Annotated in this window: 45 protein-coding genes and 1 pseudogene; 28 read left to right on the top strand and 18 right to left on the bottom strand. The window is 40.8% G+C overall.

Annotated elements, in window-relative coordinates; translation table 11 throughout:
- Nucleotides 1-246: hypothetical protein (locus ACM0OY_RS25005; protein ID WP_414571523.1), on the top strand; the 246-nt coding region annotated here is incomplete at its 5' end.
- 301 nt (nucleotides 247-547) lie between these two features.
- On the opposite strand, the gene ACM0OY_RS25000 is transcribed toward ACM0OY_RS25005, so the two are convergent.
- The 5 genes from ACM0OY_RS25000 to ACM0OY_RS24980 all read right to left on the bottom strand — a co-directional run bounded on the left by ACM0OY_RS25000 (nucleotide 548) and on the right by ACM0OY_RS24980 (nucleotide 9,210).
- Nucleotides 548-3,364, bottom strand: a complete 2,817-nt coding sequence (locus ACM0OY_RS25000; protein WP_414571522.1) for a glycoside hydrolase family 10 protein — start codon at nucleotides 3,362-3,364, stop codon at nucleotides 548-550.
- A 147-nt stretch (nucleotides 3,365-3,511) separates the two neighbouring features.
- The gene (locus ACM0OY_RS24995; RefSeq protein ID WP_414571521.1) at nucleotides 3,512-4,642 is read right to left on the bottom strand and encodes a mechanosensitive ion channel family protein; all 1,131 of its coding nucleotides are present in this window, start codon (nucleotides 4,640-4,642) and stop codon (nucleotides 3,512-3,514) included.
- Between the two features lie 5 nt (nucleotides 4,643-4,647).
- Complete coding sequence (locus ACM0OY_RS24990) at nucleotides 4,648-5,745, bottom strand: mechanosensitive ion channel family protein (RefSeq protein ID WP_414571524.1); 1,098 nt, start codon at nucleotides 5,743-5,745, stop codon at nucleotides 4,648-4,650.
- Between the two features lie 1,125 nt (nucleotides 5,746-6,870).
- The gene (locus ACM0OY_RS24985) at nucleotides 6,871-8,196 is read right to left on the bottom strand and encodes a TIGR03279 family radical SAM protein (RefSeq protein ID WP_414571520.1); all 1,326 of its coding nucleotides are present in this window, start codon (nucleotides 8,194-8,196) and stop codon (nucleotides 6,871-6,873) included.
- A gap of 189 nt (nucleotides 8,197-8,385) precedes the next feature.
- Entirely contained in the window at nucleotides 8,386-9,210 is an 825-nt protein-coding gene (locus ACM0OY_RS24980) for an undecaprenyl-diphosphate phosphatase (protein ID WP_414571519.1), read from the bottom strand.
- 50 nt (nucleotides 9,211-9,260) lie between these two features.
- On the opposite strand from ACM0OY_RS24980, the gene ACM0OY_RS24975 reads away from it, so the two are divergent.
- From ACM0OY_RS24975 to nadB, 4 genes are all read left to right on the top strand, one after another.
- A complete protein-coding gene (locus tag ACM0OY_RS24975) occupies nucleotides 9,261-9,410 on the top strand; it encodes a hypothetical protein (protein WP_414571518.1) in 150 nt (49 codons plus the stop codon).
- Nucleotides 9,411-9,662: 252 nt separating this feature from the next.
- Nucleotides 9,663-10,442 carry a DUF3120 domain-containing protein gene (locus ACM0OY_RS24970; RefSeq protein WP_414571517.1) on the top strand — a complete coding sequence of 260 codons (780 nt, stop codon included), beginning with the start codon at nucleotides 9,663-9,665 and terminating at the stop codon, nucleotides 10,440-10,442.
- 726 nt (nucleotides 10,443-11,168) lie between these two features.
- On the top strand, nucleotides 11,169-11,597 hold the full coding sequence (gene psbU, locus ACM0OY_RS24965) for a photosystem II complex extrinsic protein PsbU (protein ID WP_073642642.1): 429 nt from the start codon (nucleotides 11,169-11,171) through the stop codon (nucleotides 11,595-11,597).
- A gap of 206 nt (nucleotides 11,598-11,803) precedes the next feature.
- Nucleotides 11,804-13,468: an L-aspartate oxidase gene (nadB, locus tag ACM0OY_RS24960; protein ID WP_414571516.1), complete on the top strand. Its 1,665-nt coding sequence runs from the start codon at nucleotides 11,804-11,806 to the stop codon at nucleotides 13,466-13,468.
- Between the two features lie 271 nt (nucleotides 13,469-13,739).
- On the opposite strand, the gene ACM0OY_RS24955 is transcribed toward nadB, so the two are convergent.
- The 5 genes from ACM0OY_RS24955 to btpA form a co-directional block, all read right to left on the bottom strand.
- Nucleotides 13,740-13,976: a hypothetical protein gene (locus ACM0OY_RS24955; RefSeq protein ID WP_414571515.1), complete on the bottom strand. Its 237-nt coding sequence runs from the start codon at nucleotides 13,974-13,976 to the stop codon at nucleotides 13,740-13,742.
- Nucleotides 13,977-14,728: 752 nt separating this feature from the next.
- Nucleotides 14,729-16,933, bottom strand: a complete 2,205-nt coding sequence (locus tag ACM0OY_RS24950) for a CHASE2 domain-containing protein (protein WP_414571514.1) — start codon at nucleotides 16,931-16,933, stop codon at nucleotides 14,729-14,731.
- The gene (locus tag ACM0OY_RS24945; protein WP_414571513.1) at nucleotides 16,933-17,184 is read right to left on the bottom strand and encodes a hypothetical protein; all 252 of its coding nucleotides are present in this window, start codon (nucleotides 17,182-17,184) and stop codon (nucleotides 16,933-16,935) included. Before ACM0OY_RS24945 ends, ACM0OY_RS24950 begins: the two co-directional genes overlap by 1 nt.
- Nucleotides 17,185-18,075: 891 nt before the next feature.
- Nucleotides 18,076-19,062 carry a vitamin K epoxide reductase family protein gene (locus tag ACM0OY_RS24940; RefSeq protein ID WP_414571512.1) on the bottom strand — a complete coding sequence of 329 codons (987 nt, stop codon included), beginning with the start codon at nucleotides 19,060-19,062 and terminating at the stop codon, nucleotides 18,076-18,078.
- 144 nt (nucleotides 19,063-19,206) lie between these two features.
- Nucleotides 19,207-20,055, bottom strand: coding sequence for a photosystem I biogenesis protein BtpA (btpA, locus tag ACM0OY_RS24935; RefSeq protein ID WP_414571511.1), 849 nt, complete (start codon nucleotides 20,053-20,055; stop codon nucleotides 19,207-19,209).
- Between the two features lie 790 nt (nucleotides 20,056-20,845).
- Here btpA and rimO point away from each other — a divergent pair.
- The 3 genes and pseudogenes from rimO to ACM0OY_RS24920 all read left to right on the top strand — a co-directional run.
- A complete protein-coding gene (gene rimO, locus ACM0OY_RS24930; RefSeq protein ID WP_414571510.1) occupies nucleotides 20,846-22,165 on the top strand; it encodes a 30S ribosomal protein S12 methylthiotransferase RimO in 1,320 nt (439 codons plus the stop codon).
- Nucleotides 22,166-22,292: 127 nt separating this feature from the next.
- Nucleotides 22,293-23,828, top strand: coding sequence for a DEAD/DEAH box helicase (locus ACM0OY_RS24925; RefSeq protein ID WP_414571509.1), 1,536 nt, complete (start codon nucleotides 22,293-22,295; stop codon nucleotides 23,826-23,828).
- Between the two features lie 224 nt (nucleotides 23,829-24,052).
- Nucleotides 24,053-24,277 (top strand): annotated as a pseudogene (locus tag ACM0OY_RS24920) (Uma2 family endonuclease); the annotation flags it as partial.
- A gap of 10 nt (nucleotides 24,278-24,287) precedes the next feature.
- Here the strand turns inward: ACM0OY_RS24920 and ACM0OY_RS24915 are convergent.
- Nucleotides 24,288-25,235, bottom strand: coding sequence for an aldo/keto reductase (locus ACM0OY_RS24915; RefSeq protein ID WP_414571508.1), 948 nt, complete (start codon nucleotides 25,233-25,235; stop codon nucleotides 24,288-24,290).
- A 522-nt stretch (nucleotides 25,236-25,757) separates the two neighbouring features.
- Nucleotides 25,758-26,048: a hypothetical protein gene (locus ACM0OY_RS24910; protein ID WP_414571507.1), complete on the bottom strand. Its 291-nt coding sequence runs from the start codon at nucleotides 26,046-26,048 to the stop codon at nucleotides 25,758-25,760.
- A gap of 192 nt (nucleotides 26,049-26,240) precedes the next feature.
- Between ACM0OY_RS24910 and ACM0OY_RS24905 the strand changes: the two genes are divergently transcribed.
- The 3 genes from ACM0OY_RS24905 to ACM0OY_RS24895 all read left to right on the top strand — a co-directional run bounded on the left by ACM0OY_RS24905 (nucleotide 26,241) and on the right by ACM0OY_RS24895 (nucleotide 29,503).
- The gene (locus tag ACM0OY_RS24905; protein ID WP_414571506.1) at nucleotides 26,241-27,725 is read left to right on the top strand and encodes a BCD family MFS transporter; all 1,485 of its coding nucleotides are present in this window, start codon (nucleotides 26,241-26,243) and stop codon (nucleotides 27,723-27,725) included.
- Nucleotides 27,726-27,838: 113 nt separating this feature from the next.
- A complete protein-coding gene (locus ACM0OY_RS24900) occupies nucleotides 27,839-28,645 on the top strand; it encodes an inositol monophosphatase family protein (protein WP_414571505.1) in 807 nt (268 codons plus the stop codon).
- A 315-nt stretch (nucleotides 28,646-28,960) separates the two neighbouring features.
- Complete coding sequence (locus ACM0OY_RS24895) at nucleotides 28,961-29,503, top strand: hypothetical protein (protein ID WP_414571504.1); 543 nt, start codon at nucleotides 28,961-28,963, stop codon at nucleotides 29,501-29,503.
- 219 nt (nucleotides 29,504-29,722) lie between these two features.
- On the opposite strand, the gene ACM0OY_RS24890 is transcribed toward ACM0OY_RS24895, so the two are convergent.
- Complete coding sequence (locus ACM0OY_RS24890) at nucleotides 29,723-30,016, bottom strand: hypothetical protein (RefSeq protein WP_414571503.1); 294 nt, start codon at nucleotides 30,014-30,016, stop codon at nucleotides 29,723-29,725.
- Nucleotides 30,017-30,276: 260 nt separating this feature from the next.
- Here ACM0OY_RS24890 and ACM0OY_RS24885 point away from each other — a divergent pair, with 260 nt between their 5' ends.
- Nucleotides 30,277-31,230, top strand: a complete 954-nt coding sequence (locus ACM0OY_RS24885; protein ID WP_414571502.1) for an MDR/zinc-dependent alcohol dehydrogenase-like family protein — start codon at nucleotides 30,277-30,279, stop codon at nucleotides 31,228-31,230.
- 8 nt (nucleotides 31,231-31,238) lie between these two features.
- Here ACM0OY_RS24885 and ACM0OY_RS24880 read toward each other — a convergent pair whose 3' ends face one another.
- The 4 genes from ACM0OY_RS24880 to ACM0OY_RS24865 all read right to left on the bottom strand — a co-directional run bounded on the left by ACM0OY_RS24880 (nucleotide 31,239) and on the right by ACM0OY_RS24865 (nucleotide 34,679).
- Complete coding sequence (locus tag ACM0OY_RS24880) at nucleotides 31,239-31,526, bottom strand: hypothetical protein (RefSeq protein ID WP_414571501.1); 288 nt, start codon at nucleotides 31,524-31,526, stop codon at nucleotides 31,239-31,241.
- A 492-nt stretch (nucleotides 31,527-32,018) separates the two neighbouring features.
- Nucleotides 32,019-33,065 carry a chlorophyll synthase ChlG gene (gene chlG, locus ACM0OY_RS24875; protein ID WP_414571500.1) on the bottom strand — a complete coding sequence of 349 codons (1,047 nt, stop codon included), beginning with the start codon at nucleotides 33,063-33,065 and terminating at the stop codon, nucleotides 32,019-32,021.
- Between the two features lie 203 nt (nucleotides 33,066-33,268).
- The gene (locus ACM0OY_RS24870) at nucleotides 33,269-34,369 is read right to left on the bottom strand and encodes an ArsA family ATPase (RefSeq protein WP_414571499.1); all 1,101 of its coding nucleotides are present in this window, start codon (nucleotides 34,367-34,369) and stop codon (nucleotides 33,269-33,271) included.
- A 118-nt stretch (nucleotides 34,370-34,487) separates the two neighbouring features.
- A complete protein-coding gene (locus ACM0OY_RS24865) occupies nucleotides 34,488-34,679 on the bottom strand; it encodes a DUF2862 domain-containing protein (RefSeq protein ID WP_414571498.1) in 192 nt (63 codons plus the stop codon).
- A gap of 208 nt (nucleotides 34,680-34,887) precedes the next feature.
- On the opposite strand from ACM0OY_RS24865, the gene ACM0OY_RS24860 reads away from it, so the two are divergent.
- The 16 genes from ACM0OY_RS24860 (at nucleotide 34,888) to rfbD (ending at nucleotide 54,530) form a co-directional block, all read left to right on the top strand.
- Nucleotides 34,888-35,637, top strand: coding sequence for a Uma2 family endonuclease (locus ACM0OY_RS24860; protein WP_414571497.1), 750 nt, complete (start codon nucleotides 34,888-34,890; stop codon nucleotides 35,635-35,637).
- Nucleotides 35,638-35,655: 18 nt separating this feature from the next.
- The gene (locus ACM0OY_RS24855) at nucleotides 35,656-36,390 is read left to right on the top strand and encodes a Uma2 family endonuclease (protein WP_414571496.1); all 735 of its coding nucleotides are present in this window, start codon (nucleotides 35,656-35,658) and stop codon (nucleotides 36,388-36,390) included.
- A 229-nt stretch (nucleotides 36,391-36,619) separates the two neighbouring features.
- Nucleotides 36,620-37,465, top strand: coding sequence for an ABC transporter permease (locus tag ACM0OY_RS24850; protein ID WP_414571495.1), 846 nt, complete (start codon nucleotides 36,620-36,622; stop codon nucleotides 37,463-37,465).
- Nucleotides 37,466-37,620: 155 nt separating this feature from the next.
- Entirely contained in the window at nucleotides 37,621-38,967 is a 1,347-nt protein-coding gene (locus ACM0OY_RS24845) for an ABC transporter ATP-binding protein (protein ID WP_414571494.1), read from the top strand.
- 31 nt (nucleotides 38,968-38,998) lie between these two features.
- Nucleotides 38,999-42,088: a glycosyltransferase gene (locus ACM0OY_RS24840; protein ID WP_414571493.1), complete on the top strand. Its 3,090-nt coding sequence runs from the start codon at nucleotides 38,999-39,001 to the stop codon at nucleotides 42,086-42,088.
- Nucleotides 42,089-42,409: 321 nt separating this feature from the next.
- Nucleotides 42,410-43,186 (top strand): DUF1698 domain-containing protein, encoded by a 777-nt coding sequence (locus ACM0OY_RS24835; protein WP_414571492.1) that lies wholly within the window; start codon nucleotides 42,410-42,412, stop codon nucleotides 43,184-43,186.
- A gap of 133 nt (nucleotides 43,187-43,319) precedes the next feature.
- Nucleotides 43,320-45,071 (top strand): hypothetical protein, encoded by a 1,752-nt coding sequence (locus tag ACM0OY_RS24830; protein WP_414571491.1) that lies wholly within the window; start codon nucleotides 43,320-43,322, stop codon nucleotides 45,069-45,071.
- A 65-nt stretch (nucleotides 45,072-45,136) separates the two neighbouring features.
- On the top strand, nucleotides 45,137-46,435 hold the full coding sequence (locus ACM0OY_RS24825; protein ID WP_414571490.1) for a glycosyltransferase: 1,299 nt from the start codon (nucleotides 45,137-45,139) through the stop codon (nucleotides 46,433-46,435).
- Nucleotides 46,428-47,495, top strand: coding sequence for an NAD-dependent epimerase/dehydratase family protein (locus ACM0OY_RS24820; RefSeq protein WP_414571489.1), 1,068 nt, complete (start codon nucleotides 46,428-46,430; stop codon nucleotides 47,493-47,495). The genes ACM0OY_RS24825 and ACM0OY_RS24820 overlap by 8 nt, the downstream gene beginning before the upstream one ends.
- A 35-nt stretch (nucleotides 47,496-47,530) precedes the next feature.
- Nucleotides 47,531-48,601: an NAD-dependent epimerase/dehydratase family protein gene (locus tag ACM0OY_RS24815; protein WP_414571488.1), complete on the top strand. Its 1,071-nt coding sequence runs from the start codon at nucleotides 47,531-47,533 to the stop codon at nucleotides 48,599-48,601.
- Nucleotides 48,602-48,732: 131 nt separating this feature from the next.
- A complete protein-coding gene (locus ACM0OY_RS24810; RefSeq protein ID WP_414571487.1) occupies nucleotides 48,733-49,650 on the top strand; it encodes a glycosyltransferase family 2 protein in 918 nt (305 codons plus the stop codon).
- Between the two features lie 155 nt (nucleotides 49,651-49,805).
- The gene (locus tag ACM0OY_RS24805; protein WP_414571486.1) at nucleotides 49,806-50,654 is read left to right on the top strand and encodes a glycosyltransferase; all 849 of its coding nucleotides are present in this window, start codon (nucleotides 49,806-49,808) and stop codon (nucleotides 50,652-50,654) included.
- Between the two features lie 79 nt (nucleotides 50,655-50,733).
- Complete coding sequence (locus ACM0OY_RS24800) at nucleotides 50,734-51,801, top strand: glycosyltransferase family 4 protein (protein WP_414571485.1); 1,068 nt, start codon at nucleotides 50,734-50,736, stop codon at nucleotides 51,799-51,801.
- Between the two features lie 65 nt (nucleotides 51,802-51,866).
- Nucleotides 51,867-52,943: a glucose-1-phosphate thymidylyltransferase gene (locus ACM0OY_RS24795; protein ID WP_414571484.1), complete on the top strand. Its 1,077-nt coding sequence runs from the start codon at nucleotides 51,867-51,869 to the stop codon at nucleotides 52,941-52,943.
- A gap of 43 nt (nucleotides 52,944-52,986) precedes the next feature.
- Entirely contained in the window at nucleotides 52,987-53,532 is a 546-nt protein-coding gene (gene rfbC / locus ACM0OY_RS24790) for a dTDP-4-dehydrorhamnose 3,5-epimerase (protein ID WP_414571483.1), read from the top strand.
- 83 nt (nucleotides 53,533-53,615) lie between these two features.
- Nucleotides 53,616-54,530: a dTDP-4-dehydrorhamnose reductase gene (gene rfbD, locus ACM0OY_RS24785; RefSeq protein ID WP_414571482.1), complete on the top strand. Its 915-nt coding sequence runs from the start codon at nucleotides 53,616-53,618 to the stop codon at nucleotides 54,528-54,530.
- Between the two features lie 100 nt (nucleotides 54,531-54,630).
- Here the strand turns inward: rfbD and ACM0OY_RS24780 are convergent.
- Nucleotides 54,631-55,887: choice-of-anchor D domain-containing protein (locus tag ACM0OY_RS24780; protein WP_414571481.1), on the bottom strand; the 1,257-nt coding region annotated here is incomplete at its 5' end.

Here is a 55,887-nt window from a genome sequence, read left to right as displayed (position 1 = left end):
ACCACAGCAACATATCTTGCTGCCTACCTCCGCCCTAAGCTATTTTTCAAGCTAGTCCCTGAAGCTATAAGCTGTACAAGATCGCGCTTTGTAAAGCATCCCGCTAACTGTGAACAAGACCCGACCATAATACTTTTGCTCTGTGTTGCCATCAAAGCGATCGCATCTGATAGTGGTGTTTCCGGCACAACCATTAGCGGCGAACAGTCTATTACTGACTCTAAGCTTTCTAGCCCGAGAAACTGAGATAAAGCTTGCATAGATTATTACTATAGCTATTATCAAAAAATAGTTATCTAAAGCTGTTCACTTAAGCATTTTCTAATATTTTGACGCGAAAGAATTAGTAATCTTTGAAGTATAAACACTGGAAAAATAGTGTTAAGAAATACAAAGCGGTTTCTAGGTTAGTTGGGGATTGGGCATGGGAAGAGGCGGAGGGGAGAGGGGCAAAGGGGCAAAGGGGCACGGGAAGATTGAAGAAGGCAGCTATGCTAGAGGCAGAGGGCACTCCCTGTTTGGCCAATGCCCAATCCCCAATGCTCAGCTAACGCAAATCTATCCGCCTTTCGCCATAACGCAATAACCTTTCTATGGTTGCAAGCCGGTTTTCCCAGACTTTGACCTGATAGGAATTCGACTTTATTTCTTCCTTCATCAATACTCTAAATTGAGACTGGAAGCGAGTTAGGGAGGCTCTGGCTACTAGTAATTTACTCGCAGAAGGCGCGGTAGCAAGCTGATTTAAAGCAGTACGTAAAACTTCTGCCTGGTTATTAAAATCTGAAATTGTTCGAGCAGACATTGGCAATTGCTCATTTTGGAAAACAAATTTCCATTCCCGTTGCAGCGCAGTGTAACGAATAGCAGCAGTTTGAAAAGGCTGACGATGAGGAATAGGTTCAGCTGTAGTCGATTTAACTCTACCTTGGGTGCTAATAAAAAGTTTTTGTATTTCGTTGTTAAAATTCTCTGCGGCAAACAGAGCATAACCACTAACTGGCAAATCCCTTACCAATTGGAGTTGGTCGAATGCTCCAATTGTTGGCAAAGAAAGTAAGCGAATTCCTGGTACTAACAAGGTAGCCCCCAATTGTTTAGAGGCAATCCAGGGTTGAGCCAGTCGTTGAAACCGCGATGTATCCAGAGCATAAGTCATGGGAACGATTAAATCTACATCCCCTCGCCTTGCCCAAATTTCCCAGTTTTGTTGAATTTTCTCAATCCGTTCTGTTTGTGGCAAAGGAAAGACTGCAACCGACAAAATCAAATTTCCTCGCTTTTGTCGCAACTGTTGTGAGAGTTGGGCAACAAAGCTATCAACTTGTTCGGTGCGAAATGTCGTCCACTTTTGCCAAAGTTCTGGTTGACTGGGAGAAATATTTATTGGATCTACGCCAGTGAGTTGCTGGAACTGCGCTCTTGCAGCTTTACCATAACCATATATTCGACCTGCCAGTGGGTCTTGGAAGGGGTAACGAATGTAATCTAGCTGTAGACCGTCCACATCATAACGAGTGACGATTTCCTCATACAGCTTGAGTAAATACTGTCGTACTTCCGGGTTAGCTGGGTCTAAGAAGGGCTTGCTTTGCCCAACAGGAATGATGTTGCCCAGGTTATCGTAGTTTGCCCAATCGGGGTGAGCAGCCAGTACTGGCCCTGGGTAATTAGGATTAAGGTTGATAATTTCATTGTGACGTTGGTTGCCAGCGGCAAAAGTCCAAACCCAAGCGTGTAATTCCATATCACGCTCATGGGCTAGTTTGACTGCATCTGCTAGGGGGTCCCAACCGCGAATTAGTGGGTTTTGTTCTTTGGCGACTTGGCTGGGATAAATTGTATAGCCAGCATTAACAGTTTCAAAAAAGACGGTATTAATCCCGGTTGCTACCAGTCGGTCAAAAATCTCGGCTAGTCCCGCCTTGCTACCGGCACGGACAATGGTTGCTCGGTCTAACCAAACTGCCCGGATCTCTGGCTGAGCTAGTCTGCGATCTACAGGAAACTGCTGCCACAAAATTCTTTTTGCCACTAGCCACTGCTGACGAGCTAAAGCGTAATTTTTTTGGGCAATCAATTGAGGTAAGTTTTTGGCAATTAGTTTTACCTGTGCCAAGGCTTGCTCTTTGCTGGTGACTAGTGCCCCTGGTCTGGTTGAGGTAATTAAAGTTTGTTGTTTGACAGACTGGACATCTATGTTTTCTAAATTTCCAGAAGCTTCCCCAACCCCAGTAGCATTGGCTGATACTGCTAAATGGGCGCTTTCCACCCGACCAATCAGATTTTCTAACTCTTGCTGGAGAGCGATGGCTTCGTTTTGATTAATCGGCTCATTGGAGTTGGGTACAACATCTAAACGCACCGCTTCTTCCAATTGATCGATCGCCTCTTGGGAAGTTGGCGGTTTGACTACACCAAGTGCCCTTGGTTGGGGAGCAGTGGCAGTTTTTGGAGGAGGAGGGGAGACACGCTTAGGGGGAGACGCGGGGACGCGGGGCACAGGGGAAGTCGCAGTAAGTTTTTCCCCTCTACCCCCCTGCTCCCCTGCGCCCCTGCCGCCTTGCCCACCCGCCGCCACCACAGTCGTAGAGCAGCTTTGGGAAGCTCCTTCTATTTTTTTCATGCGATTTGATGGTGCTGGTGCCATCAAATAGTAATTGACGGTGGTTTTTAACCAAGCACTATCTAATTCTGCTGCTGAGGCTGTATCTGTTCCCCAGCGCCAGCCCAAAAATGTGGAACGTTCAGTTGTGACAACTGCGGCGGGATTATCTTTGGAATCCCAAATGGCAGGAGATTCGGTGCCCATGTCGTTGGGAATGACAACACCACCGCGCACTTTGCCAAAGAGTGCAGTTTCATTTGCCCATCCTGGGAGTTTGGTTTTTGCAGGTTTGATTTCTTGGGTGCCACTGAGGCTGAATCCCCAATAACCTCCTAAGAGCGATCGCAATAACTGGCGCACTCCTGGGGCTGACAAACTACCCGCAGGGCCACTGGCAATTAAGCGCCCTCCTTTACTCATCCATTCTTCTAAGGCGATCGCTTGGGTTGGGGTTAATGTTTCGACGTTTGGCAAAAATAATATCCGGCGATCGCCCCAATCTGCCACACTCTTTACATTATCTAGAGAAATTACACAATATTTCATCCCAATTGTTTGTAGGCGATCGGTTATCCCTGTCCATTGATTCGCATTTTCTTGGCTATGCACTACGCTCAACATAGGTTCTTCTGTTGCCGCCTTTACTGGTGAGATACTAAATAAATTTAAAATTATAATTTCCAAACCTAAAATCAATAATTTTGTAGTTTCTTGAATTTCTAAATTTATAATTTTTGGGCTTTTCTGATACTTCACCAGTCACTCCTTACTTAATGATTAATTAATTTACTTATTAATCATAATAAGTCATTAATACGTAATAGACTATTAGTAAAGCTACTTAGTGATTACGCCTAATTAATATAGCGGATGAAAAATTATCAAAAAACCCAAAAGGAATACTCAAATAGTTACAGGCGATTCTACATAAATTGTCGGTTCTTGCATTGTGAATTTAATTCCGTTTTTTACTAACTGTTTAGAAAATTTTTCATTTGCCAATTCCAATAGGCGCTTGCGTAATTGCAGAGAATTTTCACTAGAACCTAAAATAAAAAATGTTACTCTTGTGCGAGTGATTTGCTTTTCTTCATTGTGATTTAAAAAAGTAATACTAGTGCTGCCTGGATCGATACCAAATAAAGAGTTAGTACTTTCAATAATTACTTGCTCAACTAAAGCCTGTTCTCGTTCTTGGAGTAGCTCTAAAAAATCGAGGTAGAGTAAAACCATAATTTTCTTACCTCTAGTAATATTTTCAATTTCTAAGTTTGCCAATATTGAATTCGGAATAATAGACAAAGTGCTTTTAGCAGCAGTGCGAATTTTAGTTGAACGAATCCCAATTGACTCAACTCGCCCAAACAACCCTTCAGGAATTTGTTGAGATTTTTGTAAACGAATATATTCTCCCGGAACAAACGGACGATCCAAATATAAAACTATTGTTCCTAACAACTGTTCTAGGGTTTTTTGAGCGGCAAAAGCTACAGCTAATCCCCCAATTCCTAAACCAGTTAATAATCCAATTAAATTAAATTCTTGACTCTGGGCAAAAGCCAGGACGGCAATAAATCCAATGATCACATTTGCTAGAGTTTCAAATACTAAAAGCAATTCATCTACTTCTCTACCAAATTTACGCACTAACTCAATTCCATAGGCTCGAATAAATTGTCGGAATAAGCGAGAGGATAGCCAAGCCAAGCTAACAATTACAGCTAAATCTATAATTGTCGAAAGAAATCTATAGATAGATTGATATTCAACAATCCAGACTAAAGAGAATGAAATGAGAATTAAACTACCTGTGATTCTAAAGAGGTTTCTAATTGGATCAATTAAATTATTATAAATACTAGCAACTTGCTGCGGTGCAAAACGTCGAATGATAATTCGCAAAAATGTCGGGGTATATCGTCCTACCAGTAAAGACAGGAGAATAAAAATCAGAAAGACTCCAAAACTAGACAGCGCTGATATCGTGGTATCACGTTGTAGAAATTCCAGAATTATTCGTGAAATATTTTTCATCACTTTTAAATGGTAATGGGCGAGTCAACATAAATTGTTGGTTCTTCGATATCAAAAGCGATACCATATTGTTGTAAACACTCAGTGATGCTTTGAGTTGCCATATTTAGCAGTTGACGGCGTAATTCCATCGACACATCTCCAGAACCCAAAATAAAGAAAGTAACTTGTGCTTGGGTTGTCTCTATATCTGATAAATTATTGATAGTTTTAAAAGTGACTTCTGTATTCCCAGAATCAATGCCAAATATACCATTTGTACTGTCTAGAATAACCTGACGAATTAACGCCCGTTCTTCACTGCTAAGTGTTTGGCGAAAGGTCAAATAAACAATCGACATGACTTTTTTAGCACCAGTAAAGTTCTCAATATTCACTTGAGTCAGAGAACTATTAGGAACTATCATCACAGTTCCTTTTCCAGATGTTCTAATTCTGGTAGATCTTAATCCTATAGATTCAACTCGCCCAAAAGTCCCATCAGGAAGACCAATATAATCATCAATGACAAAAGGGCGATCGAGATAAAGAACAATACCACCTAAAACTTGTTCTAGGGTTTTTTGAGCAGCAAAGGCTACTGCTAAACCACCGATTCCTAAACTTGCTAGCAATCCTAAAAGATTGATTTGATGTGTTTGGGCATAGGTGAGAATTGCTAAAAAGATAATGATGAGATTAGCAACCCATTTCAACAGTATCAGTAGCTCACCACTGATTTTTTGTCCGCTTTTGAAAGCAGCATTTAATAAATAAAAATCGAAGAATTTTTGAAAGATTTGTGAGGCTAACCAACTAATGGCGATCGCCAAGGCTAAGCTAACAATAATTTCTAGCGGATTTGTCCAGCGATTATGAGGTAAAAAGGATACAAATAACTCAAAATTGGCAATTACAACTACCACAATTAATAAGTTGTGATTCGGCTTGATTAATTTTTGGTATACATCAGTAATTGGCAGAAAATTCAATTGTTTCACAAGTAAATTTGTCAGCGAAATCATTAGACGACCAAATATGAATATGCAAAATCCGACTACCAAACCTATGAACAAAATTTGTAGTTCTCTGTTTGTAATAACTTCTGGTAAAAAACTAAGCATTTCTCCACTTACTGTAGAAAGCATCCCAAATTTGTAAATTTACACTCATAGTGCTAGTGCTGAGCAACCAATAGGAACACATGAGTACTCAGCATAGCTAAACTTTTTCCAGTGGTTTTCTGTGGGTATCTCTTGGTTAAAGATTCACCCCAATTATTGATGGATTTGTTTTCAAGATGATATGATGCACTGCGCTCTTGAAGACTAAATTATTCTTCAGACTGTGCCAACTATTGAAATTACATTTGCAGAAGATATTGGAAAACGGTCAGAATCCAGAACACTGAATTGAGAAAACTTTGAGGCTTAAGCCTAATAATCAACAAGAAAATCGAGAATTCTATAGTACCCTTGATTTGTCAATTCACAACTGGATCCTAACTGCTTATTTCTGAATTCTTACGGTTGTTGTATCTATCAAATTAGTCATTAGAGTTTTGAGAAAACTCTATCCACAGATAAATGCTCGATAAATAGCCTACCGCTACAATACAGATAGTTAAGATGAAGTTAAAATCGGTCATTACATTCAATCCAACGTAAAAGTGGGCAGCAAGTTTACAAATAGGAGTTTGTAAGCTTGCTATTTTACGCCCAAACTTTTGGATGCAAAAAAATGAGTTTTTAGTCCAAAAGCTTGGACTAGGTAAACTTAATGAGGTCGCTCAATCGATGAAACTTCGTATTTAGAAGGATAGCCTAAATATGACTAACCACAGAAGCTATCTATTTAAAAATTGACCACACAAACACGTACAGTTTGTGGACTGCTTGCTCTCAATTCTATTGAGGCAAGTGGCTTAAAAGGGGTAATGAATTAAGCTCGTTTTGCTTTTGATTAGGAATTTTAGATTTTAGATTGGCTATTTGAGATTTTTTTGGCTGATAATTGACCCTGGTGAGTGAAACAAGTCCAAAATCCAAAATCCAAAATCATCAACTAGTTAGCTTTGTTTAGCTGACTAGCCTAATTGTCTGCACGCTATTGCTATATTTACCTATTGACTCCCAGTCTACACCACAAGGCATCAAAAGACTAGGCAAAAAATTAATTTTTCAAAACAAAGAAACACAACTTGCAGAATTTTTTTAAATTGTATAGGCTGGAGAGTTAACAACAGTAAGTTAAGCAATACAGGTATTAATTAAATCTTCAACCCCTGCCACTGGTAAGATATTTGTCTTCAGTTTGCTTGCTAATTCTTCAACGCTCATATCATCTAAAAATACCAATTCACCATGCTTTAACATGACCTTTGGTAGCAAGATGCCATCACCTAAATCTTGTCCTGCTAAATTTAAAAGTAAGTCATGGCCAGTTAGTAATCCCGTGACACTAATATCTTGTCCCCAGTAATCACTAGATAAAGCACGCATATTTACTTCTAAGCCTTCAACTAGATTTAAACGCTTCAAAATCGGTTGAAATGCTTTTTCCACAGTGTTACCAACTACCCAAGTAAACTTTCTCTGTGGATAGACTTTTGGCGGTAGTAATTCTGCCGCTGCGGTGGCAAATTCTTTAATAAATAACTGAATTGAACCAACACCGTTATCAATTTGGGGATATTCTTCATATTCTGATTCGCTTGGTAATTCCTCACCCGCAATCAAAAACCACTCATCAGCTAACCAAGCAACGCTAGAGTCGAATTTTTGGCGAAATTCTTGCGAAAGCATTTTGACTTGGGAAATCACTTCTTTAGCTTTTTCCCTAGTTACAGGTGTGAGTTCATCTTCTTGGGGACGAAACCGTGTCAAACCAACAGGTACAACTGCCACTGATGCCACCGTAGGCACTTCACCAGTATAAAACGAAGCTAAATCTTTGAGAGTTCGTTCGAGATGTTCGCCATCATTGATGCCTGGACAAACAACGACTTGAGCATGAATTTGTAGTCGCCTTTGTTGAAACCACTTGAGTTGTTGCAAGATTTGTCCTGCACGGGGATTCTTTAGCAATCTAATTCTGACTTCAGCCTCCGTGGCATGAACAGAAACATACAACGGCGACAAACGCATTTGTTCAATGCGCCGCCATTCTCTTTCTGGTAGATTGGTGAGGGTAAGATAAGAACCGTACAAAAAGCTCAGACGATAATCGTCGTCTTTCAAATACAAACTAGAACGCTTACCCGGTGGCTGCTGGTCGATAAAGCAAAACGGACAGCGGTTATTGCACTGAATTAAGCCGTCAAAGAGGGCAGTTTCAAATTCTAGCCCCAAATCTTGGTCGTAGTCTTTTTCGATTTCAATCTGATGTGTTTTACCAGCAGTGTCTAAAACTTCTAGTTCTAAAACTTCATCAGCGCATAAAAATTGATAATCAATTAAATCACGGGGACGCGTACCGTTAATTGCAACGATCGCATCCCCCGCTTCAAAACCAATCTCTGCGGCTATAGAATCAGGTAGTACTCTGGTAATGCGGGCAGGTTGAATGGTAGACATGGGCATGGGGCAGGGGGCAGGGGCATGGGGCATTGGACTAATGACTATAGGACTTACGCACTGAAGCCTAAAACCCTGATCCCCCCGATAAATTGGTAGGAAGTCTAAAGCCCCCTTTTTAAGGGGGTTGGGGGATTTGAGTGCGTAAGTCCTAGACTAATGACCAATGACTAATGACTATTATCTAATTTATCCTTGCCAACCTGCTGCGATCGCTAATAAAATAGCACTCCCGAATGCTAATCTATACCAAACAAAAATCAAAGTATTTTTAGTTGCTAAGTATTTGATCAAGAATGCAATTGATAAATACGAAAATATAAAGGTTGAAATAATTCCTACAATTAACAGTGCAACAATGTTATCTGGTAACTGTTGGGCTTGAAATAATTTGAAAATTTTCAGACTTTTATATAGGGTTGCAATAGTCAGAGTGGGAAACCCTAATAAAAATGAAAATTTTGCCGCTGTAGCGCGTTCTAATCCTAAAAATAACCCAGTTGTCAACGTCGAACCAGAACGAGAAACACCAGGAATCAAAGCAAGTGTTTGTCCTAATCCCACTAAAATACCATCCTGAATCTGCAATGAATCGAAACCTCGCTTGCGAGTACCAATTTTTTCTGCCAAACCTAGTAAAAGTGCCATGATAATTGACATGATGGCAATAATTAAGGCACTCTCAGGGATAATGTCTTTCAAAAGAAACCCGACAATTAAAGCAGGCAATGTTCCAACTGCAATACCTACAATAATTTTCCATTCTTCGCGTTCCCAGTCTTTCTGTTTTAGTGCTTCAATTCCACCTTTGACAACACTAGAAATCAACGACCAAAAGTAACCTAAAATTGCGATAACACTGCCAAATTGAATTGCATCGACAAAATCTTTAGAACCTAGCTCTTTCCAACCAAATAGCTTTGTCACAATCAGCAGATGTGCAGTGCTACTGATTGGTAAAAACTCTGTAACACCTTGAACAATACCTAAAATAAAAGCTTGAATAAACTCCATAATACCTTTTTCCTATTCTAAAAAAGAGAATGAACATTGTTTAAGTAACGATGTTACTTTATATACTTTTACCTGCACCTAATCTTCTCGAAAATTCAATTTTACCGATCGCTAACACCATCCAAGACGCTGACCATGTTCTTACACCCATCTCCATAAGTCAACGCAATTTTGGCAATTCATCAAACTTTAATATTTAGCCGACCAGAAGAAGACAAGGGAACAGAACACAATACTGCTCGCTTTGTGAATTCTCAACTCGCAATTGGGTTCGGGGTAAAGGTTAAAAGTTTTTTCTTTCCCCCTTTTCCCTTAACCGGAGTTTTCTCCCCTTGTCCTCTTCAACAACGCCAGCCCTTGCCGAAATTTGAGTATAATCTAAATGCCCCGGGGGGGGATTTTAAAGTGTGATATCTTAAATAAGGTAAAGTTTAGTAACAAATATTAAAACGTTGTTTAATAATACATTGTCTTCATACACCGCTTCTATCCCTCCCCTGGATACCGAATTAGATGTGTCTAGTATCAAGCACAGGGATATCAAAAAATTGGAATCTACACTCTCATCTTCTCCCTCTCTGCCTTTATCTATCTCCTCTCGACAAACATGGCTGGTATTTGCGGCGGCAGTATTTTTGGTATCAGTGCCTGTATTTATAGAAGCACCAATAGTGCGATCGCTACCAAGTTTGAGTTTAGCCCTGACAGGATTTTGGGTATGGCTGAGTTTTAGATTAATGTCACGTCCTGGAACATATGTCTGGGGGGATTTGCTTTTTGGGTTTAGCTGGAGTTGGTTAGCAGGAGCAATTTACTGGGGTTGGTTACGTTGGGAACCTTTATGGCATCTACCAGTGGAGTCTATCGGCTTACCATTTGCTTGTTGGTGTTTGGCAAAAAATTGGGGCAAGGTGGGTAACTGGTTTTATTTAGGTTCTTTACTCGGTACAGTTTTAACAGATGTATATTTTTATATTGTGGATTTAATGCCCTATTGGCGGCAAATCATGAACGCAGATGCAGATAACACGTCAAAAATTTTACAAAACGCTTTAATACAAGTACAAACACCTTGGGGACAAGCTTGGGCAATAATTCTGGCTCTAGTGCTGTTAACAGTGGGAATTTTATCCTTAGGTCGAACCCAAAAACATTGGTATGCCTTTGGTGGCGCAGTTTTAAGCACAATTTTGGTAGACAGCTTATTTTTGCTAGCGGCGATCGCAGCGTAAAAATAACAAAACTGTTACCAGATGAATCTACAGCAGACTAGTGATGATGCGGTAGAACATTGTTTAGTTAAGAAATATTACAATAATTATCTGACAGCCTAAAGTCGCCCTAACTAGAGTTCGCGGTATTGGACATGCCAAAATCTCCTATGCGCTTGGGATGTAGAATCAGCCAGCCAAAAAGATTTTGTGCAGCCAGGAATGATACCGTAGTCTGTAGATACAAGGCTATTGCGGCTGGAGCAGGCACTCTTACCACTGGGAAAAATTTTTAGCAAAACTACAGTCAAACCCAGTAACAGTAAATATTGTGGATATTAATACGCTGTATATTAGTTTCTGATGACTGCTGTGTTGATTAAGCTATCAGGTTTTGTCCCTTGTCCTTTGTCCTTTGTCCTCTAGCGTAGACGCATTACCGGTGAGGCTGCCCCCATCTTGGCGGTTTCCGTCGATGGGGGACTGCCGAACCCGAAGGGTCTTGGGGATTTCCACGCCACTTCCTTCAACGGGGGAAACCCTGCAACGGAGTGGCTCCCCATAAGCGACTGCTATTAGCGCAGCGTTAGCGAGGTACGAGCGTCACCCGGAGGGCTTCCCGCAGGGTATGACCAATACTTCTCTACGAGACGCACTCGCGTTCGCTCAGTACAAGTGACTTAATGACTGCTGACTGCTGTTAGCTTAAAAATTTATTTCTGTTTGATGGAAAGAGGTAGAAAAATCGTGAAAGGATTGGTGCGTTTATTAACAGTGTTTAGTTTGTTACTTGGTTGCTGGGGATGGTTGGGAACAACTCAGATAGCCCAAGCTGCTAGTTTCAACAGTTTTGCTTTTCCCCAAGTGCCAGTTTTGGCAATTGAGCGGCAGAACAGCGCAGACAAGAAGTTAGCAACGGAATTCGGTAAAAAAATTGATTTGAATAATACCAATGTCCGAGCTTTTCAACAGTATCCAGGGCTTTATCCGACCCTTGCGAAGCTCATCATCAAAAATGCTCCCTACCAAAGCGTAGACGATGTATTGAATATTGAAGGATTGAGCGATCGCCAAAAACAAACCCTGCAAGCCAACTTCGATCACTTCGCCGTAACAGAACCAGAGTCTGCCTTCAACGAGGGAGACGATCGGTTTAACAACGGCATCTACAGATAACTGCACAATTGCAGCTAATGTAGCAAATAGTAGCCCACTCCTGATTCTAGGGAGTGGGATATTGTATTAGAGATAAGGGGGATGAGGAAGTGTGGGGAGTGTGCGGAGTCTGGGGAGATGATAAAAAAGCTTCCCACACCTCCCACACCTCTCACCCTTCCCACCCCTCCCCCACTTCCCCACCCCCCCTCCCCCTCCCCCTAACCTTGCCTCAGATAGATATTCCTAGCCAATTTGATGTTTTAGTAGTCGGTGCTGGTGCTGCTGGACTCTACACAGCACTGTGTCTACCAGAGTCATTACGAGTCGGCTTGATTACTAAAGAAACTGTGGCTTTGTCCGCCAGTGATTGGGCACAAGGTGGTATTGCCGCAGCAGTCGCCCCGGAAGATTCTCCCACGCTACATATTGAAGATACGATCCGGGCAGGTGCAGGTTTATGCGATCGCGCTGCTGTAGAATTTCTCGCCAAACTTGCCCCTAGCTGCATTCAATCTTTAGTGAACTTGGGGGTTGCTTTTGACCGTCATGGTCAAGCTTTGGCTTTAACTTTGGAAGCCGCCCATTCTCGCCACCGCGTTCTGCACGCCGCAGACACCACAGGGCGAGAAGTTACCACCACCCTCACCGCCCAAGTTCTGCGCCGCCAAAATATTCAAGTCATCCAGCAAGCTTTGGCTTTGAGTTTGTGGATTGAACCCCAAAGCCAGCACTGTCAGGGAATTAGCCTATTTTATCAAGGTAAAATCACATGGGTAAGAGCTGGTGCTGTGGTACTAGCAACAGGTGGCGGCGGTCAGGTATTTGCCCAAACCACTAACCCGGCTGTGAGTACAGGTGATGGCGTAGCGATCGCGGCTCGTGCTGGGGCTATCCTCCGCGATTTAGAATTTGTCCAATTCCATCCCACTGCCCTGACCAAACCTGGTGCCGACCGCTTTTTAATTAGCGAAGCTGTACGCGGCGAAGGGGCACACCTGATCGATAATGAAGGGCGGCGTTTTGCCTTTGACTACGACCCAGCCGGTGAACTCGCGCCCAGAGATGTTGTTAGTAGAGCGATTTTTAGCCATTTACAACATACTGCCCTCGATCCCGCCACTGCCCATGTGTGGTTAGATATGCGCCCCATCCCCGCCGACAAAATTCGTCATCGCTTTCCCAACATCATCAAAGTTTGTCAGCATTGGGGTATCGATGTCTTCAGTGAACCAATTCCTGTAGCCCCTGCTGCCCATTACTGGATGGGTGGGATTGTTACGGATTTAATGAATCGCACGAATATTGCTGGTTTATACGCAGTGGGTGAAACCGCAAGTACTGGGGTGCATGGGGCAAATCGCCTTGCCAGTAATTCCTTACTAGAATGTATTGTGTTCGGCGCCCAGATGGCTAATATTGAATTGGCAGATATTGGGCTACCGTTAGAAACACCAGCACTACCATTGCAGAAATTTACTGCTAATGCCAGCGAGTGGCAGACTCAGCAAACACAGCTAGAAACTCTCAGGGAAAAGTTACCCCGCCTAGTGTGGCAACATGCTGGTATTTGCCGGGAACAGTCAGGATTAGAAACTGCGATCGCCACTGTAGAATCTTGGCAGCAAGATTTGGCTACCTTACCTTTAACTCAATTTTTGCTAGCTTTACGTCCAGGAGAACCAGCTAGTTTTGACATCCCAGATGTTGAAGCTCAATTGCGACTTTGGGCAGAAACCCGGAATTTATTAGATGTAGCTTATTTAATTCTCAAAAGTGCTGCTTTTAGAACCGAAAGCCGCGGCGGACATTACCGCTTAGATTATCCTCAACCAGATTTAAATTGGCAAGTCCACACACTTGTACAAACAGACCACTGGTGGAAATCTTGAGTATTACTTGAGATTTCTGGGACGGGTTTCTAGTCAAGTTGCTGACCACAAGAGGACAAGGGGAGGAGTAGACGCGGTGAGGTAGTCCCAGACAAGCGCGATTTCTCTCGTGTCCGAAATTCCAAACCAGTTCGCTCAAAGCGTTCCCGAAGAGTAGCCAGACGCAGGGAGACTCTATATATAAATTCTTCGTGTCTCTCTGTTACCGCGTCTTTGTGTCCCCTTATCCCCGTATCCTCTTCAATGACTTGCGAAAAACCCAAAATTAATATTAGCGAGTACCACTACCATGCTGACTGTCGGGACCACCATAATTTGGCGGGATATATGTGTCTTTCAAATCCTGAGAATTGACTTTGCGAGCAATTAAGGTGTTGCTGGCATTAGAGTTAAGACTACTAGCGCTTGCGGTACTAAATCCACCTGCGTAACCCACAATTTTTGGTATTAGTATGTAAGCACCTATACAAAATATCATCAATTTTGTGATTCCCAAGTTAAGTTTCATGATCATCAGTAAATTTACTAAATTTTTTCTGAAAAAGTATGTTTTTAATCTTAAGTAAATATACGTAGCTTTCTTGAGAATATTGCAAAATTATTTATTTCTGCTGGTAATACACAAGTAATTGCCCTATTAGGTTGCAGAGTTACCTTAATTTGCTGGTATTAAATAGTCTTAACACTTAAGGAATATTCCTAAATGTCCTGTTTCTGCATCAGCCTAAAGTTAGATATCTTGATGAATTACCATGAGAAGTTTGCCCAGTTCACTATTTATTAATAATATCTTAATACTTTTAAGTATAAACACTAAGTTCAGAGAATAGCTAACCTCAAATAGCTATAAAATAATACTTTAAAATTAATATAGTAATATTATAATCAAAGTAAAGATATATAACATCAAAATTCTATAACTATTGTAATACAAGGGTTACAGAAACTATGAAATTCTCATTTTCCGTAATTTTTTACCTAAGTATAGGTATATATTTTCAAGTAAAAATACTTGCCAGATAAAATAATATTTTTTAATTACTGATAAAGACTACTTGCTTTGTTAGCTCTTTTATCAGGTTTAGGTTTCACTTCCAAAAGCCTTGGCAGGTTTGAATTTTGCTTAAAAAGCTACCTCTATGGCTGTATACAACGCTTTTGCAAAACATTGCTTTGCACGCGTCTCAAGTCCAAACTCCTAATTTGATAGTAAAAATATTTACTTTATATTTAATTATTAGCAAGTAAAGTCGTGATTAATTAAGCAAATTCGTAGCGATTTTTACCCAAGCGCTTGGCACGGTACATTGCTGCATCTGCTTGTTTCATCAAAGTTTCACTGTCTTGGCTGTTGTATGGATAGACACTAATGCCAATACTAGCAGAGACTCGGATTGCATACCCATCCAAAACAATTGGTCTGGTAATGCTGCTTAAAATTTTTTCGGCGACTTTAGCAGCCACCTGGATGTTAGGAATTGCTCTTAAGATCACAGTAAATTCATCGCCACCCAAACGAGAAACTGTATCACTAGCGCGTAAAGAATTGCTCAGTCGCCCAGCAATAGTCATCAGCAGGCGATCGCCCATCTCATGCCCCAGAGTATCATTGACTTGTTTAAAGCCATCTAAATCAATAAACAGCAGCCCCAGCAACAAGTTATTGTGTTGCGCCCAGTGCAACGACTCGTAAAGCTGTTCGGCAAAAAATTTGCGATTGGATAAACCTGTCAGGGGATCGTGATAAGCCAAATAACGCAAATGGTCTTCTTTGAGTTTTAATTCATTATTAGAGCGGAATAACTCAGCAGCAGTACGCTTGAGTTGTTCCTCCATCAACTTGCGCTGAGTAATATCTCGAATTACGCCAACTAAAAAGAAATTGCCAGCTGAGTCTTTGTGAAGCGATCGCTTAGTGGCAATTTGATGAGTTTGACCATCTGCATTTGTAAATTCTTCCTCGTGTTCGTGGGGTTGCTGAGTCCGAAAAACCAACTCATCCTGTTGTCGAAACACATCGGCTTCATGTTTAGGGAAAAAGTCATAGTCTGACTTTTCAATTAACAACTTATTTGGATAACCAATGAATCGACAATACGCCTCATTTAAAACAATCCACTGATGTTGTTCATTTTTCACAAAAATTGGATCGGGAATCGTGTTGATTACGTGATGCAAAAACTCTTTAGAACGTTTCCACTCTTCCTGCATATGCGCGATATGACTCGTCATCCAAATAGCTGAAATGCCAAAAGTAAATAACCCAGGAATCAGCGGTATCCACCAACCGTATAAAAAAGCTACATAGCCACTAACAGTCAATACAAAGCAACAAACGAGGATACTGAGAAAGCTTTTAGTTGCGTCTCGTATCCGCCATGTCGTAACAGCCCCCACATAAGACCAAACAAAAATCCACAAGTATTCCAGTAATTCAGTCCAGACTTTGAGTAGTGGTCTTCCTTCAACAGCAGCTGAAATTAACTCACTAATAAAATAAGCTTGTAATTGAATACCCGCCACAGGCTTTGCCGTACCCATCACAGTGCTGGAATAAGGAATAAATACAAAATCCTGGAGACTGGGTGCAGTAGACCCAACAAGTATAATCCGATCTTTAATTAAGTTTTCTGGGACTTTATCGGCGAGGACATCACTCATCGATACCTGGCGAAAATGAGAAAATTCTACAGATGGATTTTGATATTTGGGTTTGGGAAAATTGGATAAAATCTGGTAGCCTCTGGCATCAGCTCCGACATAAGCACCATCATTAGTCTGAAAACGAGTAAATACTGCCTTACCTAATTGCAAATACTCAGGGTTGGTTTTTGCTTGGGTAGGAGTAATGTCTTCTGATTTTAAATACAATAAAGCCAGCTTCAAGGCAAAACTTTCATGTACCTTATCGTCAACGTGCCAATACAACAAGCTGCGACGTACTTTTCCGTCAGGGTCGTACAGCACATTGTTAAAACCCACTTGATTCTTATTGAGTCCCAGGGGAGGTAAAACAGTGAGGTTTTTGTTTTTTTCATTTGCCAGTAGTTCAATACCAATCAAGTTTGGTATTGACTTATAAGCATTACGTAGTTCCTGATTACCAGGCTCCACTGGCAAATTTCTGTAGATATCCAAGCCAATAGCACGGGGTTTGTGGACGTTTAATTTTTCCAACAGCTCAGCAATATTCCGATCTGGAATAGGCCACGAACCTACTTGGTCTAAATAGGCCTCATCAATCACAACAATAGTGATACGTTCTTCTGGCGGTTCATTTGGACGTAAGCGAAAAAATTGATCCAAACCTGCTAACTCTAAGGATTGTAATAATCCAATAGAGCGCAAAAACAGGACGCAGACTGCAACACCAGCAGCAGTCATAAATTCCTTGTGTTCTCGACTAAGCGATTGTTTGAGTCTAAAGATTAAGTTTATAAAACGCTTGCCTAGCTGCTGATTCATTAAGCCGCTCCCGAAGTTCTGAAACTCGGCTTGTCACTAACCTTCCGGAAACTGCCAAAAACATCTGGAAACTTTTCTTGGCATCTACACAAACGTTGAGGAAGGCGATTTTGCTCATTGAACTCGCGTTTTTTCACTAATAAGAAAAGCATATTGAGAGTAACTTCAACAGACACACTTTCGCGTTTGACGCTGACATAATTACACTCGAAGGCGGCTTCCATGTGCTGCAAAAATAAATTAAAGTACACATTGCATGAGAGCCAGTATACTTAATCAAGTTCCTTTAGCTTCAGATTTTTGTAAGTAAAAGCCGCAATAAAATTGATACAGCGTATTTTCAGTTATGAAGTACACAAACTTCGTCTTAAAGCTATGCATTAAGCCTTTTTTACTTACCAATATCCAATTGTGGATTGGGTATTAGACAACACTTATTATCTATCACCAATATTACCAAAAACAAAAAAGTCAACCGGAAACAGACTTGCTGTCTTTATCCAGTTAACTATAGTAATCCACTTTGATATTTAACTTATTCCCATAGGTAGGGAATAGGCTGTTGGGAATCAGGCTGTTCCAGTTGAACGTAAATTCGACATCTCATATAGTGTCCATTTAGCTGAATAAAAAACCCCTAAGAGGTTTTACTATGCAAAACAGTCCCTCTCCAAGTCGGAGCTACGGTGTACACACAAGTCGGAAATAGTAGTCTGTGAAAGAATAATTGACGAGTAAATTCTCTGTAGAGACGGCGATTTATCGCGTCTTGTGAACGTGTCAGTCTTTTAGACGCGATAAATCGCGTCTCTACATGAGGGCTTTCTGGCTTATCCCAAGCGTATTGGAATAAAACTGGATCTGACTTGTGTGTACACCGTAGCCAAGTCGGAGAGGGAAAGACTTGAACTTTTGTTCAAGGCAGGGAGAGGTTCGTCGAATTCACATCAGTTGAGGGCGAGTTTTTTCACCCAATCAAATAGGAGTCCCATATTAGGTATATAGCCCTAGTCACACAGGTTAGGACATTTTGAAAGCATGGAAGCTAGGAATAGTAATACTTTTACCTCCTGCCTCCTGCCTCCTGCCTTCTGCCTTCTGCTATAAAAGCCAAGTCGCCAAAAACAGGCTTCTATTGGCAATTACTTGAAATATTTGAAGTTACGAGGGCCTGTGTAACCAGAAACTTTTGCTAGTTCCTCTAAGTTTTGCACTCCACTGTAGCTTTTCCCATTGATAATCCAAGTCGGGAAGCCTTCAATTTTTGCTGCTTTACACAGTTCTGGTTGAGCTTTGAGTCCTTCAGGAGCACACTCTACCTTAACATTGTCGTTGAGTTCTTGATAAGCTTGTTTTCCAAATACCAGCTTTTGTTCATGGCAATGAGGACACCAATAAGCGACGTATTCCTTAGCACCTATCTTGACCAGATGGCGTGCTAAAGCTACTTCTGCCTCACCAGAGGTGGTAGTGATTTCCCAACCGAATGCTGGGTTAGGTTCTTCCTTGGGAGTAAAGGAAATTTTTACGGCTTGTCCTGGAGTTGCAGGTGTAACATCTGATTGATTGACACCAGCATAAATCCCTAAAGTACCAATCAGCGTTACCATACCGACAATCAGGGCGGTAAACAAGATTTGTCCAATATCTTCCCAAGTACGACCGATAATTGTCAGTACTAAAAGACTAGCGGAGAAAAAAGCTGAGCCGATACAGTAAGGGCAAAAAGCTTTGATTTGGAATGCCAGTAGGTACATTAAGTAGCCGCTAAACACAGACATAGCGATCGCACCCACCAACAGTAGCCACCACGTCCAATTTTCCAGCTGCTTGCGACTATTATTATTGTCCCCTGAAGAAAATACTAAAGGAGCTAAAGCTAATATCACCATACCGGTGTATGCCAAAAACCCAAATAAAGCTAATGGCTGACCAAAAACTGTTGCCCAAGGACTGGAAAGCACATCATTACAGCCTTTGGCCCCAGCCTGTGCCACACAAGCTGCACTGCCTCCTGTTAACTTTTCTATGGTGAGATAACCTGTCGTCAGGGCACCACATCCAGCGATCGCGGCAATCAATGGACGTGACCATTTATGAATCCAAGGAGTAGAACGGCGGCGAATCATAAATATTGGGGAATGGGGACTGGGTATTGGTGATTGGGGATTGGGGATTGGGTAATGGTGATTGAGGATTGGGGATTGGGTAGTGGTGATTCAGAAAACTTTTCTCTAGTCTCCAGTCCCTAGTCCCCAGTCCCCAGTCCCCAGCTAAGAATGTAATTTCACTTGTCCTGCTGACTTGCTTTCACTTTTGGAGTTCCAACTGCGACGTGCAGCTTCCACAAATTGACTGACGCGAATGGGATCGATTGGTTGATCTATCCGTCCGTGACGTTTCAGGGAACTGGAAACTATGACACCATCTGCTGCTTGCATTAATGTATCAATATTTTCCCAATTTGCCCCACTACCGATGAACACTGGCGTTCCAGCTGCGGCACCACAAGCTAGTTCCAAATCTTCTAAATTAGGAGGGCTACCAGTAGCCCAACCAGATAAAATCACCCCGTCTGCTAAACCCCTTTCAATGGTGTCTTTTACGGCGACTGTGAGATTTGGAGAACTCAAAGGACGGGCGTGTTTTACTAACACATCGGCCAGGATTTTAACATCGCTGCCCAACTCCCGTCGATAGCGGAGTAGTTGATGAGCTTCTCCCTCAATTAATCCTTGGTCGGTTGCCATCACTCCTGTGAGGACGTTGACGCGGATAAATTGTGCCTGGACACAGCTAGCGATCGCCATCGCACTTTTAGCGTCATTTCGCAACACATTTAACCCCACTGGCAATGTCACCAAGTTCTGTATCCGCTGCACCACCATCGTCATGGCACTCACAATCACTGGATCTACTTGGTTTTTGGTAAACGGCGCGTCGAAAAAATTCTCCACAATCATCCCATCAACACCTCCGCTTGCCAAGGCTGCGGCTTCTTGTTCGGCGCGGTCAATTACCGCTTTTAGGCTACCTCCCCAACGGGGTGAGGTTGGCAGTGGTAGCAGGTGAACCACGCCAATAATCGGTGAGCGAGTTTTAAACAGCTGATATAAGTCCACGTCTTTAATTATTACGAGGGATTAGGGATTGGAGACTAGAGATTAGAGGCTAGTACTACAAGACCCAAATATACCTACAATTCAAAATACCCGAAAAGCTTGACTCATCAGCTTTTTGAATTTTGAATAATTTTGCATAAGTTAATTTTACAAGGCGTTACTAACCCCTAATCCCCAGTCTGTATAACCCATTCCCTTGATTAGCATTAAATCTGTTTTATGTTGGTCAGTTTACTGCCTCCTTCCGAAGATGGAAATTGGCGTCAAACCTCTCATAAGATATGTTAAGATAAAACCTGGCTACAAGAGGAGTTTGCCACTCACAACACGCGAGGCAGCTTTCCGTGGTTTTAGGCGTCTCGTCCACGCACAGTCGTAGGACTAGTCGATTGCCAGGGCATCATTACTGCTTTATGGGCGTAGTCGCGAAGGCGATTTCCCTGAGGGTAGCGACTTCTCACAACAAGCCCTTTGGGCGGCTTCCCGATGGGTAGGTTAACAACGCACACGCTGTGGTAATGTAAAATACCAATAGCCCAATTGTTAAAAAACATTACAAGTGTCAAATGTACCCAAAGACACTTCAATTTACCCTGGGGAACAGATTGATAGAAATATCATAACATGACCTCTATTTTTATTATCAATAGGGTCACCAGTGAATGGGCATTTGCTGACAGTGGGGATTTGCCGCTGCTAATGTTCTCATGAGGATGCTGATAGCAAGAAAGCAAAGTTAGTGCTGGAATGATTTTAATTACAAGAAAAAAACTGAAAATTTTTTCAAAATATGGGTGACAAGCCAACAATCGCCATTTCTCACCTGGGCTGCGAGAAAAATCGAATTGATACAGAACACATGCTAGGAATGCTCGTAGAAGCAGGCTACGGTGTAGATACAAATGAAGAGTTAGCAGATTACGTTATTGTTAATACATGTAGTTTTATTGAAGCAGCGAGACTTGAATCTGTCAGAACTTTGGTAGAACTGGCAGAAGCAAACAAAAAAATAGTGATTACTGGCTGCATGGCGCAACATTTCCAAGAGCAACTCTTGGATGAGTTGCCAGAAGCAGTAGCGGTGGTGGGTACAGGTGATTATCACAAAATTGTAAATGTAATTGAGCGTGTAGAACAAGGCGAACGGGTCAAACAGGTTAGTATCGAACCAACCTACATCGCTGACGAAACTACACCGCGCTATCGCACTACAACAGAGGGCGTAGCTTACCTCAGAGTTGCCGAAGGATGTGATTATCGTTGTGCGTTTTGTATAATTCCTCATTTAAGAGGGAACCAGCGATCGCGTACTATTGAATCCATAGTCGCTGAAGCCGAGCAGCTAGTTAGTCAAGGAGTACAGGAAATTATTTTAATTTCCCAAATCACGACTAATTACGGTCTGGATATTTATGGTCAGCCAAAGCTAGCCGAATTACTCCAAGCTCTGGGGAAAGTGAATGTACCGTGGATTAGAATGCACTACGCTTATCCCACGGGATTGACACTAGATGTGATAGCGGCAATCCAAGAAACACCCAACGTCTTGCCTTATCTCGATTTGCCCTTGCAACATTCTCATCTTGAGATTCTCCGCGCCATGAACCGTCCCTGGCAAGGGCGTGTAAATGATGGGATTATAGATCGCATCAAAACGGCGCTACCAACAGCCGTATTGCGGACAACATTTATTGTTGGTTTCCCAGGAGAAACAAGCGAGCATTTTGAGCATCTACTAGAGTTCGTCAAGCGGCATGAATTTGACCATGTTGGGGTGTTTACCTTTTCACCGGAAGAAGGAACCCCTGCCTACAAGCTGCCAAATCAGTTATCTCAGGAAGTGATGGACGAACGCCGAGATCGACTGATGGAACTCCAGCAACCGATTTCCCAAAAGAAAAATCAACAGGAAGTAGGCAAAATCGTCGATGTCCTGATTGAGCAAGAAAATCCTGAAAGTGGTGAATTAATCGGTCGTTCAGGTAGGTTTTCCCCAGAGGTCGATGGCCAAGTTTATGTCCAAGGACAGGCAAAGTTAGGAACCATCGTGCCAGTAGCGATTCACCACGCTGATGCATACGACTTATATGGTCAAGTTGTCAATAACTAATTTGTTATTTGTTCAGTTGTCAGTTGTCCTTTGTAAATGACTAATGACTAATGACCAATGACTAATGACTAATAACTAATGACCAATGACTAATCCAAAAATCCTTAGATAAAATTTAGGAGAATTAATGAATCTTTCGTTTCAAGAATTAGGTATTTCCCAAGAACGCGTCGAGCAATTAGAAAAAATTGGCTTTACCGCACCTACTAATATTCAAGCCCAAGCAATCCCCCAACTGTTGGCGGGTCGTGATGTGGTAGGTCAATCTCAAACTGGGACGGGTAAGACAGCAGCATTTTCACTGCCAATTTTAGAACGGCTCGATGTTCAACAAAGAGCTGTCCAAGCCTTGGTTTTAACACCAACTCGTGAGTTAGCTATGCAAGTTCACGATGCGATCGCCCAGTTTATCGGCAATGACGGATTGCGGGTATTAGCAATCTACGGTGGTCAATCAATTGAGCGGCAAATGTTACAGCTCAAACGTGGCGTTCACATCGTTGTCGGCACCCCAGGACGGGTAATAGATTTGCTCGATCGCGGCTGCTTGAAACTCGACCAAGTGAAATGGTTCGTCTTAGATGAAGCCGATGAAATGTTGAGCATGGGCTTTATTGATGATGTAATAAAAATCCTTTCCCAAGCACCTACAGATCGCCAAACAGCTTTATTTTCGGCGACAATGCCACCCTCGATTCGTTCTTTGGTGAATAAGTTTTTGCGATCGCCAGCGACAGTCACCGTTGAGCAACCAAAAGCTGCACCCAACAAAATCAATCAGGTAGCTTACCTAATCCCTCGCCACTGGACAAAAGCCAAAGCTTTACAGCCAATTCTGGAAATGGAAGATCCAGAAACAGCTTTAATCTTTGTTCGCACCAGACGCACCGCCGCCGAACTCACCAATCAACTGCAAGCTGCTGGTCATAGTGTGGATGAATATCACGGTGACTTGTCCCAACAAGCGCGGGAGCGATTATTGAGCCGATTCCGGAATCGTCAAGTACGCTGGGTGGTAGCAACTGATATTGCAGCACGTGGATTAGATGTCGATCAACTCTCCCATGTGATCAACTACGACTTACCTGATAGCGTAGAAACCTACGTTCACCGCATTGGTCGTACTGGTCGTGCTGGTAAAGAAGGAACTGCAATTTCTCTAGTACAGCCATTTGAGCGGCGCAAGCAGCAGACTTTTGAACGTCATAACCGCCAAGCTTGGCAAGTGCTGACAATTCCCACACGGGCGCAAATTGAAGCACGACACATCCTGAAATTGCAAGAACAAGTGCGGGAAGCATTAGCTGGTGAGCGTTTAGCTTCATTCTTGCCCATCGTCAGCGAATTGATTGAAAAATATGATGCTCAGGCGATCGCCGCAGCAGCATTGCAAATCGCTTACGATCAAACTCGTCCGGCTTGGTTGAACTCAGACGTGGAAATTCCCCAAGAGGAACCACCCACTCCCAAACCCAGACTTGGTAAGCGCCGCGAATCCTCTGGCGATCGCCCCCGTTCTGCTTGGAAATCAGATAACAGCAGTGGCGAAGAAGAAAGAAATGGTACTCCCAAGCCCAAACTGCGGACAAGTGGTCGTGAGTCTTCGGTGTCGCCTACTAGTAAAAAGCTAGGTTCACCTACAGCCAGAGAATCGGCTTCCTAGTTAGGAATTAATGAATTTTGGATTTTAGATTTTAGATTTCTGCTTCAATCCAAAATCCCAAATTCAAAATCTAAAAATTGACAGAGTTAATGAATTTTGGATTTTAGATTTTCCTTGAATCCAAAATCCCAAATTCAAAATCTAAAATTGAAAGAGTTAAGAGTTAGGAGTTAAGAATTTGACTTTGGACTCTTGACTTTTTGGCTTTTTGGGGAAATTTTTCTACAAGATCAGACCGGATCAAACCACTGGTAGAAAAAATTCAGCTATTTTTACAACTAGGATCTACAGTTGGTATCCTCATCGATCCTGACAAATTGACGCTCACAGTTTACAGCCTCAACCAAGAGCCAATAGTTTTGCAGGACAACGACAAACTGACACTACCAGACCTATTATCAGGTTGGGAGCTAGTAGTGTCAGAAATTTGGCCTCCTGTGTTTGAATGATTTGGAAATATTACAGCCAAGGACGGCTAACTTTTTCTAACTCTTGAATTTCATCTTCGTTCAATCTCCAACCCAAAGCACCAGCATTTTGACGTACATGTTCGGCTGTCTTGACTCCAGCAATGGGAATGACATTGCCCTGAGAAATTAACCAATTGAGAGCAACTTGAGCTGGGGTGCGATCGTATTTTTCTCCGAAACTGCGTAGCAAAGATATTACTGGTGTAATTTTTTGTAAGCCTTCTTTATTAAATCGTGGGTCTACTTTCCTTGCGCCAGTAGGAGTTTCAGCACTATCAATAGTATATTTTCCTGTGAGTAATCCCTGAGCCAAAGGACTATAAGCCAACAGAGTCACACCCAACTCACGGGCAGTTGCTACAATACCCTTACTTTCAATTTGGCGAGTGAGTAAAGAATACCGTACTTGGTTCACAGCCAAAGGCACTCCGCGGTCTGCCAATATTTGATGGGCGTCTCGCATTTGCTCTGCTGAGTAATTACTCACGCCTACTGCGGCAATTCTACCCCGCTTCACTTCATCGGCTAAAGCATTCATCAGAGTTTTTTGGCTTAAAAAGAAAGCAAAAGGCCAATGCACTTGGTACAGGGCGATTTGGTCTACTTGTAGGCGTTTGAGACTCTCTGTTAAAGCATCAGAGACAGAGTTACCTGTAAATCGCCACGGTAGGGGGCCAAATTTTGTGGCGATTTGCACAGGTTGTTGTGTCTGTTGCATAAATTCGCCCAAAAATTTCTCTGATAATCCCATTCCGTAGATTTCCGCAGTGTCGAAGAAGTTAACACCAGCTTGTAGCGCTGCGGTGAAGGCTTCTTGTAACTGTTCTGGGCCGTAGTCATTGCCATAATTCCAAAAGAGTTTATCACCCCAAGCCCAAGTGCCTATGCACAAAGGTGTAACAACTGGGCCGTTTTGCCCCAAAGTGATGGTTTCCACGGTTGTAAGATTTAATTTATTTACATTTCTTTACTTTTTTAGTGTAGCGTTACAGACAAAATTGGGTATGGGGCGTTGCACACGATCGCTCAAACTGAGAATATTTCAATTTACTAGCCTCTGGAGGTACAGCACTAGTTGTAGTCTCATTGTAGTTCCTGGAAGGCGATCGCTATTTTTTAACTAGTTCTTGCTCAATGTTGTGATAACTCTTTGTTCAAGCTTTTTGACTTTTATAGTGTATCGTCATGGGCAAGATTGCGAATAGGACATTGGTGATTGTCAACAACCTGTATCGATTGATACTCACGCTCCTATTTCAAGATAGCCTTTGATAATATGCCTCAAAAGGTTGATAAGTATCTAGGAATTCAAATGTAGTCATTGAACGAGATATCGCTACCCTCTGAGAGTCTATCAATTCCTTTATTTCGGGAATTGTAATTAGTTCTTCAAACTCAGATTCAATAACAATTAAAAAATTTATTTCTTTTCTAAAATCATTTTCTATCTCATCGTTCGTTATAAAAAATCTGATAGATATTTTTGGGTATTAACATCACTAGATTTGCCATCAATCCCTGCTCTTTGAGATGGAGGGATTTTATCTAACATTTCTTGGGCTTGCACTCTGGTTCTTATGGGATCACCAGGCCGAATTCCACCTTTATATAATCTACGGGCTGCACTTAAGGATAAATCCTGTAATCTTGCATGTTGAACGTTAATGTTGGCAGCAGCGTTAAAAGCGGAATTAGGCTCTTGTTCGTTAGACATGGATAAACAAATATATTGTGATGTATTACGTTTCACCAGTTCATCCTAAAATTCTTTTGTTATGCGTAGGCGTAGCCCGTCGTAGACATCGCGGCTTTCAACCAAGCCATAAAAATTCATCCTAAATTCTGGAGATAAGTAGGGTGCGATCGCTCCTTTGCAGCGGGTAGGGTTTATCTTTATTTAAAGAGAGAGATTAAATCCTATAAAGCATACGAAAAAGTAGCTATGGCCACCAGCGATATTTCACCGAATCCGGAATCAAATCCGTCGGTATCTTTGCAATCATTACCCAGGCTTAATTTATTAACAATGTTCCGACTGGGTTTGTTTCAGATGGGATTAGGCATCATGTCGCTTCTCACTTTAGGTGTACTGAATCGAGTGATGATTGACGAGTTGAAAGTCTTGCCATTAATCACAGCTGCTGCTATCGCCATGCACCAATTTGTTAGCCCTGCACGAATTTGGTTTGGGCAGATGTCTGACGCCAAGCCATTGCTGGGCTATCATCGCACTAGCTATGTCTGGATTGGTGCAATCTTATTTACAACTGTATCTTTCTTGGCTCTCCAAGTCGTTTGGCAACTAGGTAGCAGTTTGCAAACTACTGGGTGGAGTCTCCAAACTTATAGCTGGGCGGGACTGCTGGCATTAACTTTTGCAGGATATGGTTTAGCCCTGAGTGCTAGTTCCACACCTTTTACTGCCCTTTTGGTAGATGTTACCGATGAAGATAACCGTTCTAAATTGATTGGGATTGTCTGGTCAATGCTGATGATTGGCATTGTAATTGGAGCAGTGGTAAGTTCCAAATTGTTAGAAAGACCAGAAATTTGTGGGACGGCTCTTTTAACTTACAACCCCTCTGAGGCAAACAAAGTTGTTGATATAGCTAAACTCCAATCGACAATCAACCCGGTTTTTATCATCATGCCTGCCATCGTCTTTGGACTATCGCTGCTGGCAACTTTCGGCGTGGAAAAAAAGTATTCTCGTTTCACAACACGTTCTTCTTTAGTAGGTAGAGAAGACCAAATAACTTTGGGTACAGCTTTACGAGTGCTGACTGCTAATCGCCAAACGGGAGTATTTTTTAGCTTCCTGTTGGTGTTGACTATTAGTATCTTTATGCAAGATGCAGTTTTAGAACCTTATGGTGGCGAAGTTTTTGGGATGTGTATTTCCCAAACCACTAGACTAAACATTCCTTTTGGCATAGGTACTCTTATTGGAATTTGTTCTACTGGTTTTTTACTTTTGCCGCGTTTAGGTAAGAAACAGACTACTAAAATTGGATGTATCAGCGCCTCCGTCTGCTTTGGCTTAATCATGATGTCCGGATTTAGTGCTAACCCAGGTTTATTAATGGGTAGTCTGTTTTTTTTCGGTCTGTCATCTGGAGTGATTACAGCTGGTGCTACCAGTTTGATGTTGGATTTGACTGCTGCTGAAACGGCAGGTACATTTATTGGTGCTTGGGGATTATCTCAAGCAATGGCTAGGGGACTGGCTACAATACTTGGTGGAGCAGTATTAAATTTAGGTAAAATCCTGTTTCCTTTACCAGTGTTAGCATACAGCATGGTGTTTGCAGTGCAAGCAATAGGGATGCTGATCGCTGTTTGGTTACTGTGGCGGGTGAATGTCAAAGAATTTCAGACGAATGCCAAGACTGCGATCGCATCTATTTTGTCAAAGGAACTGGATTGAACTTTACCTTCCCCAGCAAGGATGCAAAAACCCTTTGCCTCTTTGCACGGCAGTCGCTCCTACGTGGAAACTAAAAAGACTGCGCTGCCTTGTCTTTGCGCGAGAATTAATCAATGAATGACTTTTGGACTACGGTTCTCGATTTTGCCCAAAGCACCACTACCAGAGTGGGCAACCAACTAATGCAAGATTTTGGGCAAGTACAGGCTTCGCAAAAAGCCGATGGTACTTTGGTGACGCGAGCTGATAAATGGGCAGATCAGGAAATTCGGGATGCGATCGCTTCTAATTTTTCTGGTTACGGTATCTTAACCGAAGAGAGCGATCGCTCTTTTCCCGGTACTGAGTGGTGCTGGGTAATTGACCCTCTCGATGGTACAACCAACTTCACACGCGGCATTCCCATCTGGTCAATTTCTCTGGGTTTACTGTATCAAGGCACTCCAATTTTTGGTTATGTTTACGCACCACCCTTAAACCAAGCTTTTCATGGTTTTTGGCCAGGTTCATCTGGGATAACCACACCAACTGGAGCATTTCTCAACCATCATCCCATCCACAGCAGTAGTGATAGTCCTAGCAACAATCACTTTTTTAACCTCTGTTCCCGCAGCACCGCAATTATTCGCAACGGTTTTCCCTGCAAAATTCGTATGTTGGGTGTGGCTAGCTATAACTTTTTGACAGTTGCTACAGGGGCGACTCTGGGCGGAATTGAGGCGACACCAAAAGTTTGGGATTTAGCAGGGGCTTGGGTAATTGTCCAGGCTGCTGGCGGCGTTTGGTCATCACTTAATTCTGAACCGTTTCCTTTATCAGCGGGAGAAGATTATACCGATCGCTCTTTTCCCACCCTTGTGGTTAGTCGCCCAGAATTGCTTCCGGTATTTGAACCTTTTCTCCAAGGCGTCAAAATTTAAAGGGTTAATTGGCTGCCTAGAAACAAAAATTTATTTGATCAAAAAGTTTTTTAGGCAGCATACTATACATAAAACTAAACGAAACCCTTGTTAAACAAGAGTTTCAGTATAATAAAAACTCCCATTGATCATTTGGCAAGCGACAGTAGCAGTATAAATGCTAATTTGCACTGTGTTGGGGCTTCCCTTACACTAGGTCACTGACTATAGCAGAGTGCAGAGTGCTAAGTACTGAGTATAAACTCAGTTGCTTGATTGCTCTCTGGCAATCAACACTGTCCTAACCTATGTGACTATAGCTATATATAAGACTTTATGTTGTCTAATCTAGATCTGATTCGAGAGTTTATCCAAAACTCTATCCACAAAAAAGACATTTTGTTGTCAAACCCTTCTTTAACAGCGCAAACAGTTTATAAAGCTAACCAACTGAGTGCCAAATCTGAAGGTGTGATTGCGATCGCACAAATATCTAACACACTATGTCAATTCTCGATTTCTCCAAACTCATCCCATTGGGAATTGATCAATCAGGCATTAGCAGAATATAGTTTTCTCCTCAAAGGAGAAATTGATAGTCGGGGTTTCTATCAGTATCAATACTGCGAAATTCCCAAAGGCTATGAGATGCAGTGTACTAAATGTGTGATGCTATGGCGATCTTGGTGGAAATATCGCAAGTATACCTCAAGACCAGGTATTCCCTTAGAACTTTTGATCAGGACACGAGATTCATGGTATCCAATTAGAGATTTAATTATTAGTGACGGACTTCTTTATATAAAAACGTTAGGAACCGAGATAGCACTTGACTCAAATGACCTAGTTACTTGGTTAAAAAAAATTGAAGTCAGTTAATGCAACCTTATAGGATTTTAGATTTTAAATTTTAGACTTCGGCTTACCTCGACTTCCTTCTCTACGAGAGGCTGCGCCAACGGCTACACTACTTCGGCTTGCTTCTCTACGAGACGCACTCGCGTTCGCTACTTCGGCTACGCTCAGCACAAGTCAGGACAAGCCGCTCAGCACAAGCCGCTCAATCGAACAATTTTGGATTGTGGATTATCTCTGTTTTCAGAAACAAAAGGAGTGGGAGAAGAAAGTATTTGTTTCATTTTTAGCGGTTGGTGCGTCGCCAGTGTAGTAATTTCTGAATGATAAACTAGCTTTTGTGACTCCGAAAGCAGCTTTTGCGACTTCAAAAGCAGCTTTTGCGACTTCAAAAGCAGCTTTTGCGACTTCAAAAGTAGCTTTTGCGACTTCAAAAGCAGCTTTTGCGACTTCAAAAGCAGCTTTTGCGACTTCAAAAGTAGCTTTTGCGACTCCGAAAGCAGCTTTTAACAATCCCTTATCACAATCGTTTTTCAAATCGGTATTACAAACCAGAAGCTTATTGCACTGCTGCTAGCTCTATATTTCATTCCGGAGAAGTTGTTATACTATATACCAATTAATCCGGCGTATATTACACCAATTTGAAAAAAGAATGCGACAGATACATACTCCCAAACCCTTGTTCTGTCTGGCTTTCTTAATTTTGAATTTTGTTAGCGCAGCTAAGCCGTGTCTGCGAGCGTCATTTTGAATTTTGAATTGGTATTACCTTTTTTATTACCCCTGAAACAGTAATGAAAGGACTCTGGCTCGAAAACAATCAATTGCAACTACGCACAGATATTCCCATTCCTGAACCGCCACCGGGAGAAGCTCTGGTACGCGTCTTGCGTGCGGGTATCTGTAACACTGACCTAGAATTACTCAGAGGCTACTATCCTTATACTGGTATTCTAGGTCATGAATTTGTTGGCGTTGTCGAACAAGGGCCAGAAAACCTAGTTAACCAACGTGTGGTTGGGGAAATCAACGCTGTTTGTGGCCATTGTCGTTTTTGTCGCAGCGGACAACCGACTCACTGCGAAAATCGAAGTGTTTTAGGTATTGTCAACCGTCACGGGGCCTTTGCTGATTATCTGTGTTTGCCAGTAGAGAACCTACATTTAGTACCTGATAATGTGCCAACGGAAGTAGCAACATTTACTGAACCTTTAGCAGCAGCTCTAGAAATTCAACAGCAAGTGCCATTACATGCAAACGATCGCGTGCTAGTGGTTGGAGACGGTAAACTAGGGCAGTTAGTAGCTCAGACACTAGCCCTAACTGGCTGTGAACTGTTGGTTGTAGGGCGTCATCAAGAGAAACTTGCCAACCTAGAGATACGGGGAATTAAAACAAGTCTTGCTAATGCCGTCATAGATCGATATTTTGATATTTCAGTAGAATGTACTGGCAATCCAGAAGGATTTGCGATCGCCCGTCGTGCTCTACGTCCTCGTGGTACATTAGTGCTTAAAAGTACCTATGCTGGCAACCTCAGCCTGGATGCTTCTTCTTTAGTGGTAGATGAAATCACCCTCATTGGCTCTCGTTGCGGCCCCTTTCCCCCAGCACTCCAGTTGCTAGCCACAAAACAAGTGGACGTACAACCCCTGATTCATGCCAGCTACTCCCTAATTGAAGGGCTTGCGGCTTTTGAACAAGCCCAAAGTCGCGGTGTTTTGAAGGTTTTGTTAGAAATTAATTAGTTGGGCGTCTAATACAGATAAGGATTCGTCTTCGGTTGATAGTCAGAACAATCAATCGCTTCTTCTGTATTAGCAATAGATGGGCGGACAGTGCATTTAAGACGGTAATTGTCAGTAAAATATTGGCAACCTGTACAGGGAATTTGATGCATTTGTTTGGCTGTAGCTACACTATCTCGCGCCGCCGCCCAAATATTCAAAATAGCCAGAATAATTACAGCCCAAGCAACTACAAAGCAAATCGGGACTAACAAAGGTTGAATTCCATGAATGAGGAAATAGATTACTTCTAGCACGGCATTTCCTGATACAACTTAGGAGTTAGAAGTATATTAACTCCTAACTCCTAATTCTTAACTTCTTACTATAGAAGTATAAGTTTATTAGTTGAGTGCTTAGAGGGCGCGGAGATAGCAATACGGTTTGGTTAACGTGTTTATTCCTCGAAGATCCCCCCAACCCCCCTTAAAAAGGCTTGCTCACAACCTTCTTTTACTGAATGGCACGCTTGTAAAGCTATTTTTTGGGGTGAGGCAGGAGGCAGAGGGCAGGAGGCAGAAGTTATGAAATCTTTGTGCTGCAAAACTTTCGGGTTTTTATTTTCTTTTCCTTCTGCCTCCTGCCTTATCTTCGTGCCATTCCTTCTTTTACTCCCTTTTTAAGGGGTCGCCGTAGGCGGGGGGATCTTAACCGAACCGTATTGGTGGAGATAGGGGGCAGGGGAGGCTGGGGGAGAAACAACCAATGCCCCATGCCCCATGCCCAATGCCTAACTCAGCGCTGTTTTGTTAAATGCCAGCATGGCCCAGTGCTAAACCAACAACTAGCATTCCCAGAACAAGGAACGGTTGGGCGCTGGCTTGGTACTTAACGTCATTAGCCACAGGATCGCGCAGGAAATAGATATTCTGCAAGATGATTTGCGGGATGATTAACAACAGAAGTATTCCTGCATACAAATTCTCATGGATGTAGAGGAGATAAGCTGCAATAAATCCTTGAAATACATCTATTGTGAGTACGCAAATCCAGGCGGCGGTGGTGATGCCAAACATGACGGGTAGTGAATTTAACCCTAGCTGGCGATCGCCTTCTACACTTTTGAAGTCGTTGACAATGGCAATTCCCAATCCAGCTAAGCTGTAGAACATTGTCAAAATCACGACTGTAGAATTGAGTTCACCAAACAAAGCGTGTCCTGTAGACCAAGGCAAAGTAATATAGCTTGCACCCAAAGCGTAGCTACCCAGCCAACCGTTTTGCTTGAGTTTCAGGGGAGGTGCAGAATAAATATAGGCGATGAAAGAACCGATAATAGCGATCGCTGTGATTGTCGGGAATTCATGACCAGCCCAGACATCGAGTAAAAATGACAAACCAATACCAGCAATTAGTAATACCCAAATCTGCGTAATTACTTGGGTTAGAGAAATTGCTCCAGAGGGAATGGGGCGATAAGGTTCATTGATGGCATCGATTTCGCGATCGTAGTAATCATTGAGGATTTGGGTGTAACCTGTCATCAATGGCCCAGCCAAGAACATACAGGCTGCTACCTTCAACACATTTTCTACCGTCCAGGTATAGTTACCGGAGGAAGCCGCACCACAGACTACGCCCCAAATTAAGGGAATCCAGGTGATGGGCTTCATCAGTTGCAAACGGATTTTCCAAATGGAAGTTTCTCCTGGTGATGCACCTTTCATTCCCAGCAATTGCCGAGTTTTGGCAGTGCGATCGCCAGCTACTATTGCTTCCTCGCTAGGATTATTCACCACTGAGTCTAATGCCTCAGCTGATTTGGAATCTGGAGTGATGGGAGTTAATTCTGACATAATTTTTACTTATTAATAGAGTAGGGCATTGGGCATTGGGGAGGCAGTGCGGTCTTGGGGTCTCCCCAAGTGGAGTAACTGCCGGCATTGGGCATTGGGCATGGTTTATTCTTCTTGTCCCTCTTGTCCCTCTTGTCTGCCACTCCCCCACTTACTATTCTTTATTCGCCATTTACTATGCCCCATGCCCCATGCCCCATTCCCTAAAACGAAATTATCAAATAATTATTCTGAAACTTTGCTCCAGCAATAGGTCTACCACTTAGAGCCGGGGGTAGGGAAATATTCCGCCGCTGGTCTCCTGCTTCTACCGTGACTTCTGGGCCATACTGGGTAAGTTTGACCTGTTTTTTGTCAAAGCCTGGTAAGAATAAGCGTACCTGACGATTGTGGATATCGATTTCAATTGGCTTGGGAGCCTGCGCTGCTTGGGCTTCAAAGTTAGGTAGGGCATCTATCAGTGGTTGCCAGTCTCCTGTTGGGGAGTCAGGAATAACGCTCACAGGTAGAGGTGTAAATTCCTCTGACAGCTTGATGTTTGTCTCGGAAGATACAAGGAGAACGCCACCGACAGTTAAACCGATTTGCTGAGCGCTACCCCACAAATAACGGGCACTTGCCACCTCAAGGGGGTCTTGTGTCGTCACCAAAAAAGCAGCAACGCGCTTGGGATCGGCAAGAGCCGCTCTGCCTTGGTCTAAGAAATTATTGACTTGGTTAGTAGGCTGGGCAAAGTTGTCTGCTGTCCAATTGACGTTGAAAAAGCTGCTAATCAGTGGTTGTATTAAGGGTGATTCCACAATTGTTTTGCCTAGGTCAGAGTTGACAAACAATTGCCTAAATCGCCGGACGTACCAACTCAGAGACTCTGGCAATCCCAGCATCCGCAGGGTTGAAGAGTCACCCGTGCCATCGTAGACGATCGCATCATATTTACCGCTGGCATCATATTCTCGGATAGCATTTAGGGCAAGGGCACTGTCCATCCCTGGCAGTGCTACCAATTCTTGACCAAAAACGTCTTTGAATATGGGGGTACGGAGGTATTGCGCCTCAAGTTTCTTTGCTTCTTCCCAGTTGCTCTCTAGTAGTACAGATACTTGAAACTGTACTACTTGCAAATTGGGTGCGATTTCCTGAGGTTCAGAACCAATGGGAGTACCCAGCAGTATTGGCAGTGCTGGTTCTGCTAGTCCTGCTAAAAGTACGCGCTTGCCTTGGCTTGCCAATAACTTGGCGGCGGCGATCGAAATTTTGGTACGAGCGATGCCGCCTTTGCCCAAAAATGTCAATATTAGAGCCATTACTTGATTTCCAATTACCGCCGGTGTTTTCAACTCCAACTTAGCATTCAATAAAGATTCTTAACCTGGGCTGTAAACTTCAGATTCAACAGAAAAATCCGGTTCTTAGTTACTTTTCCTAGACAGGTTTGATTTCATCTTCAAAAAACCAAGTCGAAGAATTATCTTCAAACTGCACCACGACACCGATTCCCATACCATCAGTGACTTTGTAGCCTTGGATAACACCCACTTGTCCTAGTTTTTTCGCAATGGGAGAAGAAACGCGATCGCGCAAACGATAGACTTTAACCTTTTGTCCGATTTCCATGCCTAATTACAATGCAATAAACCAAGTCTCAGTTTAGCGGAATCCGTGACTCACCTCTCATAAATTCAAAGAGAAGTGGGGAGTGGGGAGATGCGGTTCGGCTTCTCTGCCAGATGCACTCGCGTTCGCTCACCGACCGGGAGATGAGGGGAATGACCAATGACAAAAAGCTTAAAATTAAATCAACAACCAAACAGGTACAACGATAATGTTTGTCACAGCGCAAGAGCTAGAACAACAGATGCCCGATGCAACTCGGTTGTTAAGTGATGAGCCGGAAATGGAAACTTCATTACACTATATGCAGCTACTGCTGCTAGTAACTTCCCTTGAGTGGCTGTGGCGCGATCGCAATGATTTCTTTATTGGCGCGAATCTAACGATTTATTTTAGCCGCCAGCAGTTGCGAAATCGAGATTTTCGTGGGCCAGACTTTTTTTTGGTCAAAGACACTGAAAAGCGATCGCGCAATTCTTGGGTAGTCTGGGAGGAAGATGGTCGTTATCCAGATTTGATTATTGAATTACTTTCTGAAAGTACAGCTGATATTGACCGGAATTTGAAGAAGAATCTCTATGAAAATCGATTTCACACGCCAGAATATTTCTGGTTTTCGCCGGAGAATTTGGAATTTGTCGGTTTTGAATTGGTAGGCAACAAGTATCAAGAAATTACACCAAATGCGCGAGGATGGCGTTGGAGCGATGTGCTTGGGCTGTATTTAAGCGTAGAAGCAGGTAAACTGCGCTACTTTACATCCGATGGCGATTTAGTTCCAACGCCAGAGGAGGCTGCTATTGCAGCGCAAGAGATAGCCATTGCAGCACGACAACAGGCATCTCAAGCCCAGCAACAGGCATCTGAGGCACAATTCCGGTTGGAACAAGAACAGATACGATCGCAACGGTTGGCGGAACATTTGCGATCGTTAGGAGTAAATCCCGATAGCTTGAGTTAAGCAACAAAGGTAGCAGTCATGTATCAAACAGATCCTCCCCGTCCACCACAAGAAACCATGCCTACCATGTATGATTTACCCAGTGAATTAATAGGGGAATCAGGTTTGCCAGATGAATTTCACTGCATTCAGGCTGATTTGCTGACTGAGACTTGTCAACCTCAGACTTATGCATCTGAGGAAATTTTACTTGCTAGCGATTTGAATCTTTACTACGATCCCCGCCATACTTTATGGTACAAGCGTCCTGATTGGTATATGGTTCTAGGAGTACCTAGCGCTACTCAACAGCAAGACCTACGCTTAAGTTACGTCATCTGGCAAGAGGGAGTTGTGCCGTTTTTAGTTGTGGAATTACTCTCACCTGGTACAGAACAAGAAGACTTAGGAAAAACACTGCGTGAGGTAAACCAGCCCCCAAGCAAGTGGGAAGTATATGAACGCATTTTGCGGGTTCCCTACTATCTTATCTATGACCGCTATGAAAATCATTTGCGTGCCTTTCAACTTATAGGCACTCGCTACGAGGCAATATCTTTACCAGAGAACCGCCTTTGGTTCCAAGAATTAGAACTAGGATTGGGTCTGTGGCAAGGTTCTTATCAGCAGACAACAGGCTTGTGGTTGCGTTGGTACAATGCAGCAAGTTGGGTGCCGACATCAAAAGAAAAAGCCGAACAAGAACGCCAACGGGCTGATCGATTGGCAGAGTATTTGCGATCGCAGGGAATAAATCCAGATAGTTTAAGTTAAGCAAAAACTTGCCACTTGAAAAAAGCAGCGTTGCCGATAATATTTAGATGTGTGGTAAAAATACAGTTGGCAACAGCTGGTTTATTGTATAATCACCAAATTTGGATAAGATTTAGTAGTAACAATTTATTCTCCAAAAAAGACCAGCGTACTTTCATTGCTCTAAGGCTTTATGGAGAAGTATTAGGTGTGTAGGTAGTGAACGAGGAAGCAGGAATTGTTACAGACAATGCGAGGTTTTGTACGTAAAGCGGGAAAGCTGAGGCGCATACTGCCTGTAAATGAACAGTTCTGGGCAAAATTTAACTTGCTGAGAACTTTGGTTAGGCGAGATTTAGACGCGCGCTATAAAGGTTCTATTTTAGGCAATTTGTGGCCTTTACTAAATCAGCTATCACAATTACTGATTTACACCTATGTATTTTCGGTTGTGCTGAGAGTAAAGTTAACTCTGAAAAGTTTACCGGAAAGTAACTTAACCTTTGGTTTGTGGTTATTTGCGGGTTTAATTCCCTGGATTGCTTTTACAGGCGGTTTGATACAGTCTGCTAGTTCAGTAGTAGGACAGCCGAATTTAGTCAAAAAGGTTGTATTTCCCCTAACTTTGTTACCACTCGTGCCCATTTTATCTACGTTCATTGAGAGTTCCTTTGGTTTAATGGCATTGATTTTTTTTGTGGCAGCAATTTCTCATACTTTACATACCACCTTGGCGCTATTACCCTTGGTTTGGCTAACACAGTTATTACTAACGGCAGGATTGGGTTATTTAGTTGCAGGACTAACTGTGTTTTTGCGAGATATCCCGCAGACTTTAGGGATGATTTTAAATATTTGGTTTTACGCAACACCGCTTGTCTATCCAGCATCAGCAATTCCAGAGCAATGGCGCAGTTTGATATTCTGGTTAAATCCAATAGCAGCGATCGCTGAAGTTTATCGTGACATAGTTTTAGTTGGAGAAGTCAAACACTGGGGCGAGTGGGGAGTTTCCTCACTAATTGCAGTTTTAGTGTTTTTTGGGGGATTGTGGTGTTATCGCCGCCTGCGTCCAGCATTCGCCGATGTATTGTAAACTGACTGGCAGTTCAATAGGATAAAGTTACTTAGCTAGAGATACCAGCGTTGATTATGTAGTGACATCTGGCACAATGAGTGCGTAGGCATAGCCCGTCGTAGACATCGCATTTTAGCCTTAGTGTGTGGTTTTTGAGGATTGACAGCAAAAGTATGGGTGAAGAAATTGCTATTTCCCTTAAGAATGTCTCGAAGTGTTTCAAACGCTACAGCCGCCCTGTCGATAGGCTCAAAGAAGTTTTGCTACCCGGTAAGAGTAGAACAGATGAATTTTGGGCACTTCGGGATATCAACATTGAGATTCCCAAAGGGCAGACAGTTGGAGTAATTGGACGTAACGGTTCTGGAAAAAGTACATTGTTACAAATTATAGTGGGAACCCTCACCCCATCAACTGGTGATGTGCGAGTCAATGGTCGAATTTCTGCTTTATTAGAATTAGGAAGTGGTTTTAACCCAGAGTTTACAGGAAGGCAAAATGTCTTTTTTAACGGACGATTATTAGGATTGAGTCAAAAACAAATTGAAGACAGATTTGATGATATTGCTGCTTTTGCCGATATCGGCGATTTCATCGAGCAACCCGTTAAAACTTATTCTAGTGGTATGTATGTCCGCTTGGCATTTGCTGTTGCAGTCAATGTCGATCCAGAGATTTTAATTGTTGACGAAGCACTTGCTGTTGGAGATATTGTATTTCAACATCGTTGTATGCGGCAAATGCGTGCGATGATGGATTCTGGAGTAACAACATTATTTGTTTCCCACGATGCCGGCGCAATCAAAACATTGTGCAATTCAGCGATTATGATTCATGACGGAAAAATACATACGACAGGATTGCCAAATGCCGTTGTAATTGAATATTTAAAATTAGTTACAGAACTTGAATTAGGTTTAGCGCAAGAGGTTGAGGTTAACTCCCAACAGCAAGTAAATACCGTTATACATAAAGAAATACAGGCTTCAGATTATCCAAATTGTGATATTTCATCTCCAAGTTCAAGTTTCAGCAAGGCAACACGCAGAGGAAGTGGAAAAGCCCGAATCGAAAGCGTAAAAATCCTGAATCAATTAGGTGAATATGCCGGTGAAACTCCAATTTTTGCATTTAATGAAGAAGTAACATTAGTTGTGAATTTAAAAGTTTATTTTCTCCTAAAAAGTTGTATTGTAGGCTTTTATGTGTGCGATAAAAATGGTAACGAAGTAATTGGTAGTAATACTTTAGAAGAAAATATCAAAATAGGGAAATTAGAATCAGGAGAAGAAATAGAAATTAAGTTTAAATTTAATTTACCTCTTCGACCTAGTTCTTATAGCTTAACAGTTGCTGGCTCTGAAAGCTATGAAGCTCTTAGCTTTGACTGGATTGATAATATAATGGTTTTTCAAATTTTGCCCCCAGACACTGGAAAGCACATTCATGCTTTAGTCGCTCAACCGATGGTCGTTCAAGTAAACAAACAAGTTTTGCCAACAGTAGCAACACAAGTTTAATTAATATAAATATCACCAAGGTCTTATAATCATGGATAAAGATTGGTCAAAAGATTATCCCTCGGTTGAAAACATCATAGAAGAAGGTTTAGATGAAAACCACAGTTTAAGGAAAATGTTGAACCTCATTGGAGAGAATCAGCGAGTAGTAGACTTTGGGTGCGCGACTGGTTACTTTGCTAAGTTCCTGAATCAGAAAGGGTGTATTGTCACAGGAGTAGATATCAACCCAGATGCTGCCAAAGTTGCCGAACAGTACTGTAAAGAGGTAATAGTTGCCGACTTAGATTTTGTTTCGGTTACAGAAATATTACCTAGCCAGGAGTTTGATGTAGCAGTATTTGGAGATGTTTTGGAACATCTGCGAAACCCTTGGAAAATTTTGGAAGAAACCAAGCAGATATTAAAAAAAGATGGATATATAGTTGCTTCTATCCCAAATATTGCTCACGGTGCAATTCGTTTATCTTTACTACAAGGTAAATTTGAATATACAGAATTAGGGATTTTAGATAATACTCACCTGAGGTTTTTTACCAGAAAAACGGTTGAGGAGTTATTTGAAAGACCAGGATATTTAGTAAATATTATTGACCAAACCAAACTAGAAATTTTTTCACATAATTCTTTGATACCTCAGAATAATAGAGAACAATTCAACAGTGAGACTATTAAACAAATTGAAGAAGATAAAGATGCGGACACTTTACAGTTTATTATTCGGGCAGATCCTTGCACTATAGAAGCAGAATATGCTGCAATCAAGAAGCGCTCCTCTAAGATATTGGAAGAATCGGAGCAATTGCAATCTCAACTACAAGACACACAAGTAAAACTGGAACAAGCCCAAGCTCAAGTACAGGAAAATCAGCTTCAGTTGGAGGAATTGCAGTCTCAAGTAGAACACACACAAGCCGAATTAGAGCGATCGCAGTCTCAAGTAGAACACACACAAGCCGAATTAGAGCGATCGCAGTCTCAAGTAGAACACACACAAGCCGAATTAGAGCGATCGCAGTCTCAATTGCAAGATACTCAAGCTCAATTAGAGCGATCGCAGTCTCAATTGCAAGATACTCAAACTCAATTAGAGCGATCGCAGGGCACAATTATAGCGATGAATACTAGTAAATTTTGGCGGATGCGAAAAACATGGTTTAAATTTAGACATGCTGTGGGTTTACTGGACGATGAGAACTTGTTTGACAAAAGTTTATGGTTGAAATTCAGAGGCACTATAAGTTTAATAGACGAAGATAGTTCATTTCACATAACTTTTTTGTCAAAACTGAAAAACTTATGGTTTGTTTTCAGAACAAAGGGACTCCGTTACTGCTTGAACAAATTACGGGAAAAAATTTCTTCAAAATTAAAGTCTAATGATTCATCACTATCTACCATTGCACTACCAGATATTCCTCAAACTAATGATCTTAATTACCAGAAGTGGCTGAACCAAAACTACCCCACTCAGGTAGCCTTACAAAAGATGGTTGAAACGGCAAAATTATTAGCTTATAAGCCGACTATTAGTCTGATTATGCCTGTTTTCAATACTCCTGGGGGTTTTCTCCAAGCAGCTATTGAATCTGTATTGAATCAAGTTTATCCTTACTGGGAGTTATGTATTGCTGACGATTACTCTACAGATAATTATATTAGAGAAATTTTAGAGGACTACTCATCAAAAGATTCTCGGATAAAAGTTATTTTTAGAACTGAAAATGGTCATATTTCTCGTTGTTCTAACTCAGCGATAGAAATCGCAACAGGTGAATTTATTGCCTTACTAGATCACGATGATTTACTAACCCCAGATGCTTTGTATGAAACTGCTTTACTGCTCAATAAGCATCCAGAAGCAGATATGATTTATTCTGATGAAGATAAAATTGATGATAACGGTAAACTTCAAGATCCTTTCTTTAAACCAGATTGGTGTCCTGATTCTTTTTTGTCTCGGATGTATACCTGCCATTTAGGAGTCTATCGACGAGACTTAGTAAACGCTATTGGAGGTTTTAGGGTAGGGTATGAGGGAAGTCAAGACTATGATTTAGTTTTAAGATTAACGGAAAAAACTACAAAAATATTTCACATACCAAAAATATTATATCACTGGAGAATTCATCCCCAATCTGCGGCAAGTAAACCGGATCAAAAACCTTATGCTGTCATAGCAGCAGAGAAAGCATTAGTAGACGCCCTTGCTAGACGAGGAGAAGACGGGCAAGTTACACCGACTCGGAACTTTGCCGGTCATTACATTATTAGATACACAATAAAAGATTATCAACTTGTTAGCATTATCATCCCCACAAGAGATTTAGGCGATATTTTAGATCAATGCCTAACATCTATTTTTGAGAAGACAACTTACCCAAATTATGAAGTTATTCTCATAGATAACGGTAGTCAAGAAGAAAATACAGCTAATGTGATTTCTAAATGGGAACAAAAGGAATCCAGTAGGTTTCAATGCTACCGACTGGATATACCTTTTAACTATTCCCGGATTAATAATTATGCAGTTAATCAGGCTAAAGGAGATTATTTACTGTTTTTAAATAATGATATTGAAGTAATTACTCCTGACTGGATAGATGCAATGGTTGAACAAGCTCAAAGACCTTCTATTGGTGCTGTCGGAGCCTTGCTATTATATCCAGATAACACAATTCAACATGCTGGTGTAATTATGGGTATTGGAGGAGTTGCTGGTCATAGTCATAAATATTATCAAGCCGATTGTCCAGGATACTTCGCTCAAATCCTAACCGTAAATAATTATTCGGCTGTAACAGCAGCTTGTTTAATGTGTAGACGAGAAACTTTTGAAGCTATAGGAGGTTTTGAAGAGGAACTTGCAGTTGCATTTAATGATATTGACCTGTGTTTAAAGATTGTTGAGAAAGGTTACAGAAATATCTACTTACCACACGTCTTACTTTATCATCATGAATCTAAGAGCCGAGGTTATGAAGATACACCTGCAAAGCAAGCTAGATTTATTAAAGAAATAATGTATATGCAGAGTAAATGGAAAGAATTTATGGAACACGATCCTTGTTATAGTCCGAACTTAAGTAGGCAAGTTGAAGACTTTAGTATAAGCGTATAGATTTTTAAATTTAAGATTTTATTATCTTAGGAGTAATCTATATATGGCTTCGCTATTAGAAAATTTTCTCTATAGATTAAGGGATATAATAGATAAAAACGAACTACAACTTCAGGTAGAAACTTTGAAATTGAATTGCTTCAGAAAAATGGAATATAATTTATTGCTATTTTGAGAAAAGCTGCATAAAGGTTTTATCTACTATTAAATAAAGATTTAAAAATATCTGTAATATCAGATTACGCTATCAATGGTTGATATTAATCTTAAATCTGCTAAGTTGCTAACTTTATAAACATTAACAAAATCCTTAATAAAATTATGAGCATATTAGATCAATACATAAAGTCTGCGCCCAGTCCCCAAAACGCACTCGATATTTTTCAAAGTGAGTGGTCATCAAAATTACCTGCTCCACTAGCGGCTTTGAAAGCAGGTTCGATTCCATTGTTTGAAGATGCAAGGATTGATTGGGCCTGCACTAAACTAGGCGGGATTAAAGGTAAAACTGTGCTGGAGTTGGGACCATTGGAAGCAGGACATACTTATATGTTGGAGTGCTTAGAGGCAGCATCAATTTTATCAATAGAAGCTAATAGTCGTGCTTATTTAAAGTGTTTAATTATCAAAGAGATTTTAGAACTGAAAAAGACACGTTTTTTGTATGGCGACTTTGTAGAATATTTGCGAAACACTCAGAATAAATTTGATGTATGCATAGCTAGCGGTGTACTATATCATATGAAAAACCCAGCCGAATTGATTGGGCTAATAGCTAATTGTACAGATCAAATATTTATTTGGACGCATTATTATGACAAAAATATAATTTCAGCTAATCCTAACCTGAGACATAAATTTGTAGGTAGTTCTCAAACTAATTATGATGGCTTTAAGCACACTCTTTATCGTCAAGAATATGAAAAAGCCCTGGAATGGTCAGGTTTCTGTGGTGGTAATGCAAGCAATAGTTATTGGATGAGCCGCGATGATATACTAGCTTGCCTCAAATACTTTGGTTTGAAAAACATTGAAATTAGTTTTGATGCTCCAGACCATCCGAATGGACCGAGTTTTGCTTTAACGGCTGTTCGTTAGTATAAGTTTAAGTCGATCTGCTCTATGACCATCCTCCGGAAGCATCCCAGACATCCTCATCATCCAACCGGAAATATCGGTGAAGATCGCAGATTCTTAGCTGAATTCTACAATCAAAATTCGCCGAAAAAATATGTACAATAAACCTCTTTCATCCCCAAAAGCAAAGTTGGTTTTAGCAGTTTCATATTCCCTACCAGTAGTTCTACTTTTCTGGTTTGTCGCCACCTTCAGTGTAAACGTACCCTTTGGCGATGATTGGGCATTAGTAAATTTTTTTGCAAACATTCATAGTGGTACTGCAAACTTCAGAGATTTTTTTTCTCAGCACAACGAGCATCGCATACTTTTTCCAAGGATAATATTTGCAGTACTTGCATTTTCTTCCAAGTGGAACATTAAACTAGAAACTTACTTTATTTTTTTATTGGCTTTAGTAAATTTTGCAATTTTATATAAGATTGCAGCCTGTAATTGGAATGAAGGTAATCAAGTATTATTTAATTTATTTAATATTACAATTTGTATTGCACATTTTTCTTTAAATCAGTATGAAAATTTGCTATGGGGATTTCAAATAGCTTGGCTATTTATAAATACCTGCTTAATATTAGCAATTTTCATTCTTACCGTACCTAAAAACTTACTTCCAAATATCAGATTATTACTTGCATCTCTATGTTGTTTTATTGCTAGCTTCTCATCAGCTCATGGATTACTATCTTGGGTTGCAATACTCCCATCAGTATACTTCCTTGAAGGGATAGATAAGCAGAAAAAAATCAGGATTTTGTTATGGATGGGGCTTTTTGCTTTTTGTGTTGCTATCTATTCTATTGGTTATGAAAAACCTTCTCATCATCCTACTATACTCTTTATTTTTCAGAAGCCATTAATTGCATCAAAATATTTCTTAACTTTGATAGGCTTCTCATTATTTAAAAATACTCTTCCTCCTGTACTTACTGGTTTAATAATATTATTAATTTTTTCCTTTTTTAATATATTAGCTTTTACTAATCAGCAATCAAAATTTGTCAATAAAGCAGCACCTTGGTTATCATTGGGTTGGTTTGCCATTTTGTTTGCATCAATGACTACTGTTGGTAGAGCGGGTTTTGGTGTTGAGCAAGCTACTTCATCTAGATACGTAAGTGTTTCGATATTATTAGTTATATCCTGCTTACAATTGTGTGGATTATGGATTTTATACAAATGGCAAGAACCACCTAAAAAAATATATATATTCTCAGTATTCTGCCTAAGCTTTGTAATAAGCCTTTCTATTTATAGCTCAACTAATAGCATTGCAGAAGGTCAAAATATATCGCTACAAAGGAAGGCTGGTCAAAATTGTTTAGAAATTATACATTATATAGATAAATCTATAAATAATTCACCTAGCAACTGTTTAAATTTTATTTTTCCCGATCAAGTTTTGATACGACAACTCAGCCCAGTTCTTCAAAAATTAGAGTTTAGACATTTTCCTCAAAATATCACTTTTATAACTAAAGCTGATAAAGTTCATGGTTACATTGATGTACCCCCAACAACAAAACAACCATTAAATATACGCAGTAGTGATACTTTAAAGCTGTTGGGCTGGGCTATTCTTCCTGAACCTCAAGAACAGCCACCCATAGTTTTACTATCCTATGGCAATAGTCAATCATTTTTTGCCACTGGGCTTGTACATTTAAACAGACCTGATGTAGCTACAGCTTTAAACTCAAGTCTCTACAATACATCGGGTTGGGAAGCAAATATTTCTCTAAAATCTATACCAGCAGGTGAAACTGTAATTAAAGCTTGGGTTTATGATCAAAAACGTCAACAGTTCATAAAGTTGAATGGTGAACCAAAGATAAAAGTGGTGGAATAAAAAATAATTTAGTTTAGAAACTGTTGTATTTATGATTGGGAATAGAAAAGGAGTTATAGAGTCAAATGATCAAAAAAATATTTAAGCCAAAAATACTAAAGTTTCTGCTAGGTGGTGGTTTAGCAGCAGCACTAAACTTAGCATTGATTTATTTAATAATTGAAAAGCTAGGATTCAATACAGCTTTTTTACGTAATATCGCCAATGCAGTATCAATTGAAATCTCCTTAATATTTAGTTTTTTTATATACCGAAGTTGGGTTTGGACTGGCGGCGTTTGGAATCTTAGAGAAGTATTTTTACGACAACTTCCTCTTTACCATGTTTCTGCGGGTGCAGCAGTTATTACTCGTATTTTCTTGATTTTTCCGATTTTAGATTGGTTGAAAGTTAACTATGGTATCAATACTATAATAGGCGCACTTGTGAGTGCATCGATTAATTATTTAATTAGCGATCGCTTTGTATTTAAAACCCCAACACAAAAAATCTCAGCTACATATTATCCAGAATCATTGGCTCCAGCTCTATCAGGAAATTCTAGTTTCAGGAAAGATGAGCCAATAACGATAGATACTTCAAAATCTGTCAAGACTTTATCAATAGTAATTCCAGCCTACAACGAAGAAGATTGCATAGTTCAAACTGTTCACACTATTAGCACAGTTTTAGAACAAGAAAAAATAGATTACGAAATTTTAGTTGTTAACGACAACAGCAAAGATAACACAGAAGAATTATTACAACAGATAAATTCGGAAAATATTAAGCTGCGTTACGTCAATAATTATTATCCTAACGGCTTTGGGTTTGCAGTTCGCTGTGGGTTAGAAAATTTTACGGGAGATGCTGTAGCGGTAGTTATGGCAGATAGTTCAGATGCACCAGAAGACATGGTATCTTACTACCATACACTGCAAGAAGGGTACGATTGTGTTTTTGGTTCCCGCTTCATTAAAGGAGGTAGAGTTATCGACTATCCGATCCACAAATTAATTGTTAATCGCTTAGCTAACTTATTTATTAAAATTTTATTTGGCTTAAAATTTAATGACACTACCAATGCATTTAAAATTTATCGCAAAGAGGTTATTGATGGTATCTCCCCATTAGTATCTCATCATTTTAACTTAACTGTAGAAATGCCACTCAAAGCCATAGTAAGAGGGTATTCTTATAAAACTATTCCCATTACTTGGAGAAATAGAACCACAGGAGTTTCTAAGTTAAAACTAAAAGAAATGGGGAGCCGATATTTGTTTATAGTCCTCTACATCTGGCTAGAAAAACATTTATCGCGTGGAGATTATCATCTAAGCAAAAATAAACTGGTAGCAAATCAAAGGTTTAAATCCAATGGCTGAGAAGATTCTGATTTTAGGAGGGGCTGGTTTTGTTGGCAGTTCTTTAGCAATTAATCTAAAAAAGCATCATTCTCACTGGAAAATTATATGTTTTGATAATCTGCGGAGACGTGGTTCAGAATTAAATCTTCCTAGATTCAAAAATTTGGGAATTGACTTTATTCATGGTGACATTCGTTCTTCTAGCGATTTAGATCCTGGAATCTTTGATGCCGATACTATTATTGATTGTTCTGCTGAACCTTCAGTACTTGCAGGATTTGCTTCTCCACAATACGTCCTGCAAACAAATTTAATAGGTACTATCAATGTTCTGGAATTAGCTAGACAAATTCAAGCTCGTTTGCTGTTTCTATCCACCAGTCGTGTTTATCCGATTGAAACACTTAAATCAATTAATTTAGTAGAACTACCAACCCGTTTTAGTATTGCTGTTGAACAAACAATACCTGGGGTATCTGATTTAGGTATTGCAGAGGAATTTCCACTTCAAAGTTACCGTTCTCTATATGGTACTACTAAACTTGCCTCAGAAATGCTCATCGAAGAGTATCGACAAGCTTATAATATTCAGGCAATAGTTAACCGTTGTGGCGTAATTACAGGGCCTTGGCAAATGGGTAAAGTTGACCAAGGTGTTTTTGTTTTGTGGTTAGCGGCACACTATTTTGAAAAATCTTTAAGTTATATAGGCTATGGCGGTACAGGTAAACAAGTTAGAGATTTATTGCATATTCAAGATTTGCTACGCCTCATTGATTACCAGTTAGAACATTTTTCGGAACTAGATGGAGATGTTTTAAATGTTGGTGGAGGTGTTGAGAATAGTCTATCGCTATTAGAGACTACTAGATTATGTGAGTCAATTAGTGGTAAATCTATTGCGATTAAATCAGAAGAAACAGCCAGACAAGGGGATATTCCCATTTATATTACGGATTCTTCCAAAATAATTTCTAAGACTGGATGGAAGCCAATGATGAATCCCGAACAAACTCTTAGAGATATTTATCACTGGATTCTTGAGTATGAAACAATTCTGAAACCCATTTTATCCTAAACTAGTGATTATACTATGACGTGATTGAAGATATTATGCCTACCGTTTTAATTACTGGTTCATCCGGTCTAATTGGTTCTGAATCGGTTCATTTTTTTGCCCAGAACGGTTTTCATGTTGTCGGTATCGATAATAATATGCGAGCAGTATTTTTTGGTGAATCTGCATCAACAGAGTGGAATCGTCGCATCTTAGAAGATAAATATGGTGATAGCTATCGTCATTATGATATTGATATCCGCGATCGCTCCGCAATCGAAAACCTATTTCAAGAATATTCCTCTGATATTTGTCTAATTATCCATACAGCAGCACAACCATCCCATGACTGGGCAGCAAAAGACCCTCATACAGATTTTACAGTTAATGCTAACGGTACTTTAGTATTACTAGAAGCAACTCGACAATATTGTCCGGATGCAACTTTTATATTTACTTCAACCAACAAAGTCTATGGCGACAGTCCCAACTATTTGCCCTTGGAGGAGTTAGAAACCCGTTGGGAAATCGAACCAAATCATCAATACAGAGAAGGTATTGATGAGTCAATGACAATTGACAACTCCAAACATTCTTTATTTGGTGCTTCTAAAGTTGCCGCAGATATTCTAGTTCAAGAATATGGTAGATACTTCGGCATGAGGACTGTTACCTTTAGAGGAGGTTGCTTAACTGGCCCTAACCATTCTGGCGCCCAGTTGCATGGTTTTCTAGCTTACTTAATGAAATGTACTATTACTGGTGATACTTACACCATATTTGGCTATCAAGGTAAACAAGTTAGAGATAATATACACAGTTACGATCTGGTCAATGCTTTTTATCATTTTTATCAAAATCCCAGATGTGGCGAAGTCTATAATATGGGAGGTTCTCGACATAGTAATTGCTCTATGTTAGAAGCAATATCAATTTGCGAAGACATCGTAGGTAAAAAGCTGCAATATACTTATACAGAAGAAAATCGCTCTGGCGATCATATCTGGTACATTTCAGATGTGAGAAAGTTCCGTTCTCACTATCCAACATGGGAATACAAGTATAATCTTCAACAAATATTAGAAGAAATGTATAATGCCCAAACATCTAGAAATATTCGTTATTAAGGATTAAGGAAGGCTATTTTAAAAGTATCTCGATATTAATTGGTGTTAGTTTATCTTAATACATGAGCCTGAAGATTAGAGTATTAAGATATAAAAACCGTAAATAGACTTCTTACATAACATCTAAATCAATGACAGCAAAAGTAGCAGCTTATATAACCCTCTATAAAGATAAACAAGCTGCCATTGAGTGTCTGCAAGCCATTAAATCTCAATCTATACCAATAGATAGTATTTTTGTCGTAGATAATTCCACTCAAGAATTACTAGAACTCAATAGTACATCGATTTTGATACATCATTATCCAGAAAATATTGGCATTGGTGAAGGTTTGGTACTTGGGCTGGAATGGGCAATAAAGGAAGGTTATGATTTTTTATGGGCTTTTGACCAAGACAGTTTACCGACTAAGAATTGTTTGGAAATTTTGTTAGAATTTTATCATAAGTTGTCCCTAGAGGGTGATGACAAAATTGGGATTATTGCTCCTACTGCGATTGATTGCAAAACTGAGGAAATTGTACAGGGAGCCGTTTTTGTAGGAGACCAGTTTAGAGGTTGCAAACACAATAAGAATGTTGATTTTTATGAGTGCGATTCCCCTATAACTTCTGGTTCTTTAATTTCCATTGCTGCTGCTAAAACTGTTGGTTTTCCTCGGGCAGAATTATTTATCGATGGAATTGACCTCGACTACGGTTTGAGATTACGACAACAGGGATTTCGTAATCTGATAATTACTAAAGCTATTATGTACCATAACTTTGGTAATCCAGTTAAAGTAAAATTTTTTCAGCGAGAAATCATCGTTCACAAATATTCTGCTCTACGTAACTATTACATTAATCGAAATCACACTTATTTAGAAACTCGCCACGCTCAAGGCTTGTATCGACTAACCAGTTGTGGTCAGCGCTTAAAATATTTACTCCGCAGGATAGTTACAATTTTGCTGTATGACCCTGAAGAAAAAATCCTAAAAATATGGGCTTCCTTGCTGGGAACATTTCATGGCTTTCAAGGAAAGCTTGGTAAAACTTGGTTGTAAAATGGACTCGAGATAGGGGATTTTCAAGCGAAAATTTACCTCAAAAAGCTTATTTACTAACTTTTACCTAATCCAAAATCTCAAATTAAAAATTCAAAATGGTATAATTATTTATTAAGCCAGATTAACTGATATTAAAAGTTTATATAAGCATAGTGATTTATTTTTTAACTGTTAATTATTACTCTACAAATTTAATTTTAAAATTAATTAATTCAATACATAAAACAAGTGACGTTGGCTACAAAGTAATTATTATCAATAACTCACCAGACGATCGCTCTATTGATAATCTCAAAACAGATTCTGTATTAATTTTTAATGCTGGGGCTAATTTAGGTTTTGGTTGTGCTTGTAATTTAGGCTTAAAATGGATTTATATTCAAGACCCCCAAGCCTATGTTTGGATAATCAATCCAGATGCTTATTTGACAGAAAATACTTTAGATAAAGTTCAGCCTTTTTTTGAGTTACACCCAGAAATCTCAATTCTTGGTACATTTATCTGTACTCCGAAAGGCGAAGTTTGGTTTGCTGGGGGTCGATTTATTCCTAAAACTGGTGCAATTATTACCGAAAAAAAAGTAACAAATATAGATGCTGAGTATGTTAATTGTGATTGGATTTCTGGCTGTAGTTTAATTCTTAATTTTAAAAATTTTACTGATTGCCCTTATTTTGATTCTGATTACTTTCTTTATTATGAAGATGTAGACTTTTGTTTACGCTATGCTAATCAAGGACATATAATTGCCATAAATAATAATTTTTTAGTAATGCATGAAGGCTCATCTATTACTAATAGAAATATTTTTAAAAAATTTAGAAATGGTACGTATGGTTATCTATTAACAATGGATAAGCATACAAATAAATTTATTTTTAAAATTAAATTAATTTTTCAGATTTTCAAGTCAATATTAGTAATATTACTAAAGCCACAAGCTGGATTAGGAAAATTTTATGGTATATGGGATTATGTAATAAAAAAGCAAAATAAATAATTTGGTTGTATCATTTTTTTTGAGCAAATTGAAATATTTCCTTTCTACTAACTAATTTTTTAAGTTTTTATGCTGGAAAATGACATTGTTAATTAATCTCTCATTTTTGCTAAATCGACCCACAGGTATCAGTACCTACGCTCTAAATTTGTTGCCTCACTTACAACAACTTTATCCCACACTCTTAGTTCCACAAAATATCTCTGGTTATAACTGCTATCCAGTTCCCGCTAACTTAACCCCAGAACAAGGGGTAAAAGGTCATTTTAAACGCCTTGTTTGGACGCAATTTGAATTACCGCAAATTTATAAAAAGCTAAAATCCCAGATTTTATTTTCCTTGCTACCAGAAGCACCTATTTATACTAACTGCCGTTTTGTCGTGATGGTTCACGATTTTATCCCGTTGCGTTTTCCTAAAAGCTTTTCACCGCTGACATCCTATCACCGCTACTACATTCCTCAAGTCATCAACCAAGCACAACACATTGTCTGTAACTCCCAGGCTACAGCTAAGGACATCACCGATTTTTATCAGATTCCAGACAGCAAAATTACCCCCATCCCCCTTGCCCACGATCGCACTCACTTCCGTTTTCTCGATCTTCCCACCCGTAACTACTTTCTCTACATTGGACGCCAAAATACTTATAAAAACTTACACGGACTTATTGCTGCCTTCGCCGCGCTACCCAATAACAGCGACTATGAACTTTGGTTAGCAGGACCAAGCGATCGCCGTTACACCCCAACTTTAACAGCCCAAGTTGCACAACTCGGCATCACTAATCAAGTCAAATTCCTGGACTATGTTCCTTACACCGAATTGCCAAAAATTATCAATGAAGCCATCGCCCTTGTCTTCCCCAGCCTCTGGGAAGGTTTTGGTTTACCCGTCCTGGAAGCAATGGCTTGCGGTACCCCGGTAATTACCTCAAATCTCTCTTCCCTACCAGAAGTAGGTGGAGACGCGGCGATTCTCATCGATCCCTACAACAGCAGAGAAATTACAGAGGCAATGGAAGCGATCGCCACTGATTCGGCATTGCGATCGCGCCTTTCCAACCAGGGAATCATTCACTCCCAACAATTCAGTTGGCAAAAAACGGGGCAAGCAACTGCCGAAGTCTTATCCCGCTACGTGTAGAATAATACCGTTGAGTAGAGGACGCGGGGACGCGGAGAATAACAAATGACAAATAAAAAATCCTTATGAAAGCACTAATCCTCTCTGGTGGTAAAGGTACACGTCTGCGTCCTCTCACCTACAGCGGAGCAAAACAACTCGTACCAGTTGCTAACAAACCTGTTTTATGGTATGGCATTGAAGAAATGGTTGCTGCTGGTATTACTGATATTGGCATCATCATCAGCCCGGAAACTGGCGCAGAAGTCCAAGCAAAAACCGGAGATGGAGAATACTTTGCAGCCAAGATTACCTACATATTACAAGACCAGCCAGCCGGACTTGCTCACGCCGTTCAAATCGCCCGTCCGTTTTTAGGAGATTCTCCCTTTGTCATGTACTTGGGCGATAACCTAATTCAATTAGGCGACTTAAGATACTTTCTGCAACAATTTAGCCAACAACAGCCTGATGCTTTAATTCTCTTACGTCCTGTTGCCAATCCTACTGCCTTTGGTGTGGCTGAGGTCGATGATACAGGAAGGGTATTGCAGTTAATTGAAAAACCCAAAGTCCCTCCTTCAAATCTGGCATTGGTAGGAGTTTATTTTTTTTCTCACATTATCTTTGATGCGATCGCTAATATCCAACCTTCCACTAGAGGCGAACTCGAAATTACTGATGCTATTCAATACCTAATTAATCAGCAAAAGCAGGTTGTTGCACACAAACTCCAAGGTTGGTGGTTAGATACAGGTAAAAAAGATGACTTATTAGAAGCGAATCGTTTAGTTCTCGACACTTATTTAACACCATCAATTCTCGGCGAAGTCGATGCCCAAAGTCAGATTATTGGGCGAGTTAAAATCGGTGCAAAATCTCGAGTCATTAATTGTACAATTCGTGGCCCAGTAATCATTGGTAACAATTGTCATTTAGAAAACTGCTTTATTGGCCCCTATAGTAGCGTTGCTAACAATGCCACACTAATTGATACAGATTTAGAACACAGTGTGATTTTAGAAGGTGCTAAAATTGCCGGAATCCATCAACGCATTATCGATAGTGTCATAGGACAACGCGCACAATTGACTCTTGCACCGCGTCGCCCAAAAGCTTTACGATTTCTAATTGGCGATGACTGTCAAATTGAACTCACATAACTTACTTGTTAAAACTGCGGCAAATTACTCACAATAATATTTAATGAGCATTACACAAACCAAAATTCCCGAAGTTATACAACTCGAACCCAAAGTATTTGCAGACGATCGCGGTTTCTTCTTTGAAGCCTATAACCACGAAAAATTTACTCAAGAAACTGGTATTGCTGCGAATTTCGTCCAAGATAACCACTCTTGTTCTAAGCAAAACGTCTTGCGTGGATTGCATTACCAAATCCAACAACCCCAAGGTAAACTCGTTCGTGTAATTGCTGGCAGTATCTTTGACGTAGCTGTAGATATTAGAAAAAGTTCGCCCACGTTTGGTAAATGGGTGGGTTATGAACTCAGTGCCGAGAATAAACGCTCACTTTGGATACCAGTAGGCTTTGCTCACGGGTTTCTTGTGCTTTCAGAAAAAGCTGAAGTTCTGTATAAAACTACAGATTACTACGCACCCCAAGGCGATCGCACAATTATCTGGAACGATCCAGATTTAGCTATAGATTGGCCTTTAAATGGTTCACCGATTTTATCAGCTAAAGACGAAGCTGGTAAATCTTTGAAAACTGCCGAAATCTATGATTAAATACTCTCAAGAAACGTAGGGAGTGGGGAGATGGGGAGATGAGGGGACATGGAGAATTACTAATGACTAATGACTAATGACTAATGGCTAAATCAATTCTGCTCATTGGTAGCAACGGTCAAGTAGGTCAAGAATTACAACAAATTCTTCCATCCTACGGCGATGTTATCTCAGTAGCACGCCCAACAGTAGACCTTACCGAGCCTGATACCCTCCGTAGCGTTATCAGAACAAAGCAACCGCAAATCATCATTAACGCCGCTGCTTATACCGCCGTAGACAAAGCTGAAAGTGAATCGGAACAAGCTTGGGCTATTAATACTACTGCACCTTTAATTCTCGCCGAAGAAACCCAAAAATTGGGAGCTTTTCTAATTCATATTTCCACTGATTACGTTTTTGATGGCAATGGGTGTCGCCCATATCAGGAAACCGATGCCACTAACCCCTTGAGTGTCTATGGAAAAACCAAACTCGCAGGAGAACAAGCAATTCAAGAGAATTGCACCCATCACCTCATCCTCCGCACAGCTTGGGTTTATGGAAACTTTGGCAAAAGTAACTTTGTCAAAACCATGTTACGACTCGGTGCAGAACGCTCAGAACTGCGTATCGTCGCCGATCAAATTGGTAGCCCGACTTGGGCAAAAGATATAGCCGCAGTCATAGGCGAAACGATTCCCCATTTGAGCTTAGATATTGCAGGCACATATCACTACACAAATAGCGGCGTTGCTAGCTGGTATGACTTTGCCATTGCCATCTTTGAAGAAGCCCAACAACTAGGATTTCCTCTGAAAGTTGAAAATATCGTCCCCATTACAACCCCTGAATATCCCACACCCGCCTGTCGCCCTGCCTATTCCGTACTTGCTTGTGGCAAAATTTCCGCACTTCTAGGAAAATATCCCCCCCATTGGCGACAAAGACTTAGGGCGTGTCATCAATTAGGTAAACTGGAATCAGAACTGCTGAACAAGAGTAAAAAACAGGTGTAGGGAACCTGATAAAAGAATTTAGTTGCTCAATACTAAATCTTTTTACTCTAGTTATTACCCTACACCTGGTTTGAAGAAACTTAGTTATCAAAAAACAGAACTAAATATTGATAAAAGTCGTAGAAGGCTGAGCCAAGAGTATACTTGCACTGGTATTATCCAACTTCGCCAACACTTGATTGTCAGAACTATTTAGAATAAAGGCTTGACTTCCTTGTTGCTGTATCAACAATTGACCAAACTGAAGACCACCAGAGAGAGCAATCTTGTCTTTACCTAGTTCAAAGTCAAGAATCGAGTCAGTACCCTCACCTAAAGCCAACACAAAATTATCATAACCAGAACCCCCTGTCAGTGTATCGTTACCTTTACCGCTGTAAAGCCAGTCATTGCCTGCATTTCCGTAAAGTTTGTCATCACTAATACCACCAAATATGGTATCGTTGCCATTATTACCGGAAAGATAGTCATTTCCACTATCGCCGTAGAGTAGGTCATCACCATCACTTCCCCAAAGAGTATCATTTCCATCACCTCCGAAAAGTTGGTCATTTTTGAGATTACCTACGATTGTGTCGTTACCCGCAAAGCCATAAATCTTGTTGGCTGGGGCATTGCCTTGTAAAAACTCAGAACGGTCAGTGCCATTGAGAACTGGAATTTCAGGAATGGGAGTGGGTTTAACTATGCCAGTAATGGCAAAGTCAAACGGGCTTTCATTACTGTCGTTATTACCTAAACTGAAGCTGCCGCTATAGGTGCCTGGTGTAGTAGTGTTGAGTGCCACCGTGATGGTGGTGGAAGCATTAGCAGCCACACTGGTGGGGAGAGTTCCAATTAAACTAAAGCCGTCGGGAAGCTCAAGATTACTTAAGTTGAGTGCAGCTGTGCCGATGTTCTGAATGGTGAAGGTTTCACTCAGGGTTTTACCAACAGTAGTGTTGCCAAAGTCAATAGTACTCTTACCATCTGCAATATCAACTGTGCCATTGAGAACTTGAATTTCTGGAGTGGGAGCAGGTTTGACTGTACCACTGATAGCAAAATCAAATGGGCTTTCGTTACTATCGTTGTTGCTGAGAATCAGAGTGCCACCATAGGTGCCTGGTGTAGTGTTGTTGAGTGCCACTGTGATGGTGGTGGAAGCATTAGCAGCCACACTAGTGGGAAGAGTTCCCACTAAACTAAAGCCGTCAGGCAGTTTCAGGTTACTCAGATTCAGTGCAGCTGTACCAGTATTCTTAATCGTAAAGGTTTTGGTCAGAGTGTTACCAACAACTACATCACCAAAGTTGATGGCAGTCGTAGTCCCATCTACAATGTCAACTGTGCCATTGAGAACTTGAATTTCTGGAGT

This window comes from Nostoc sp. CCY 9925 (assembly GCF_963920935.1).
Classification (GTDB): Bacteria; Cyanobacteriota; Cyanobacteriia; order Cyanobacteriales; family Nostocaceae; genus Nostoc.
This window is presented reverse-complemented; position numbering and strand designations above follow the sequence as displayed.

What these genes read in the sequence shown, in the direction of transcription:
- ACM0OY_RS24995 (WP_414571521.1), bottom strand. Translation starts at nt 4,642, where the DNA reads ATGAAAAATATTTCACGAATAATTCTGGAATTTCTACAACGTGATACC.
- ACM0OY_RS24990 (WP_414571524.1), bottom strand. Translation starts at nt 5,745, where the DNA reads ATGCTTAGTTTTTTACCAGAAGTTATTACAAACAGAGAACTACAAATT.
- ACM0OY_RS24985 (WP_414571520.1), bottom strand. Translation starts at nt 8,196, where the DNA reads ATGTCTACCATTCAACCTGCCCGCATTACCAGAGTACTACCTGATTCT.
- ACM0OY_RS24980 (WP_414571519.1), bottom strand. Translation starts at nt 9,210, where the DNA reads ATGGAGTTTATTCAAGCTTTTATTTTAGGTATTGTTCAAGGTGTTACA.
- ACM0OY_RS24975 (WP_414571518.1), top strand. Translation starts at nt 9,261, where the DNA reads ATGTTACTTTATATACTTTTACCTGCACCTAATCTTCTCGAAAATTCA.
- ACM0OY_RS24955 (WP_414571515.1), bottom strand. Translation starts at nt 13,976, where the DNA reads ATGAAACTTAACTTGGGAATCACAAAATTGATGATATTTTGTATAGGT.
- ACM0OY_RS24950 (WP_414571514.1), bottom strand. Translation starts at nt 16,933, where the DNA reads ATGAATCAGCAGCTAGGCAAGCGTTTTATAAACTTAATCTTTAGACTC.
- ACM0OY_RS24940 (WP_414571512.1), bottom strand. Translation starts at nt 19,062, where the DNA reads ATGATTCGCCGCCGTTCTACTCCTTGGATTCATAAATGGTCACGTCCA.
- rimO (WP_414571510.1), top strand. Translation starts at nt 20,846, where the DNA reads ATGGGTGACAAGCCAACAATCGCCATTTCTCACCTGGGCTGCGAGAAA.
- ACM0OY_RS24925 (WP_414571509.1), top strand. Translation starts at nt 22,293, where the DNA reads ATGAATCTTTCGTTTCAAGAATTAGGTATTTCCCAAGAACGCGTCGAG.
- ACM0OY_RS24905 (WP_414571506.1), top strand. Translation starts at nt 26,241, where the DNA reads ATGGCCACCAGCGATATTTCACCGAATCCGGAATCAAATCCGTCGGTA.
- ACM0OY_RS24900 (WP_414571505.1), top strand. Translation starts at nt 27,839, where the DNA reads ATGAATGACTTTTGGACTACGGTTCTCGATTTTGCCCAAAGCACCACT.
- ACM0OY_RS24895 (WP_414571504.1), top strand. Translation starts at nt 28,961, where the DNA reads ATGTTGTCTAATCTAGATCTGATTCGAGAGTTTATCCAAAACTCTATC.
- ACM0OY_RS24885 (WP_414571502.1), top strand. Translation starts at nt 30,277, where the DNA reads ATGAAAGGACTCTGGCTCGAAAACAATCAATTGCAACTACGCACAGAT.
- chlG (WP_414571500.1), bottom strand. Translation starts at nt 33,065, where the DNA reads ATGTCAGAATTAACTCCCATCACTCCAGATTCCAAATCAGCTGAGGCA.
- ACM0OY_RS24870 (WP_414571499.1), bottom strand. Translation starts at nt 34,369, where the DNA reads ATGGCTCTAATATTGACATTTTTGGGCAAAGGCGGCATCGCTCGTACC.
- ACM0OY_RS24865 (WP_414571498.1), bottom strand. Translation starts at nt 34,679, where the DNA reads ATGGAAATCGGACAAAAGGTTAAAGTCTATCGTTTGCGCGATCGCGTT.
- ACM0OY_RS24860 (WP_414571497.1), top strand. Translation starts at nt 34,888, where the DNA reads ATGTTTGTCACAGCGCAAGAGCTAGAACAACAGATGCCCGATGCAACT.
- ACM0OY_RS24855 (WP_414571496.1), top strand. Translation starts at nt 35,656, where the DNA reads ATGTATCAAACAGATCCTCCCCGTCCACCACAAGAAACCATGCCTACC.
- ACM0OY_RS24850 (WP_414571495.1), top strand. Translation starts at nt 36,620, where the DNA reads ATGCGAGGTTTTGTACGTAAAGCGGGAAAGCTGAGGCGCATACTGCCT.
- ACM0OY_RS24845 (WP_414571494.1), top strand. Translation starts at nt 37,621, where the DNA reads ATGGGTGAAGAAATTGCTATTTCCCTTAAGAATGTCTCGAAGTGTTTC.
- ACM0OY_RS24840 (WP_414571493.1), top strand. Translation starts at nt 38,999, where the DNA reads ATGGATAAAGATTGGTCAAAAGATTATCCCTCGGTTGAAAACATCATA.
- ACM0OY_RS24835 (WP_414571492.1), top strand. Translation starts at nt 42,410, where the DNA reads ATGAGCATATTAGATCAATACATAAAGTCTGCGCCCAGTCCCCAAAAC.
- ACM0OY_RS24830 (WP_414571491.1), top strand. Translation starts at nt 43,320, where the DNA reads ATGTACAATAAACCTCTTTCATCCCCAAAAGCAAAGTTGGTTTTAGCA.
- ACM0OY_RS24825 (WP_414571490.1), top strand. Translation starts at nt 45,137, where the DNA reads ATGATCAAAAAAATATTTAAGCCAAAAATACTAAAGTTTCTGCTAGGT.
- ACM0OY_RS24820 (WP_414571489.1), top strand. Translation starts at nt 46,428, where the DNA reads ATGGCTGAGAAGATTCTGATTTTAGGAGGGGCTGGTTTTGTTGGCAGT.
- ACM0OY_RS24815 (WP_414571488.1), top strand. Translation starts at nt 47,531, where the DNA reads ATGCCTACCGTTTTAATTACTGGTTCATCCGGTCTAATTGGTTCTGAA.
- ACM0OY_RS24810 (WP_414571487.1), top strand. Translation starts at nt 48,733, where the DNA reads ATGACAGCAAAAGTAGCAGCTTATATAACCCTCTATAAAGATAAACAA.
- ACM0OY_RS24800 (WP_414571485.1), top strand. Translation starts at nt 50,734, where the DNA reads ATGACATTGTTAATTAATCTCTCATTTTTGCTAAATCGACCCACAGGT.
- ACM0OY_RS24795 (WP_414571484.1), top strand. Translation starts at nt 51,867, where the DNA reads ATGAAAGCACTAATCCTCTCTGGTGGTAAAGGTACACGTCTGCGTCCT.
- rfbC (WP_414571483.1), top strand. Translation starts at nt 52,987, where the DNA reads ATGAGCATTACACAAACCAAAATTCCCGAAGTTATACAACTCGAACCC.
- rfbD (WP_414571482.1), top strand. Translation starts at nt 53,616, where the DNA reads ATGGCTAAATCAATTCTGCTCATTGGTAGCAACGGTCAAGTAGGTCAA.